Below are 57,671 nucleotides of genomic sequence, written 5' to 3'. Positions count from 1 at the left end.
TGGATGAAAGGATTCGGCGCGATGGTGAAATCCATGCCGTGGTGTTCGCCGATCCATGCCGTTTCGAATCCGGCATTCTCCGCGATGCAGGCCAGTTCCTCCAATTCCTCGAACAGTTCCCGATGCGGCTTGCTCGTGTCGGAGCGCTCCATATGGACGAAGAGAGAGAACTTCATGCCGGGCTCCTCGCACTGAAAGGCCTGCCAGACTCGTCTACGCGGTGGACGATGCCTTCCTCGGCATTGCCGATATAGACACCGAACTCGTTCTCTTGGCGCTCCCGCACAAAGCGGCGCAGCATGGATCGGACGGCGTCGTCGCGCAGGCCGCTCCAGGGAATCTCGTCAAAGGCGAACAACCGGGCCTGCCCGGCGATTTCCGGCAGGGCGATCAGAGACCCGCGATAATAGATACGCTGGAGATTGGCCTCGCCTGGCTCTTCGAACACCGCGAAGAGAAAGCCGAGTTCGGAGATGATGCCGAGCTTGGCGAGGACGCCGCGGAGGGAGGACGGGTCGGCACGCGGTTCCAGGCTTTGGCCCTCGGGAAGATCGAACCGGCCGCCGCCCCGATCGAGCAGAAGCACGGCGCCCTCGTTTTCGAGGATTGCACCGACACTGACCCGGCCGGCCGTTGCCGCGAGGGCTCTCTGGGACAGCGCGAAATCGACATAGGCGCCGCGGCAGTAGCCGAGCGGGTTGGTCTCGCTGCCGCCAAAGGCGGCAACCTCTCCGATCAGGATGATATGGTCGCCCGCATCGACGACGTTGTGCGTGCGGCAATCGAACCAGGCAGCGGCTTCCTCGATCACGGGACTGCCCGTCGCCTCGCCGCGCCAGCGCGCATCCTTGAACTTGTCGGCTGTCTTGGCGGCGAAAAGGCGAGAGACGTCCTTCTGGTGCTCGGCCAGGACCGACACGGCGAAATGGCGCGTTTGGGAGAAGATGGGATAGCTCGAGGCCGTGCGCGCGATGCACACCAGGATCAACGGCGGATCCAGCGAGACGGAACTGAAGGAATTGGCCGTGAATCCGCGCGGCGTACCGTCGGGCTGCACCGTCGAAACCACGGTCACACCTGTCGGGAAAGCGCCAAGCGCCCGACGGAAAGCGGCTGGATCGGTTGTCGGCAGGGTCAGGAAGCCCAGTATGATGTCGTTGACCATCTCGGGGTTCACGAAGGCCATCATGTGGCGCTCGTTCGGAAGCACTTCGACCCGCGCCTTCGGAGCCTCCGCCGCCATGCGTTGCGACATTGCGGGGGAGGAGTTGGAGTCACGCTCTCCCGTTAGGAAGAGGGATGGCACGCGGAGCGCTCCAAGCCGTCCTTCATGGCTGCGGTCGGAGGTGGCGAACAGGCGATAGGTGCGGGCATAACCAACGGGGTCGATCTTGCCGAGCAAGTCGCGCACGGTCTCGGCCTTGCCGGCCAGGGCGGAGGGCATGGGCGCGCCGAACCAGCGCTCGATAGCGGCTTCGTTCGAGGGTTGGGCGCCGGTGCTCTCGAAGCTGGCAGCGCGCTGTTCCACGCCGCTCCGTTCGGCCGGCGATCGACAATAGACCGCGTTGAGCGCCGTAAGCGAGCGGCAGCGCTCCGGGTGGTCCAGCGCGAATTCCAGCGCGACCAAGGCTCCCATGGAGTGGCCTACAATATGGGCCTTCTCGATGCCCAGATTGTCGAGGAGCTGGCGCGTTTGCTCGGCGTAGTCGGAAAGGAACGGCTCCGGCGGTGGCAGCGAGGAGCAACCATGGCCGAGCATATCGTAGGCGATCAGATCGAAGCGATCGCCAAGCGCCTCGAATTGCGGCGCCCAGATCGAGGCATCGAGACCAACGCCGTGGATCAGCACGACGGGATCGCCCCTGCCGGAGCGAAGAACGCGGGTGACGCCATCCATTCCGCGTAGTTTGTGGGGGAGCCGTTCCTCAGGCATTGTCGGTGGCTCCCAGCTCCTTGAGGTCCTGGTAGCGATCACCGATGCGATGATGCGGACGTCCCCCGATGGAGCCTCCGAGCGCTACCACGATTTCGTCCGGCGCCGGCGCATCGAGGATGGAGAACTGGATCGTCAGGTAATGCGAGCGGCGCCCTTCGTCGAGCTTGTCCATCAGCGGGATGACGATCGGGCAGTTTGGACCGCCGCGCGTATTGGTGAAGCTGAGATAACTCTTGGCGCCTACGGCTTTACGGAAGTGATTGCCGAAGCGCAGCGTGTGGATCAGTGCCGAGGCGTGTTCGAGCTCTCCCGATGTTCCCACCACCGCCGCCTTGCCGTAGGCCTCGATAGCCTCTCCCGAGCCAGCAAGCGACACCATCTGCTGAGTCAGCAACGCACCGAGCCGGGGGGCGACACGGTGGATTGCCGGCTTGAGGTCTTCGACAAATTCCTGTCCCGCCCACGGGTTTCGAATGACGGCTGCGGCGGCCAAGAGGAGGAAAGGACCCGGCACCGCTCGTGTGCCCTCGACTTTGACGTCCTCCACATAGGTCACGATCTTGCGAACGCCGTCTTCCATGCCGCCACCTTCAATCAAGGAAATGGACCAATGGGGATCCGATGTGTATTATGGTATACCATATTACGATCATGTCAAATCGACTTCCATTCGCTGCGACGATGTGATCCAACGGCTCTGCAACCGGATGCTCTCGATGACTGCCAACGAAAAGACGACCCACGGACAGGAGGGAACGGCCTCTTTCGAGGACCTGCGAATTGAGCGCCCGGGTAAAACCCTCCGGGAGCTGACGCTCGAGAAAATGCGCGACGCGATCCTGGAAGGTCGTTTCAAGCCCGGTGAGCGATTGGTCGAACGTACGCTCTGCGACCGCCTCGGCGTCAGCCGCACCGTGGTCAGGGAAGTGCTGAGGCATCTCGAGACCGAAGGGCTTGTCGATAACCTGCCGCAGCAAGGGCCTGCCGTGGCGCGGCCCGATCCGGTCAAGGCTGCCCAGATCTACGAGATCCGCGGCCTGCTCGAAGGAGAAGCGGCCCGCACCTATGCACGCATTTCAACCCCTGAGGGGGTGGCCCATCTCGCAGCCTGCATCGACAGAAACGAATTGGCTTTCGCCAGGGCCAACTCAAGCCTGGTGCTCAAGGGCACCAATGATTTCTACGAGGCTCTCTTTCACTTCGCCGGCAAGGAAGTTGCCTGGTCCATCGTCCAATCCCTCAACATGCGAATAAATCATCTGCGGGCTCTGACCATCTCCGAGCCTGGACGAGGCCCGAACGCCATCGCAGAAATGAGGGCTATCGTCGCCGCCATTTCGGTGCACGACGCCGACGGGGCGTACGCTGCGAGTATCGGCCATATAAAATCCGTCGCCTCCCTGGCCGCCCTGAAGCTCAAGAAATGACGGGGAGATATCTCCAGCGAAGGTTACTTCGCTGGGCCAAAATCGAGTCTTCTGCCCATCGCACCCAAGAGAGCCAGTCCTAACCCCATAGATCGGCGAGCACCGGCTCCAGCGTCGCTGCCAGAGAGAGGACTCTTGCATCGCCGCCGCGCGGGCCGATGATCTGGAGGCCCGCCGGCAGGCCGGCTGGGGTGGTGCCGCAGCGCATGACTGCCGCAGGTTGCTGGCTGAGATTGATGGGAAAGCTGAAGCTTGCCCATTCCGTCCAGCGCGATAGGCCCGAATCGGTCGGCACTTCCAGCCCGGCCTCGAAGGCTGCGATGGTGGTGGCCGGCGAGAGAATGAAATCATGGGTGGAGAGTGCCGCATCCATGCGCGCGCCGAAGTCGGCACGGCGCATCTGTGCCTGGACCAGTTCTACCGCATTCAATGCGGCACCCTCGCTGGCTATCGCCAGGAAGCCCGGGTCGAGGGCTTCTCGCTTTTCCTCAGGCACCGCGGCCAGCCTGGTGGCGGCGCCTGTGAACCAATGGTGGTGGAACAATTCCAGCAGGTCGCTGCCCGGCAGTTCGAAGGGGGAGATGTCGGCCCCGGCGTCCGCCAGTAGTGCCATCGCCCTTTCCACGATGCGCTGCATCTCCGGATCCAGCGCGCCGGCGGGCGGCTTGCTCCAATAACCGATCTTCAGCCCTTTCAGTGTCAGGGCATCCCACGCCAGGGGCGGAAGGCGCCCCGCTCCCTGGTTCCAGTCCCGCAGGTCACGTCCCGCCATGGCTTTCAGCATCGCCAAGGCATCGGCCGCATTGCGTGCCATCGGACCGAGATGGGCTACCGTACCGAAAGGGCTGGCCGGATAGGCCGGCACCCTGCCAAAGCTGGGCTTCAGGCCGGTGATGCCGCAGAATGCCGAGGGAATTCGGATGGAGCCTCCCCCATCGGTACCGAGGTGGAACAACCCTGCGCCGGTCGATGCCGCGACCGCAGCACCGCCGGATGAACCGCCCGCCGTCTTCGCCGGATCGTGCGGATTGCGCGTCACACCGAAGGCCCGGCTGTCCGTCACGGCTTTCCAGCCGAATTCGGGGGTGGTGGTCTGGCCGATGAAGACGGCGCCGTTGGCGCGCAGCAGCGCAACGGCGGGGGCATCTTCGCCAAAGGGGGCCGGCGAGGTGGTCGTGCTGCCATAGCGCACGCTCCATCCCTTTACCCAGACAATGTCCTTCAGCGTCGTCGGAATGCCGTCGGCCTCGGACAATGGCGCGCCCTTCAGCCAGCGAGCCTCGGATTCGCGCGCGGCCGCCAATGCGCCCTCGTGGTCGATGAAGGTGAAGGCGTTGAAGCGGGGATTGATCGCTTCCGCATGCGCGAGGCTGATCTTCGCGACCTCGACCGGCGAGATCTTCCTCGCCTGGAATGCCGCCTTCAGCGAGGCCGCGTCCCATTGCTGCATCGCGCTGTCCCTAGCATCGTAGTCCACGCTCGATCCCCTTATGCCGACGAAAGGCCGTTCCCGACCCGAATCCATCCAAGCCTAGAGTAAAATGCGGCCGGGCCGAACCGCTCGTCCAGCCTAACCCATAGAAATCATGAGCATTTTGCGATTCATGGCAATTCCCTTTGAAAGGAGGCGCGCTTAGCGCACCCTGGCCAAGAACGTCTGCGTTCGCGCATGTCGCGGCGTGGACAGGATATCGCCCGGCGAACCGGTCTCGACGACAAAGCCACCATCCATGAAGATCACCTTGTCGGCAACCTCTCGGGCGAAGCCCATCTCATGCGTGACGACCACCATGGTGGTCCCGTCCTGGGCGAGGGCCTTCATCACCGACAGCACCTCTCCGACCAGTTCGGGATCGAGTGCCGAAGTCGGCTCGTCGAAGAGCATGAGCTTCGGCTTCATGGCGAGCGAGCGCGCTATCGCGACCCGCTGCTGCTGGCCGCCGGACAGTTCGCGGGGATAGAAGTCGGCCTTTTCGGCCAGGCCCACCTTGCGCAGGAGCTCGGTGGCCTCCCGGACAGCCTCCGCCCGGTCCATTCGCTTCACCGTGACGGGGCCTTCGATGACATTCTCGAGCGCCGTCATGTGGGGGAAGAGGTGAAATCCCTGGAAGACCATGCCCATCATCTGGCGCTGGCCGGCGAGAACCTTCGGCGCCATCTCGTAGAACCGGCCGTTTTTCTCGTTGAGGCCAACCGGCTGGCCGTCGAGATAGACGATGCCCTGGTCGGGTATTTCCAGCCGGTTTAGGCAGCGCAGCAGCGTGCTCTTGCCCGAGCCCGAAGGACCGATGATGCAGGTGACCTCGCCTCCCGCCACGGTCATGTTGACGTCGTGCAGCACCACATGCTGGCCGAAGCTCTTGCGCAGGCCGACGACGCGGAGCAGGGGGCGGGATGGGGACGAACCTTGCTTGGCAACCGTCATGAGCGCAGCCTCCACCAGCGCGGCCCGCCGGTTTTCAAGCGCGGGCGCCGACCGATGGCGACCGCGTGCTCGATGCGATGTTCGAGAAGGGTCAGGACCGTGGTGAGCACGAGGTACCAGAGCGTGACCACGATGAGCAGCGGTATCGTCTGGTATGTCCGCGAATAGATCATCTGGGCCGAATAGAGCAGATCCGGCAGGGCGAGGACGCTGACGAGCGACGTGAACTTCAGCATCGAGATCGTGTCGTTGCCGATCGGAGGCACGAGGATGCGCAGCGCCTGAGGCAGGATGATGCGTCGCAGGGCCTGCGGGCGTGTCATCCCGAGGGAAGCGGCCGCTTCGAGCTGCCCCGATGGAATCGCCTGGATGCCGGCCCGGATCATCTCCGCCGCATAGGCGCTCTCCGTGAAGGAAAGACCGAGTATGGCCGCGCTGAAGGGCGTGATGAGGATATTGGTGTCCCAGGAGGCGAATTCGGGGCCGAAGGGAATACCCAGGCTCACCCTGGGGATCAGCAGGGCCAGGTTGTACCAGAAGATCAACTGCACCAGGGGCGGCACGCCTCGGAAGAACCAGATCCAGCTCCAGCTCGCGGCCTGGAAGACGAGGTTGTCGGAAAGGCGCATAATGGCGAGCAGCACGCCGACGATGATGCCGATCGCCATGGCAAGGCCGGTGAGGACGAGCGTTCGAACCAATCCCCACAGGATCTCATGGTCGAAGAGGTAATCAGCGACGACGTTCCATTGCATGTTCTCGCTGAAGATGAGCAGGCGCAGGAAGGAGGCGGCACAGAGTATGAGCACCGCTCCACCCACCCAGCGCCAGGGATGCCGGCGCGGGATTGGCCGCGTCAGCTCTGGCGCCGGGCTTGCCGGGAAGGGGGGGAGCGAATGCGTCGGCGTCATATCGGTCATGGCCGCCTCTCATCGGGGTGACGTTCCGGTCGTGCGCTCGGCACGGGTTACTTAGGATCCGGATTGGCCTCGGTCACGAGAACGGCCTTCTTGAGGATGCCTTGCTTGTCGACACCCCAGGCGGCCATCAGCTTCGTGTAGGTGCCGTCCTCGATCATGCCCTGGAGCGCCTTCTGGAGCACGGGGCCGAGCGGATCGCCCTTGCGCACGCCGATGCCGTTATAGAGTTCGTTGACCGCCAGGGTTGATACGGTGAAGGTGCCGGTCTGCTTGGCGAGGTATTGCAGCTTGGCGGAGCCCGCGGCGACGAGTTGCACGCGACCCGAGGAGACCGCGAGTTCGGCATTGTTCTGCGTCGTGAACTGCTGGATCTCGATGGCTGGCAGGCCACCCGTCACGCAGGTCTCCGCGCTGAGCTTGGTCAGGTACTGGAAATCGAAGGCGCCGGTCAGGACGGCGACGCTCTTGCCGCACAGATCCTTCAATTCGTTGATCGCAAGGGGCTTTGCCTTCAGGAAGGCATAGGCCGTGCCGTCCGAGCGCTGCGGAATGAAGTCGAGAACCTTGAGCCTGTCGGCAGTGGGGGCGAAGGAGGAGAAGCCGGCGTCGAACCGGCGTGCGACGAGGCCCGGCAGGATCGCCTCGAAGCTCGTGCCCGTGAACTGGAAGGGCACGCCGAGCTTTGCCGACATCGCCTTGGCCATGTCTACGCTCCAGCCCTTGAGCTCGCCGTTCTCGACGAATTCGTCCGGCGGCCAGTCGTTGAAAACCGCGACCTTGACGCCGTTCTCCTGGTATTCCTTCGGGAGGGCGTCGTGCAGCGCCTTGTCGACCGTCACGGTCTCGTCGGCCCTCGGTGCGCCAGCCGAGAGCAGGGATAGCAGGACCGTACCGAGGGCCGCTCCCATGATGCCGCGTATTCCCGATCGCCGTTTGGCCACCGGGCGCCTGTCTTGCCTGTAGTCCATCGTGTCTTCCCCTCTGTTTTCGCGGCTACCGAGATGGCGCCACTTATTGTGCCTTGAGCCAGCCGTCGGCGTTGGCCATGAGCTTGGCTAGGATTGTGTCCAGCGCCACCCTCTCCACCGGCGACAGGCATGCGAGCATCTCTTCCTGCCGGGTCTTGAAGAGATCGACTGTCTCGGTGATCAGGTCTCGGCCCGGTGGTTCGATGGTGAGCAATGCGCGTCGCCGGTCGCTCGCGATGAGCTCGCGCCGTATGAGCCCCCGGCGCAGCAGGCTCTCGACGGCCCGGCTGATGCTGTTCTTCGGCCGCCCGAGCACGTCGGATACGCTCTTGGCCGTCAGCGGACCGTAATGCGCGAGGCAGAACAGCAGGTTGTTTTCGTCGCGCAGCAGCCCGTAATTGCGTTCGATGACGGCGAAGACCGGCGTGGTGTAGAAGCCCGACCAGAGGCTGAGGCGAAATCCGTCGAGGTCGATCGCCCCGCTTGCCAGGATGCGGTCGAGGACCGCCATGGTCGGCGGGCTATGATCGATGTCTCCCGTGTCGAGCGGTTCAGGCGGTGCGATATGAATGGCTCTGTCTCCTTGTATCGGGCCGGCCGCGACCTCACTTCCCCGCTGCATCCATAAGATGGCGGGCCGTAAAGAGGTCGAGATGGCCACCCCCGACATTCTTATACATCGTGATTTCCTCGGGCGACCGGCGTCCGGGCCGGCGTCCGGTGCAGAGATCGAAGAGATCGCCCTGTATCGCGTCCAGGGTGATGAGACCGCTGGCTATCGGATCGGCGATTTCGCCGGAATGGTCGCATCCTACCCTCGTATCGACGAACACACGGGCGCGCCGCACCACGTCGTCGTCGGCCTCGCGCATGTCGGGCAGATAGGCGCCGACGAGGTCGACATGGGCGCCGGGCTTCAGCAGCCCACCGCGTATGAGGGGTTTCTTCGCCATCGTGACGCAGCTGATGATGTCGGCTTCGGCTACCGAGGCGTCGAGATCGGTCGTCGCCCGCGCCGGATAGCCCTTCGCACGCAGGGCGGCGGCCGCCTCCTCGGCGCGCTCGCCCGTGCGGTTCCAGATGCGAATGTCCTTGATGGACGGGCGTACGGACGAATGGGCCATCGCTACATGCGGGGCAAGACCGCCGGCGCCGACGACGAGCAGCACCTCCGCGTCCTCGCGCGAGAGCAGGGCTGCGCCGAGCGCCGAGTCCGCAGCCGTCTTGCGGAAGGTCATCGCGGCGCCGTCGCAGGCCAGCAGCGGGGCTCCGGTCTTGCCGTTGAACAGGGCGACGAGCCCCTGGACCGATGGCTCCGGCTGGGACAGGGACAGGTTCGAGGGAAAGACACCGACGAGTTTCACGGCGATCACGTCGCCTGCCGCCCAGGCGACGAGCGATACGAACTTGTTCTCTCCCGCCGGCGGTTCGTCCATCACGCGACCGTCGCTGCGCGGCATCTTGTCGGCGGCGTGGGCTGCGCGCAGCGCTCCGACGAGAGCGGGATAGTCGAGTAGTCTGTGGACGTCTTCAGAATCGAAGATCTGCATCAGGAGCTCGCTTCCTTTGCAATGGCCAGCAGGCCATCGCGTTCGAGAAAATTCAGGATTGCTTCGGCCGCGGCATCCGCATCGGGTGCGATCATCTCGCGGCGGGCATCGCCGTCGGCCGATGTTCCACCGATCGAAGGCGCCGCCAGCCGCCTTGGTCGCTGCCTCCCGGGCCTCAGAGACCATGCGAGCCGGTCGTCGCGGCTTTGCGATGTTGCCGGCAATTTCCGCAGCGGCCCCCGCAGGGCCGGCATGCGGGCGCTGAGGCGCGGGGCAGGCCCGCGCCGGTCTACCGTGACGAGGAGGGGGGATGTGGTTTCCAGCACACGCCGCCGCCCGCCTGGCAGCGCCTTTACGAGACGGATTCCGGTCTGCGTGAACGAGATATCGACAATATCGGTCGCGATGGCATAGCCGAGGCGCTCGGCAAGAAGAAAGGGAAGCATGCCGCTGCCCTCTCCCGCTTCAGCCTGGCTGCCTGCAACGACGAGGCGTGGCCTGCGAGAGCGAAGCTCGTCTTCCAGCAAACCTAGAGGATCGTCATCGGCCGCGCAGCCGAGCACCATGATCTCGGCTGCTCCGGTGCCGAGATAGTCCCGCAGCACCGGTTCGTTGTCGCCGGCCCGGCCCGCGTGGAGAGCCGTGACCGGCTGGCCGGTCGCGAGGGCAAGTTCGAGAGCGCGCGCGTCGAAGTCGGCCCGACGCGGGCGAAGAGAGACCGGATGCTTCCCGATCGAGACGAGCACGAGCACGCCTCCGCCGAACTCCGAGCTTTGGGAAGGTGCTGCTTTCAGGTCATTCGCGCCCCCGGAAACGGAGGTCGATCGGGAGAAGGCAGAGCTCGGAGGCGCCCCGCTGCTCCGGCGCGCCTGCGCGCGGCGCACGAGCGCGGGCAGCACGGCCTGGGCATCCGCGACGATGGCGAGGTCCGCGCGCTTGATCATCTCGGCACGCAGATCCGTATTGACGGCCACCACCCTTTCGGCGCCGGCAATGCCCTGCAGGTGCTGGCTGGCGCCAGCGATGCCGAAGGCGAGATAGCAGCGCGGTTCGACGAGAATGCCCGAAGCGCCGACCTGGCGGGTTCTGGGCAGCAGGCCGGCATCGCAGACGACGCGGCTGCCTGCCTCGGCGGCACCGAGCAGGCGGGCGGCCTCGTGGAATGCCTCCCAATCCACCAGGCCGTTGCCGGCGCTGATGATCAGGTCGGCCTCGGCAAGGGGCAAGGTGGCGGGATCGAGAGGCAGGGCATCACCTGGCACCACCCGCCGCGGGGAAGGAGACGCCTCGATCGCCATCGGCCGGGCTTCCCGCGGCACCGGACCGGCCAGCGAAGCGAACATCCCCCTGGCGGGAACGATCACACGCGGCAGCGCGCGGCGTACTTCCGTGCGCCCGGCATCAATGTCGGCCGTGAGTTCCTCCGCGGCGAGGCGCCTGACATCCAAGGCTGCACGGTCGCCGAGACGGGCGGCGGCACGGCGCGCCAGTTCCCTGCCGAGGGGGGTGTCCGAAAAGAGGAGATGGCGCGCCCCGCTTCCCTCGGCGGCAGCGAGTACGCCTGCGACACGCGGTTCGGCGTCTTCCTCGGCATATGCCGGATCCGTCAGCCGCAGGACGCGGTCGGCCCCCTCGTTCCCCGGGTGCCCTCGCAGATCACCGCCCGGCGGCAGGAAGGCAAGCATGGCGACGCCGCCTGACAAAGCGTCGGCTAGGGTACGGGCGGCGCCCATCAGATCGCGATCCTCGCGCGAGAGGCGGCCCGCACCGAGATCGACCACCGCCAGCACGAAGGGCGCGTCATCGGCTATGGTGGCGATGTTCGCGGCCGCATTCCTGGTTGCGGCCGCCTCCGGCACACGCATGCGCATGGAGGCGGGGTCACGAGGGTCCCTTCGGACGCGTGGAGGCTGAGTCATGACGTCACCAACGCTGGTGAGGCCTGCTCTGCGGCTTCGACAGCAGCCAGAACGATCTCGGCGAGATCCATGATCTTGGGGCGCGGCTCAACCACGCCCTCGAGCATCTGCGCACAGAAAGGGCAGGCGACGGCAACCGTGGCCGCCCCGGTCGCGCGTGCCTGGTCGATGCGCATGTCCGGGATGCGCCGCTCCCCCGGAACGTCGGCGAGGGGCGCTCCGCCGCCGCCGCCGCAGCAGCGTGAGCGCGGCCCGGAGCGTTCCATCTCCGCGATGCCGATGCCCAGCCGTCCGAGCAGGCTGCGAGGCGCGGCGAATTCCCCATTGTAGCGACCCAGATAGCACGGGTCGTGATACGTCATCGCCTCGCCGGAGAGGTCGGCCGCCGCAAGTCGCCCATCGGCGAGCAGGCTATCCAGAAAGGCGGAATGATGCTCGACGCGGTAGGTCGCGCCGAAGGCCGGGTATTCATTCCGCAGCATGTGCAGGACGTGGGGATCGGCGGTGAGGATCACCTCGAAGGAGTAGCGCCGAAGTGTCTGGATGTTGAGCATGGCAAGCTCCTGGAACGTCGCCTCGTCCCCAAGGCGGCGTGCGAGATCGCCGCAATCCCGTTCCTCTTCTCCCAGAACCGCGAAATCGATGCCGGCGCGCCGCAGGAGCTGGATGAGGGCACGCAAGGTGCGCTGGTTTCTGCGATCGAACGCCGTCTCTCCAAGCCAGAGCAGCACCTCCGCCCGTCCACGCTCCGCCATCAGGGGCACGGAGAGGTCGACGGCCCAGTCGAGGCGGGAATCGAGGGAGCGGCCCGCGATGGTGTGCGTGGCCCTGAGCGTTTCGATTGCCTCCGCGCTCTTGGGCGGCACGGCGCCGCGCTCAAGGGTCTGGTAACGCCGCATGTCGACGATTGCATCGACATGCTCGATCAGCATCGGGCATTCGTAGACGCAGGCCCGGCATGTCGTGCAGGCCCACAGGGTCTCCGGCGATATCGCTCCTTCTGCTCCGGCTTCCGATACTAGAGACACGCGGCTGCTCCCGCCCTGTGCCGCGGTCGCGCCGACGAGATCCTGGATCAGGCGCTTGGGATTGAGCTGCTGGCCGGCGGCATGAGCCGGACAGGCCTCCTGGCAGCGTCCGCACTGCACGCAAGCGTCGAACTGGACGAGGCGCGTCCAGGAAAAATCGGAAGGCTGCGCCACCCCCGCCTGCGGGATATCCGGTCCCGGGACGCTCGCCCTGCTCAGGTCGAGCGGGCGCAGTGCCGTGTCCGCGAGGCCTTCGACCCGACGGGGGCGATGGTGGACGACGAGGTTCGTCACGCCGGCGACGGCATGGCGCATCGGTCCCTCCAGGCTCCAGGCCACGAGCGTACCGAGGGAAGCGGCGCCCACCAGGGCGATCAGGATGGAGCTCGGCAGCAAGGCAGGCGGAGGAGCACCGCGCCAGGCGGCATCGAAGGCCGCCGCCCCCAGGAAGAGGACGGCACCGCCCAGTGCCAGGGGGAGCAAGTCGAATTTCCCACCCGTCAAACGGCGAGGCCGAGGCGGGCGCCTGCGCCAGGCCACGAGGCAGACCCCGGCGGCGGCCGCTCCGAGCGTTGCCAAGACCAGTACGGCCAGGACGATGCCGACAGCTCCGCCAAAGCCGCCCACATGCAGGATGAAGGAGAGGACGAGTGCGGCCACGAGGCCACCCGCCGCCAATACATGCATCCGCGAGGCATAGGGATCGCGGTCGACCACGTCATGCACGGTGTGGAAATAGCCGCGCGGAAGGCGGGCGATGCCGGCGATCCAGTCGACCGGCGCCGGTCGGCCCCTGCGCCAGCGCAACCACAGCCTGGCTGCCTGTACGATCAGCCCCGCGATCGCAAGGAGCAGGACAAGACCGGCGAGATCGGGGCCCTGCATGGCCGTTCCTCAGATCTGCGCCATGAAGCGCGAGGCATCGAAGATGGCGGCGTAGACGTTGCGGCTCGAGATGGCATCGCCGATGCGGAAGAGCTTGAACGTGCCCGCCTCGTTCGTCGCAACCGTCTGCGGTCGGCTCTCGACCAGCGCCTCGAGATCCACCTCGCCGTCATTGACGGAGAACGGTCTGAGCGCATGATAGATATCGTCGTTGGGAAGGGTGCCGAGTTCGTAGACGATCTGGTCGACGACCCGTTCCTCCTCCGCGCCCGTGAATTCGTTGCGTAGCACCGCCACGAGCGAATTTCCCTCTGGATAGACGGAGCGCAGCGTCATGTTCGGCGTCTGGATGACATTGCCCTCATAGAGCTTGCGCATGTAGGCGACATGGGTGAGGTGCCCCGTCTCCGCTCCGACCTCACGGTCGGGCGTGACGATTTCCACCGAAGCGCCTTGCCGGGCCAGGAAGTCGGCGCAGCCCGCGCCCGGATGGAGGCCCATCTCGTCATACACCAGCACGTTGCTGCCAGGCGTCACCGAACCGTCGAGGATCTGCCAAGTCGGAACGGCCAGATCCGCTCCGTCGATACGGGGAGCTGCCGGCGAGCCGCCGGTCGCGACGATGACGACATCCGGCTCCTCCGCCTGGATCATGCCCGCATCCGCGCGGGTGGCGAGGCGCAGGCTCACGCCCTTCTTGCGGACCTGATGCTCCAGCCAGCGGACCACGCCGCCCATATTCTCCCGCCAGGGAACCGTCTTGGCCAGATTGATCTGGCCGCCGAGCCTGTCCTGGGCCTCGAAGAGCACGACCTCATGGCCGCGCTCGGCCGCGACGCGCGCGGCCTCCATGCCGCCAGGACCGCCGCCTACCACCACCACCTTGCAGCGTGGCGTCGTCGGGGTGTGGACATGAGGCAGGAAGGCTTCGTGGCCGGTAGCGGCATTCTGCACGCATTTTACGCCGCCATTGCCGGCGAAGTCACCGCAGTAATTGGCGCCGACGCATTGGCGGATGTCATCCTCCTTTCCATCCTGCAGCTTCCTCATGATGTGCGGATCGGCGATATGGGCGCGCGTCATCGCGACGAAGTCGACATGACCTTCCTTCACCGCCCGGTTCGCCGTGGCGATGTCGCGGATGGCGGAAGCGTGAAGGATCGGCACGTCGACTTCCGCCTTCACGGCGCTGGCGAGATGGAGGAATGCGGCCGGCGGGAAGGACATATCCGGCAGCATGGCGGAAAGGTTGGCGAAGTTGTCGCCGTGCGCCTGATAGATGCTCAGATAGTCGACGAGGCCGCTGTTGGCGAAGCCGGTGGCGACCTTGAGGCATTCGGTGGCATCGAGGCCCCCCTCGAGCATCTCGTCGCCCGCAATGCGCAGGCCGAGCACGATGTCGTTCCCGACGGCCTCGCGCACAGTACGGAAGACGTCCAGACCGAAGCGCATGCGGTTCTCGAGGCTGCCGCCATACTTGTCGGTGCGCTTGTTGAGAGCGGGAGAGAGGAAGCTGTCGATGAGATGATGGGCGGCCGCGATGATCTCGATGCCGTCGAGGCCGCCTTCCTTGCAGCGGCGAGCGGCGTCCGCAAAGCCCTTGAGCGTGCGCTTGAAATCCCACTCCTCCATCTCCTTGGCGTAGGAGCGGTGCGCCTGTTCCCGCGTGGCAGAAGGAGCGATGAGAGGCAGCCAGTGGTGGCTGGCGTAGTGGCCGCGCCGTCCCAGATGGGTGAGCTGGCAGAAGACCGCTGCGCCATGCTGGTGCACGCGGCGGGCGAAGCTCTCGAAATAGGGAACGATGCGATCGCTCGTCACGTCGATCTGCGCGAAGGGCAGGGGAGAATCGAGTGCGACCGAGGAAGAACCGCCGAAAATGGTGAGGCCGATGCCGCCGCGCGCCTTCTCGGCGTGATAGAGCTGGTAGCGGTCCTTGGGCATCCCGTCTTCGGCAAGGCCCGCCGCATGGCCCGTGCTCGCCATGCGGTTGCGGAGGGTGATGTTTCCGATTTTCAGCGGCTTGAGCAGTGCGTCGTAGTCACCCATGGCAGGACCACTTCTTGCAGGCGTTGTTACGGTGGAGGCGGATGCGAGGCTATCTGTCATCCCGCAGTTTGGAATGTGAATAGTTCCATTTAGAATTGTCAATCGAATTTTTTGCTTTCTTCCGAGGTGGGCGGCAGCCAGCCTCCAGGGTGCCGAGGACAGGATCAGGTGCTCGTAATTTCCCTTGGGTAAGGCGGTTTTTTGGCGATTTATGCTGCTACCGAAGACAAAATGCCACTCTGATCACGAAGTGAGCGGCGTGCATTCTTTATGGGCTCTCAGCCTCCGGCCACAAGTGGGGTCTTGCCAGAAAGTTCTATTTGGTATCAATTTAATCTGAGCGAGGGGCGACGGAGGTCGTGATGGATCTTTTCGATGTGATCGTCATCGGCGCTGGCATCACCGGTGCCAGCGCAGCCAACCATCTCACGGCCGCCGGCTATACGACCCTCCTTCTCGACCAGGGGGATTTCGCAAGCGGGACGACCGGCCGGACCAGCCGCCTGCAATATTCCGGCCTCGCCTACCTCAACGCCCTGAACCCGCCGACCCGCCTGCTGCGACATCCCCGCCAGGCCTTCGAGGCAGTCGCTCTCGCCCGCCGGTCCATGCGCGACCGCTCGGCTTTCATCAGGGCCGTCCCCGAGCGGGTCCGGCCCGTCACTTTCTTCCTGCCGATCTATCGCGGCGACCCGGTTTCCGTACGACGCATGGCTGCAGGATTCGCTCTGATGGAGCGGCTCGATCCTGGCGGAGTGCCCCTTTCGGTGGAGTTGATCGAGCCGACCGAGGCGCGCCGCGACCCTCGCCTGGCGCTGCTGCGCGATCCCGACCGCCTCCAGGGCATCGTGAAATGCGTGGAGCACCAGTTCAACTGGCCTGAGCGCATTTGCCTCGATGCCGTCTTCAATGCGGCGGAAGGCGGCGCCCGTGTCGAGAACCACATGGCTGCCGAGTCCCTGGCCAGGCAGGGCGACGGAACCTGGCTCGTCACGACTCTCGATCGCCGGCGCAATGCGCATGCAGCCTTTCGAGGGCGTACGGTGCTCAACGCTGCCGGCGCGTGGGTGGACCGCATCGCGTCGGCTTCGGGCCTCGGCCTGCCGCGTATCAATCAGGGCGAGAAGGGAGCCAACATCGCGATCAGGATGCCTCCCGAACTGGAGGGTATCGGTTTCGAAGGGCTGACGCGGCGCGGTGAGCCCTTCTATGTGATACCGTGGGGCAAGCTGCATTATTTCGGGCCGGTCAACCGGCCGCAGGAGCCGGACGAAGAAGGCTATCGCGTCAGCGAAGCCGAGATCGCCGCCCTTCTCGACGAACTCAACTACCTCTTCCCGAACCTGCGCAAGACACGGTCCGACGTGCTCTACGCCTGGGCAGGGGTCAGGCCCCGCACCGCGAAGACGGGACATCCCGCCGGCGGCTCGGCCGTGCGGCTGCACGATCTGGCGAGCGAGGGCGCCCCGAACTATTTCGCCTATACCGGAGGCCTTCTCATGACGCACCGCAGCGCCGGCCGGGAGATGGTGGCCGGTATCGGCCGGCGGCTGAAACCGTCAGCGACGTCCCAGTCCCTGCGTGGCTCGGCCCGGCTGCCGCCGAGCCAGGCCGACAGGACGGTGTTGCAGGGCGAGCGGGGCGAGGCGAGCGTCACGGGCCTGGTCTACGCCTGCCAGCATGAGAAGGTTCTCGACCTCGCCGACCTCATGCGACGCCGCGTCAGCCTGGGATGGGACGAAGGGCTTGGCTGCGACTTCGCCCATCCGGTGGCACAGACCGTACGTGATGTCATGGGCTGGAGCGCCGCCGAAGCGAGCGCGCAGGCCGGCAGCTATATCGCCGCCGCTAGGCGCGATTTCTCGCTCGCGTGACGGAGGACCCGTCCTCCGCCGTCCGATTGCACTACTCGTTTGTTCCGCACCGGCTGGCCAAAGCATGTCGCCGGGCAAGTTGATGGAGAGACCCTGGTGCCCGATACTCATGCCGCCTTTCCCAACGTCTCCCGACCGCTTTCGCTGAGGGGGCGGAGACTGCGCGCCAGGGTCTATCTGCCCGCGCACCAGCCGGGCCTGGCGGACGGGGGGCTGCCGGGCGAACGCTATATCGACTATCATCGACAGCGTGCCCGCGCCGGGCTCGGCATGCAGATCACGGGGGCGACGCCCGTCATGTGGTCCGCGGTCTGGGCGGACGGCCGGACGCTGGTCAACGTCGACGATCGTATCATTCCCGGCTATCGCAATCTGGCCAGGGCCGTGCATGACGAGGGCGGCCTCATGCTGGCCCAGCTTGCCCATGTCGGAGCCATGGAGACGGCGGGCGAAGCCATCGTCTCGGCATCCTGGGAACATTCCGAGTTGACCCAGCGCATGTCGCGGGAGGCGACGCTGGAGGAACTGGCAGAGATCGAGGCGCTCTACCGCGCCGCCGCGACGCGCTGCCACGAGGGCGATCTCGACGGCGTCGAAGTGACCATGGCGCATGGCATGCTGCTGGCAAGCTTCCTGTCGCCCCTGATGAACCGCCGCACCGATGGATTGGGTGGCGACCTCGAAGGCCGTACCTTGTTCCCCCGCCGCGTGCTCGCCGTCGTGCGCGAGGCGATGGGCGAGGACCGGATCATAGGTGTCCGCCTGCCGGGCGACGAACTCGTCGAAGGCGGCATCGACGCGGCGGAGGCGACGGCCATTGCACGCCGCCTCGTCGCCACGGGCATGGTCGACTACGTCAGCATCACGGCCGGCAACAACACCCGCAAAATGGCACGCGTCGATCATTGGCCGCCCACGCCCGCGCCGCTCGGCGCTTTCCGCCATCTGTCACGGGCTGTTCGCGCCGGCGTCGACGTGCCTGTCGCGACCGTCGGCCGTGTCACCACGCTGGATCTCGCCGAGGAGATCCTGGCGAGTGGCGATGCCGATCTCGTCGGCATGGTCCGCGCTCATGTCGCCGATCCCCGCCTTCTGCCCAAGGAGCGGCAAGGGGAACATCGGACGGTGCGGCCCTGCGTCGGTGCAAATGTCTGCATCAATGCGCTCATGAACCATGAATCGCTGGCCTGCATGGTCAATCCTGAACTCGGCCGCCGCGCTGATGTCATGGATCGGCCCATCCTGGCTCCACGTCCGGCGGTCGTGATCGGCGGCGGGCCAGGCGGCCTGGAGGCCGCGCGCCGTCTTGCGCTGCGCGGGTTTCGCACGACGCTCGTCGAGGCGGAGGAAGCGCTGGGTGGCCAGATGCGACGCTGGACGGAAACGCCATCCCGGCGGGAGTTCAAGCGTATCGTCGCCTGGTGGGAAGACGAACTCGAGCGGCTGGGCATCGATGTCCGGCTCGGGGAAAAGGCCAGCGTCGAAACCATCCGCGCGCTCCAGCCTTCCGTCGTGCTGCTCGCGAGCGGCTCGGTCCCCGTACCGGCGGCCGTCGCGGGCACGGGCGAGGCGCCGAGCTTTGGCCCCTATGATGTGCCTGCCGCGGGCGGGCATGTCGTCGTCTATGACGAGATGGGCCGCCTGCCGGGCATGCTGACCGCCGAACGCCTCGCGCAGGGTTGGAAGAAGGTCACCTTCGTCACGTCCATGCTTCATCCGGGCGAGGGCGAGGGACTTACTACCGCCTACTCCCTGTTGCGCTCGCTCGCCGGGTTCGGCGTCGAAATCGTCGACCGTGCCAAGATTGAGCGCATCGAGGGCCGCGACGCCGTCCTCAAGGGCGTATTCGGCGAAAGGCGTGCGACGCTCCGGGACATCGATGCCGTCGTGTCCCTGGGCAGCATCGTCAGCCACAGCCCTCTTCTGGAGCCCCTGCGCGCCGCGCGGATCGCGGTGCGGCTGGTGGGCGATGCCAAACTGCCCCGCGGGGTGACCGAGGCGGTGCAGGATGCGGCAGTGACCGTCTGGGATCTGGACGACGGGCGCAATGAACCGACCGGCGAGCCCGCTCGCCTGGCTGCCGCCGGCTGAGCGGTCGGGGAGGGCCATATGGAGCGCTCGGCCAGGGTCGTTGTCGTCGGTGGTGGGTGCGTCGGCGTCGGCGTGCTGTATGGGCTGGCCAAGAGAGGCTGGAGCGACTGCCTTCTGCTGGAGAGGCGCACCCTTGGAAGTGCCTCGACGCGGATGGCCGGCGGCTTCATCCCGACCTATGTGCGCCACCATGTGCTTTCTCCGCTCATCAACAAGACGACCGAGATCTATGCAGGGCTGGAGGCGGAAACGGGATTGTCCGCCGGCATGCACCATAACGGGCAGATGCGCATTGCCCGCAGCCGGGAGCGCCTGGACGAATATTGGAGCTACATGAACGCGGCGCATGCCATCGGCGCCAATGCCCGTCTGCTGACGCCGCAGGAAACCCGTGAATTGTGGCCGCTGATGCGCGACACAAATGGGGTCTTCGGCGCTCTCTATCATCCGGACGATGCCTATGTCGGGCCGACCGACGTCACCATGGCGATGGCAAAGGGCGCGCGGGACTGCGGTGCTCGCATCGCCCAGAATACGCAGGTGCTCGGCTTCGAGCGTAAGCCCGGCGGTGAATGGAAGGTATCGACCACGCAGGGCGATGTCCTGTGCGAGCATGTGGTCCTGGCCACCGGCAACTATGCCCGCCAGACCGGCGCAATGCTCGGGCTGAACGTTCCGGCCCAGCCCATCGTGGTGCAATACTGGTTCACCGATGCCATTCCCGAAATCGTCGAGCGCAAGCGCCTCGGCCTGTCGGAAATGCCGATCGTGCGGGACGAGGCCTATCTCGGCTACACGCGTGAGGAGGGCGACGGGCTGATGTTCGGCGCCTATGAGCGGCCGGAAGCGCTGGAACTCTTCGGGGTAGACGGCATCCCCGGCACCTATGACGGCGACCTTCTGCCGGCCAATCTCGACGGCCATGCCGAGGCCCTGGAGATCGCCTGCGATCTCGTGCCGGCGCTCGGCCGCGCCGGACTGAAGTCGAACATCCGCGGACCGATGCAGATGACCGAGGATGGATTGCCGCTCGTGGGGCCGGCCCGCGGGCTCGACGGGATCTGGCTGGCGGAAGGGGTGCCGGGTGGTATCCTCTGGGGTGGCGCGATCGGCCATTCCCTCTCCGAATGGATTGTCGAGGGCGAGGCTTCCGTCGACATGACGGCACTCGATTCCAGGCGTTTCGGCGATCATGCCACCAGGAGTTGGACACGGCTCAAGGCCGTCGAGACCTGGGGCAGTCATTCCGACTGCATCATTCCCGGTACCGAAATGCCCGCCGGGCGGCCTGCGAAGACTGCCCCGTCCTATGACCGGCTTGATGGGCTCGGGGCGATGTGGGGCGTGCGCAACGGCTGGGAGACTCCCAACTGGTATGCGCCTGCGGGTGTCCCGCGCGACGACTCGATGACCTACCGTCATTCCGCATCGGGCCCTCATATTGCCGCCGAGGTCGCGGCGGTTCGCAGCGGCGTCGGCCTCTCGGAACTGACGTGCCTGGCGAAATTCGAGGTCGACGGGCCGGATGCGGCTGCCATCCTGGACGCCATGCTGGCGACACGCCTGCCTGCGCAGGGGCGTTGGGAAGAGGCGCTGCTGCTGTTCGAGGCCGGCGGCGTCAAGATGCATTTCGCTGTCGCACGCCTCGCGAAGGATCGTTTCTACCTCGTCGCTCCGGCCCAGGCCGAGGCCGTGCTGGAGGACGAACTGCGGCGCCTGATGCCGCCTGGTGCGACAGCGCGCTTGCGCAACGTCTCGATGGAGCGTGGCGTGTTCCTCCTGTCGGGACCCGCAGCGCGAGACCTGCTGGGTACCATCTGCGGCCAGGCTGTCTCGCCTGCAGCGATGCCGTGGGGATCGGCTCACTCGCTCGAGGTTGGTCCGGCGCCCGATGTGCGCGTGCTTCGGAATAGTCCGACGGGGGAACTGAGCTTCGAACTGCATCACCCCATGGCCTATCAGCGAGCGCTGCTCGACCTTCTGCTCGATGTCGGCAAGCCATTTGGCCTCAGGCTGGTCGGCACGCGTGCGCTCGGCTCCCTGCGCCTGGACACTGCCACGCCACTCTGGCCGGCCGACGCCGCGGCGGACATCAGTGCGGTCGAGGGCGGCTTTCTCGACCTTGTCGACTTTGAAAAGCCTGCGTTTCCGGGGAGGGCGGCCGTTCTCGCGGAACGCGGTCGCAAGCCCCGTCGGCGACTGGTTCCCGTCGTGCTGGACGCGGATGGCTTTTGCCCCATGGGCGAAGAGGGACTCTATGCCGACGACAAGCTGGCGGGGCGCATGACGTCGGCGGGCTGGTCGTTCCATTTCGGAAGACCGATCGGTCTCGCCATCGTCGACGACGCCTGTGCCGGAGCCGGGACGAGGTTGCGCGTGCCGGTGCTCGACGGCTGGCTCGACGCCGTCGTGGCGGGGGAGAGCCCCTATGATCCCGCGCGCCAGCGCGCCCGAGCCGGATGAGGGGACAGATGCCATCACGCTGTCGTCGATCTCATTCCATTTCGGAATGGAGCCATGTCAAATCGCTTCTTGAAAGCAATTCCCCGCTGTCGGTTAATCGATGGAACGGTTTTACTCTGCACGGAGAATTGCCGGGTGCAGCCAGGTCACAGAGGGTCATTGTCGGAAGCGCGCGAGCTTTGCTCCGTTTCACGCGCATGCGCCCGCGTCGGTTGCGGGACGCTCCGCCGAGGCCTCCAAAGATGACCGGTGCGCTGTCTCATCATCCCCGTGAAGCCATGGGACGAGGCAGCGCCCCGAGCCGCGGGCCGGACGCCCGCTCCGGACATTCCAGGCGGTCCGAATGGCCATGCGCCCGCGACATCGCTTCCGCCTTGAGCGGGCGCCGGGTGCGCCCTGTCGACACCGCCATCCCGTTTCGACCGGCCGAGCCAGCCGTCCGGTTCGGTGGGCATGGCCCGAATCCTGCATGGAGAAATCAATGATATCGGATCGCAACGTCTCGCTTCCGCGATCATCCGGCGCATTCGAGCCGCCCGCACAAGCCAGGGACAGCGACCCTGTCGTCCGCTTTCCGAACGCGCCTCGCGATGCCGAGGGAGCCGGATCGCAAAGAGGTAGAGGGGACCAAGTGATCCGCACCCAAAAACCCTATGTTCGGCTGGAGAACATCACCAAGCACTTCGGAACCTTCACGGCTCTCCACGACGTCAGCCTCTCCGTTCCCACGGGCGACGTGCTGGCGATCATCGGTCCGAGCGGCTCCGGCAAGAGCACGCTCCTGCGCTGCATCAATTTCATCGAGCCGCCGGAAACGGGTGTCGTGACGGTCGGGGACGTCACTGTCGAGGGGGGCTCGAAGGTTTCCCGCTCCGAACTGCGGCGGCTTCGCCGCAATTTGGGCATGGTTTTCCAGTCGTTCAACCTGTTCCCGCACATGACCGTGCTGCGCAACGTCAGCCTCGCCCAGGAGCGGGTGCTCGGCCGCAGCCGGCAGGAGGCGGACGCCATCAGCATGCAGCTTCTCAGCCGCGTGGGGCTCGCCGACAAGGCGGCGCAATATCCCATCCGCTGCTCGGGCGGCCAGCAGCAGCGCATCGCCATTGCCCGTGCCCTGGCTCTCGACCCGAAGGTGATGCTGTTTGACGAGCCGACGTCGGCGCTCGATCCCGAACTCGGCCTCGAAGTGCTGGCGGTCATGCGGGAATTGGCGGACAGCGGCATGACCATGATCGTGGTGACGCATGAAATGAGCTTCGCGGAGAACGTCTCGGATCACGTGGCGATCATGGCCGACGGCCGCGTGCTCGAATACGGCCCGAGCCGGGACGTCATCCGGACGCCCCAGTCGGCCCGGGCCAAGCAGTTCCTGCGAGCCGTGAACGAACGCTGATGCTTTACGAACTCAGCCTCATCCTCCGCGGCCTGCCCTGGACGATCATGGTCACGCTGCTCTCCTTCCTGATCGGTTGCATCCTCGGATTTCCGATCATGGCGCTGCGAAACTCGCGCTTTGCGGTCGTGCGCATTATCACGATCGCCTTCATCAGCCTCATTCGTGCGGTGCCGCCGCTCGTCTGGCTGTTCATCATCTTCTTTGGGCTCGGCACCGGAATCCTGGAGATGGGGCCCTTCACGGCCTCGCTCATAGGGCTCGGCCTGATTGCGGCGACCAACATGGCCGAGATCTACCGCGGCGGGCTGGTTGCCATCCAGCACGGTCAATGGGAGGCGGCGGAGGCCCTCAACCTGGGCTGGCACAATACATTCCGGGATGTCATAGCCCCGCAGATGTTCCGCGTCTCCCTCCCGTCCTCGGCCACCTATGTCATCGGGCTGATGAAGGACAGCGCCATCGCCTCGACGATCGGCGTGCCGGAGATGGCCTATCAGGGCGCCCGCCTGACGCAGGAAACGTTCAAGGGCCTGGAGATCTTCGGGCTGGTGGGGCTGATGTACATCCTCATCAGCCTGCCCGTGGCCTGGCTGTCGCGCCGGGCGGACGTCTACCTCAGAGCCAAGGTGGCGCGATGATGGAAACGCTTCTTCAGGGCGCGACATGGGACGATTTCGTCTCTTGGCTGCCCAGCCTGTGGGCCGGCTTCTGCATCAGCATCGAGCTGACGATCGCATCGCTGCTGGTCGGGCTCCCGCTCGGACTGTTCTGGGCCCTCGGCGTCCAGTCGAAGATCGCGCCGCTAAGGGCGTTCTGCCTCGTTCTGGTCGAAATCGGGCGGGGAACGCCCGCTCTGGTGCTGATCCAGTTCATCTATTTCGGATTGCCCTCGCTCCATCTCCCGCTTCCTTCCTTCCTGTCGGCGGTCGTGGCGCTCGGCTGGTGCACGGGAGCCTATACCAGCGAGATCATCCGCGCCGGACTGGAATCCGTGCCCGGCGGTCACAAGGAGGCGGTCAGCGCGCTCGGCCTCTCGACCATGGACGGGCTGCGCTACGTGATCCTGCCGCAGGGGCTGCGCGTCGCCGTTCCCGCCTTGCTCGGCTTCTCGATCCTCATTTTCCAGGGAACTTCCCTGTGCTTCACGATCGCGCTGCCCGAACTCACCAGCCGTGCCTACGAGATCGGCACCAACACCTTCTTCTTTTTCCCGGCACTTGCGACGGCCGGTCTCTTCTACGTCGCGATCTGCGTGCCAGGCTCGTTTCTCGTCTCCTATGTCGAGCACCGCGCGGGCGCTTATTCGGTTCGTTGAGCTACCACCAGAGGGGATAAAAAAAATGAAGACATTCGGGGTCATTCTTACCGCCGCCGCCATGGTCGCCGGATTTTCTACCTTCGCGCAAGCGCAGGACTGCAAGCCCAAGCATAGTTTCAGCACCGTCGAGGCCGGCTTCATCACCGTTGCTGCGACACCCTATGCTCCTTATTCGCTGATCGATGCCGCAGGCGTGCTGCAAGGCATCGACGGGGACATCCTGGCTGAGATCGCCAAGCTCGAATGCCTCAAGATCAAGGCAATTCCGGTCGATGGCGGCGCCGCCATCCAGTACATCATCGGGCGCAAGGCCGATACGACCACCGGCGATTGGTATCGTACCGCCGAGCGGGCGCGCGTCGTCTATCTTTCCGCGCCGCTCTATGTCGATCAGATGGCCGTCTATTCGAAGGAAGGCTTCGATTCCATCGGCCAGATGGATGGCAAGGTCATCGGCAGCACGGCCGGCAACCTGTGGAACGCCGACATGAAGAAGGTCTTCGGCGATAATGTGAAGCTCTATCCGAACTCCGTCGCCATGCAGCAGGACCTCATGGCCGGCCGCGTCGACCTCGGCGTGGACGGTGAATCGATTGGCGTGGTGGCTCAGCAGCAGGGCCAGCTCAAGGGCATCAAGATCGTCACCATCAAGCCCGATCCACGCGTCGCCGCCACCCAGGAAGCCGGGCAGGGCACCTTCCCCCTGACCAAGAGCAACACCGAGATGGGCAAGGCCTTCGATGAAGATATCGAGGCCCTGCACAAGGACGGCACGATTGCCAAGCTCCTGGTCAAGTACGGCCTCAACGAATCCGCCGCGACGACCGGCGAGCCGCGCCTCATCAAGTAGTTTCTTCAGTCTCGCTACAGGGCATGGGGTCTGCAGATCCCATGCCTGCCTGATCGGCTCGTTCGATATCTCCGGCAGGCCGGTCCATGGGGTCGGCTGCGTCGGGGGCAGGCGACCGGGCCGCCCTTCAAGCAAGGTTCGCAATCCCATGTCGAGGGTCAATGCCGCAGTCCCGGCCCATCTGCTTGCCGGGAGCCTTGACCGGTTGAGGGATCGATGGTTCTTAAGGCCTGTTTCTCCTGGCACAGGCCCGATGCGCATCCCTCGCCGTTTCCTGCCGTCGACGAACCTCCTGATGGCGTTCGAGGCAGCGGCGCGCCTCGCAAGCTTCACTGCGGCTGCGCGGGAGCTCGACCTGACGCAAAGCGCCGTCAGCAGGCAGATCCGCATGCTCGAGGACCAGTTGGGCGTGCAGCTTTTCGTGCGCGACCAGCAGGTCGTGCGTCTCACCGTTGCCGGCGAAAGCTACGCTCGCGATATCCGCGACGCCCTCCGCCGTATCGGCGCCGCTTCGCTGAACCTGAGGGCCAATCCCCTGGGCGGGACGCTGAACCTCGCCGTTCTGCCGACATTCGGAGCGCGATGGCTCACCCCACGGCTGGCGGGCTTCCTCAAGGATAACAAGGGTGTGGTCGTGAATGTGCTTTCGCGGCTCACACGGTTCGATTTCCGCAACGATACGATGGATGCGGCCATCGATTTTCATACCGACGAGTGGGTGGGCACCAAGAGCATCGAACTCATGACCGAAGTCACGTTGCCGGTGGCAAGCCCGGACTTCGTCGCGTGCAGGAATGACTGGACGCCGGAGGTCATGCGCGAGATGCCTCTGCTGCATCTCACCTCGCGGCCGGATGCGTGGGAGCGCTGGTTCCATCTCAATTGCGTTCCCGCGGAAGGCGTCACCGGGATGCTCTTCGACCAGTTCAGCACCATGGCCCAGGCTGCGCAGTCGGGGCTCGGCATTGCGCTGCTCCCGACCTTTCTCATCGAGGCGGAACTCTCCAAGGGCGACCTCGTGCCGGTGCTGCCGCGCCCGCTGAAGAGCGATGCCCATTACTCGCTCACCTGGCCGGTCGAGCGGGACGCCTATCCGCCGCTCGTCGCTTTCCGCGGCTGGCTGTCGGCCGAGACGCGGCGATATCGCGGAAGCGAAGGCTGAGGCGGCCATAGACCACGACGGCCGCCGAGGTGTCGCCGGGCCTGCGGGCCAATCCGGAAATCCTGAGGGGACTCCATGTCAACCATCGCTGTTGTCGGCGCCGGCGTCATCGGCACCACGATCGCCCACGAACTCCATCGGTGTGGTGAAACCGTCGTTCTGGTTGACAGGGACCAGCCTGGAAAGGGAGCGTCCTTCGGCAATATGGCGAGCATCGCGGTCACCGAGTTCCTGCCCGCGTCCCGTCCCGGCGTATGGGCGCAGATGCCCAAATGGCTGCTCGATCCCGAGGGGCCGGTGTCCGTCCGGCCTTTCTATATGCCGAGGCTGCTCCCGTGGTTCCTGCGTTTCCTGGCAGCCAGTAGGCCGTCCAAGTTGAGGAAGCTCGAAGCGGCGGGAGCCGCGCTCTGCCATCGCGTCCATGAAGATCTCGGCGCGCTGTTGAAGCAGACCGGCCTCGCCCATATGCTGAGCAACGAAGGTTGCCTCTGTCTCTATGGGGACGAGGCCGAATTCAAGGCCGACCGCGACCATATCGAGATGCTCGAACGCTTCGGCTTTCGACATGAAGTGCTGGACAGGGATGCGGTCCGGGCATTGGAGCCCGCCCTGTCCACACGGATCGGCAAGGTCGTTCTTTTACCTGACAATCGTTCCATCTCCGATCCCCACGGGCTGGTGACCGCCTTGGCCGAAAGGTTCAGGGCGGCTGGAGGAACCATCGTCCAGGCGGGAGTGGCCGGCTTCGAGGAAGGCGAGGGAGGTGTCACGGCGCTGCGGACCGATGATGGCCGGCGCATCGCGGCGGATCGCGTCGTCCTCGCAGCGGGCGCCTACACCGGCCGGCTCTCGCGGTTGATCGGCGAGCCGATCCCGTTGGAGACGGAGCGCGGCTATCACACCCAGATCATGGCGCCCGGCATATCGATGAGGCACTCCATCATCTGGCCGGCCCGCGCCTTCATGGTCACCCCAACGGCCGGAGGCATCCGCGTCGGCGGCACGGTGGAGATGGCCGGGCTGGCCGCCGCCCCGGATTTCCGCAGAGCCAGGGTCCTTGTCAAGCGTGCCAGGGATGCGCTGCCGGATCTGAAACCCGAGCAGGCGACGGAATGGATGGGCCATCGCCCGGCCTTTCCCGATACGATTCCCCTCATCGGCCCGTCGGCCAAGCGTCGGAACGTGTGGTATGCCACGGGCCACGGTCATCTGGGCCTGACTTACGCGGCGACCACCGCCAGGCTGATCGGCGATCTCATGACGGGTGTGACGCCGCCCATCGACATGAGCCCCTACGGCATCGGCCGTTTCTGACATCGTCGCTCTCCCCGGTACTGGCGAGAATGACGGGTGCAGCAAGTCGTGCCGGCCATGCTACGCCTGCGATCCAAGGAATATGTCACACGAGAGGCCGTACATGATCGCACTCCTCCCGGGGGAACTGGCCTGGTACGCAACCGGCCGCTTCTATCGCACCAGGCTCGATCACAGGCTGGCCGACTGTGGCTATTTCCTGCACTTGCCTTTTATCGATGCACCGCTGTTCGCCGGCGAACCATCCGAAACAACTGCCTATTTCACCTTCGCCGCCAGGCCGTTCAAGGCGCCGGAACTCGGCAACGGCGCGCTGTCCCTCGGCATCGATCCGGTGGGAGAGTTCTCGATCTATCTGCAGCGCCAGCCGTCGGGAACTTTCGATGAGCCGGCCTCTTTTGCGCGAGGCGAATGCATCGCCACCTTCCGCCGCACAAGCCTGGTGGTGGGAACGACCGTGGACGTTTCCGTCGGAGCGACCACGACGGCAGCTATCGGCAGCAATGTGTTCTCCGCGAGGCTGGTCTCGAGTTCGCCGTTCGAGTTCGGGGGAGGCCAGTACGACCTTGCCGGGCACCTCGGTCCCGGCATCACGCAATTTGGAACGGCGGCGGCCACGCCAATCAAGCCGGCGCCGGCGCACTATGATCTGGTGCTGCCTTTCACCGGCTCCGCCATTGCGCTGGGACGCCCGGCATAGCGCGGGCGAAAGCGCGCCTATCCCAGCGGCGAGGGCGAGATCATGTGGGTCAACGTCGCGCCAAGCTCGTAATAGGCTGCCTTTATGCCCGTGAAGCGTTCGCTGTAGTGCTTGACAGGCTCCATCGGCAGTCCTGCCGGGGACTCTTCCAGCAATGCCGCCGCGGCCTGCGTCCCGAAGACCGTTCCCGGTGCGATGCCGCGGCCCGAATATCCGAAGCTCGCATAGGCGTGGGGCCCGAACTCGACGATCTTGGGGATGTGGTCCGTCGTCATGGCGATGCGCCCGCGCCAGGCGTGCTCGAAAGGAAGGTCGGCAATGGAGGGGAACAGTTTGCGGAGCTTCCGGCGTGCCCAACTGGCGTGAACGGTTCCGCCCGGTCCTTCCAGATTGCCTATGCCGCCGATGATCATGCGCCCGGCCTGATCGATACGGAACGACGACATGACAGTCGCGGTATCCCAGCACCCCTCGCCATTGGCAAGAATGTGCCGACGCGCAGCGTCGGGCATGGGGGTAGTGGCCAGCTGGCAGTAGCTGACCGGGACGAATTCGGGTTTGAACGGAAGCTCGATGCCGAGATGGTAGGCATTCGTGGCTATCAGAAGCGCCCGAGCCTTCACTTCGTGGCCGTTGGCGGCAGCGACCCAGAGGTCGTTGCGTCGGGAGAGGTTCTGGACGGCCGAGCCTGCATGAATGGCGGCCCCTCGTGCCTTGGCGGCTCGCGCGAGCCCCCGGCAATATGACAGGGGCTGGATCGTACCCGCGCGCGGATCGAGCAGCGCGCCGTGATAGGCGCCAGTGCCGGTACGGCGTGCCGTTTCCTCTCTGTCGAGGAGTTGCAAGGGGGCGCCATGTCGGCGGCCCTGCCGACACCGCTCTTCCAGGTCCCGCAAGCCGGCCGGTGAATGTGCCAGGTGCAGGGTTCCGTTGCGCGTGGCCTCGCAGTCTATGCCTTCGCCCTCGATCAGGTCGAAGACGCGCCGGGGAGCCTCGCCCAGCGTCCCGATCAGCTTCCTGCCCGCGGCCTCTCCCATCTGGGCCATGACCGTGTCCGGCGTCAGCCACAAGCCCGCATTCACAAGGCCAACGTTTCGTCCCGAACCGCCGTGTCCGATGATCTCGGCCTCGAGCACGCAGACGGAGGCCCCGCGGCGTGCCGCCTCCAGGGCAGCGGCTGCTCCAGTGAAGCCCCCGCCGACGACAAGCAGGTCCACCGTCAGGCTCCGATCGAGCGGCGGCGCCTCTACCTGTTCGCGGGAACTCGCTCTCCAGAGGATTGAAGCTCGATCAATTGTCATCTCTCAAAATCCGCGAAACGATATCGGTTATTGAAAACATCCGCCCTGGGACGGCCTTCGGCAGTAGGGTCGGCCCCGCCGCGAGGAGATCGGCCAGGGCGCGGACGAGACCACACGCCGTTCGGCGGGATCGCCTCGTCCGCGGGATTGGTACATCGGCACTCAGGCGATGTCGAAGGAGACACCCTGGGCAAGCGGCAGGGCCCTGGAATAGTTCACCGTGTTCGTGGCGCGGCGCATATAGGCCTTCCAGGCATCCGAGCCGGACTCGCGGCCGCCGCCGGTCTCCTTCTCGCCGCCGAAGGCGCCTCCGATTTCCGCGCCCGATGTGCCGATATTGACGTTGGCGATGCCGCAGTCGGAACCGTCAGCGGCCAGGAAGCGCTCGGCCTCGCGCATGTCGAGGGTGAAAACGGACGAGGAAAGGCCTGCGGCAACCGCGTTGTGCTCGTCCAGGACTTCCTCGAAGTCGGAATATTTCATGACGTAGAGGATTGGAGCGAAGGTTTCCTCGAGGACGGGGCCCGCCTGCCTGGGCATTTCCACGACCGCCGGCTTGACGTAGTAGGCGCCATCCATGCCGGCTTCCGCGACACGCTGGCCCCCGAGGACCGCGCCGCCTTCGCCCCTGGCCGCAGCCAGCGCCTGCTGCATGGCGTCGAAGGCCTGCTTGTCGATGAGCGGGCCGACGAGGGCGCTGGTTTCCAGCGGATTGCCGACGCTCACGCTCTCATAAGCCTTCTTCAGCCGCGGCACGAGTTGGTCGTAGACGCTCTCGTGCACGAAGAGGCGGCGTAGCGTGGTGCAGCGCTGTCCCGCCGTGCCCATGGCGCCGAAGGCGATCGCGCGAAGAGCCATGTCGAGATCCGCCGAAGGGCAGACGATACCCGCATTGTTGCCGCCGAGCTCCAGGATCGAACGCGCGAAGCGTTCGGCGAGGCGCGGGCCGACTGCCTTGCCCATGCGGGTTGAACCGGTTGCCGAAACCAGGGCGACCTTTCGGTTGTCGACGAGTGTTTCGCCGATCGTACGGTCGCCGATCAGAACCTGGCTCAGATTGTCGGGCGCATCGCCGAAGCGTGCGATGGCGCGTTCGAGGATTGCCTGGGAGGCGAGGGCGGTGAGGGGGGTCTTTTCGGAGGGCTTCCACACAACCGCATTGCCGCAGACCAGCGCGAGCGCCGCATTCCACGACCATACGGCAACGGGGAAGTTGAAGGCGGAGATGATGCCGACCACGCCCAGGGGATGCCAGGTCTCCATCATGCGGTGCCCCGGGCGTTCGGTGGCGATGGTCAAGCCGTAGAGCTGGCGGGAGAGTCCTACGGCGAAATCGCAGATGTCGATCATCTCCTGGACTTCGCCCAGGCCTTCAGAGGTGATCTTCCCGGCCTCGATCGAAACGAGACGGCCCAGATCCGCCTTGGCGGCCCGCAATTCCTCGCCGAGCAGGCGGACGAGCTCGCCGCGCCGGGGCGCGGGTACGAGGCGCCATGCCTTGAAGGCTTCGTGGGTCGCGTCGATGGCCTTGTCGGCCTCGGCTGGCGAAACACTCTTCAACCGGGCGATTTCTTCGCCGCTGACGGGACTGAACGAGGGAGTGTCGCCGCCCTGCCAGGCGCTCGCAGGTACCCCGAGCTTGCCCAGAAGCCTGGCCGTCTCCTGCTTCACATCGATCTTCGTCATCGTCCTGGTTTCCTGTAATTTTGGGAAGGGCGCCAACGGCCTTTCCTCGAGATCAAAAGTTCACGCTGCCGAGAGGCCCCGGCGAGCTGATCGCCTTCAGCCCGGCCGCCAGTTTGCGGATGGGGGCCGGCGTATAGCGTTCATAGAAGGCCTGGTTCTTCCGCCCGATCGCATGTTCGGCGCTGAAGCTGCCGCCGAAGTCCTCGACGGCGACCTCGAAGACCCATTCGCGCAGGCTCGTCTCGAACGCCGCATCCGACAGGCGCGGGTCGTCGCGGGGGACGACCAGGTTGAAATGCACGCCGCCGTCGCCAATGTGGCCGAAGTCGCAGATCGTGACGGCATCGAAGCGGGCCGGCAGTTCGGCCTTCATACGAGCCAGGAAAGGCATGACGTCACCGCGACGGAACGACAGGTCGAAGGCGATCAACCGGCCGCTGTGCCTCACGCCCTCGGAGAGCGCGTGGCGCAGTGCCCACATCTCATGCGGCGGTCCGACGAAGGCATCGGCGAGCGGCGCCTCCGGCTTTTCCCATATGCCGGCGAGAACCTCTTCGAGCACTGCATCGAGGGGTTGTTCGCCCTCACGGGGCAGGGAGGAGCGCGACACCTCTGCAAGGATGACGAAATCCGGCACGATGCCGCCCTGGAAGGGATTGCGCAGCGATGGGACGTGCGCGAGAGCCGCTGACAGGGCATTGCCGGACATGCCCTCGAAAGCGGAGAGATAGCTGCCCAGCGCCCCTTCCATGGCGACCAGCAGATCGGCGACCCGATCGGGCGCAGCGGGAACGAGGAAAGCCGTCGCGCTCTGGCGCGGCAGGGGTTCGAGGTTGAGGGTGCATTCGGTGATGACGCCGAAGGCACCGGAGGTTCCGATGAAGATCTGCTTCCAGTCCACGCCTGTATTGTTCTTGCGCAGGCCCGAGCCCAGGTCGAGCACGGTGCCCGCCTCGTCGGCCAGCACGACCTTGATGCCCAGCGTATTGCGACGCACGTCGCCATAGCGCAGGAAGCGCGAGCCACCGGTATTGGTGGCCAGCATGCCGCCGAGCCGGGGATCGGCGCCGAGGTCGATCGGAAAGAACAGACCCTCGCCTTCCAGCCGCCGATTGAGTTCGGACAGGCCGAGCCCTGCACCCACCGTCACGGAGCGGTTGATCCGATCCAGCGAGAAGGGGGCGACCAGGCGGTCGAGACTGAGCACGCCCTCACTGCCGGAACCATCAGGCGTCGAACCGGAGACGAGGCCGGTATTTCCCGATTGTGGCACGAGCGGTATGGCGTTGTGCACCCAATAGGCAAGGACGGCAGAGACTTCGGCCGTCCTCGTCGGCCTTGCGACGAAGGCGGCGCGGCCGCGATCGTAGCGCGCCCCGGTTTCATAGGCAGTCATCTCGCCGGCCTCGGTGAGAAGGCCCTTCGAGCCGAGCAATTCGCGCAACGCCTCAATGTGAACTGTTTCGATCATCGCTGCAGCTGTCAAGCCGGCTCGGCGGCCATGGCATTCCGGCCCCGGCAGCCTTGGATCGATGCGCGCTCGATTGCGGCATAGTGGGCGAATTCATCGAGGACCGGCGCGCCGAGATCCCGCTCGAACATCACCTGGTTCGGACTGGCGACGAATTCCTGCGCCGCGTCGTCGCCCAGATTGGACTGGAAGATCCCTGCCGCGCTGACGGGCAGGAAGTCCTCGTAGACCACCGGATCGAATTGGACTGATCCATCCAAAATGGCTGCTTCAAGATCTTGTTCCCGCGTGAGACAATCATGCCCCCCTGCCTTGCGCGAATATCTGAAATAACCGAGACCTGCCTGGCGGATGGCGTTCCAGTCATCCGGGAACGCTTCGAAGACCTTGCCAAGCGCAATCTCGTATTCCGCAGCGTTGGAGCCGTCCGCGGCAGGGCGCACCCGGGCGCGCGCCTCGTTCAGGAGCTTGTCGTAGAGCGCACGTCCCTTGGGTGTAAGGGCGATTCCCCGCTGTTCGATTTCACCAAAACGTGCCGTGTGCGAACCGGCCTTCCAGCCGCCGTCCTCGCCGATGAAGGAGACGGGTTCCTCCAGCGCCTTGAAGGAAGTCTGACGCAGCAGGATGGGGCACTTGCGGGTGGGCGGCCCCTCCACCACCGCCTTCGGCGTAATTCCGTGAGCCGGCATCAGGGCCTGTACTTCATCGATATCGAGCGTACGGGGCGTGAGGTGGTTGATGTGCGGTCCCCTGAAGGAGACGACGTCGGCGATCAGCCGGTGGGCATCGTGCAGGCGCTCATACATGTCGATGCTGACGATTGCCCTGTCGTGCCACCGGAACGTCTCCAGTACCTCGCCGACGAAATCGGCGGAATCATCGAGCCCGAGACCACCTTCAGCTTCGGCCTTCTCGACCAGTTCGATAGCCCGATCCGTAAAGATCTTCCGCTCGGCAAGCACCTTCTGCGCGTCTGCCCTCAGGGCCTCGTCCGCGATCAGGTCCAGACGAAGAAGCGAGGTGAAGACACGAAAGGGATTGCGCTTGAGCGCTTCGTCCCCGACCGGGCGAAAAGCCGTGGAATGCACGGGTACGCCGGTCGTCGAAAGATCGTAGTAGCCGACCGGATACATGCCCATGACGGCAAAGATCCGCCGCATCATGGCGAGTTCCTGCGGCGTGCCGAGGCGGATCGCCCCGTGGCGTTCCTCGCCGATACGGGCGAGATTGTCGGTTTCCTCCAGGCGTGCGCGCAGTCGGGGCTGAGCGGCCAGCGTATGCTCGTTCACATGGCCGACCAGCGACATCAGGGTGCCGTAGGCCGGAACCTCGTCGCGATACATCATGGACATGGCGGCGGAGAAGCGCGCGCGAATTTCATCGGGGGAAATGAAGTCAAGCCCTGTCATGATGTTCCGTCAATGCCTTCGCATGATGAGGTTTCTGCTTTCCCTCATCATAGCGAGTGCATCCGGCGAGTTCTCACGACGTTTCCGACTGACCCCATGCGAGATTCGAATGAACGGGGACAGGCGGTGTGTCCGGCAATTCAGACGCTCGCCCGAGCCCGCCTCGCGGCTATCCATCGAGCGAGGATAATCGCCACGAGCAGCGCGCCTCCGTTGAAGAACTGTTCCACATAGAAGGCGGCTCCGAGCTGCTGGAGACCGGCGATGCCGGCCGCCAGCGTGTAGACGGCGAGAATTGTTCCCCAACTGTTGAAGCGCCCGGGGCCTTGCGGCGCTGCGCCGAGGAACACCGCGGCAAAGGCCGGCAAGAGGAAGTTCACGCCGATATTTGGATTGGCGGAGCCGAGTATGGCCGCCGACAGAATGCCTGCGACGGCCGAAAGCAGGCTGCCGAGCATGAAGGCCTCCAGCGTCATGCGCCTTATCGGAATGCCGATAAGCTGGGCAGCCCGGCTATTGCCTCCGATGGCGAATGCGCGGCGTCCCCAGGAGGTGTGCTCATAGGCAAACCAGAGCGCGCAGCCGGCAAGGATCACGTAGATGCAGGGCAGTGGAATGCCCACGAGGCTGGCGCGCCCGAAGCCGAGAAATGCGCCCGGCATTGCCCCGAAGATCGAGGTTCCGTCCGTATACCACTGGGTCGCGCCCTGGATCACGATCCCGGTGGCGAGCGTGGTAATGAAGGCGTTGAGCCCGCAATAGGCGACAAGCCAGCCATTGATGGCGCCGAGAGCCAGTCCCGCGGCAAGCGTGAGGCCGATCGCGACCACTGGAGGCAGTCCTCCATAGACGATCATGCCCGCGCAGAGCGACTGGGCGAGGGCAAGCTGGAACCCTATGGAGAGATCGAACTGACCGGCGACGAGCGTCGGGATCGCAGCAAGTGCAAGCAAAGCGAGAACGGCGTTCGTGGAGGCGATGGTCTGCGCATTGATGAGCGTGGGATAGGTCTTCGGCAATGCGATGGAAAAGGCGAGGATGACCGCCACGAACAGCAGGTGCAGGCTGTATCGGAGGGCAAGGCTCGACATGTTCGTTTGCGGAACGGCATCCGCGACACCGGCCTTGGCGTTCATGGTGAGAGCTCCCGTAGGGCAGCGGGATCGCCGGAGGTGTCCTGCGCGATCCTCATGAGAGTGTTCCAGTCGAGTTCGTTCGCGGCCAGCCTGCCGGCTGGGGCACCGCTGCGCACGATGACCACGCTGTCGGCGATATCCGTGATTTCCTCGAAATCGCTCGAACCGTAGAGAATTGCCGTTCCGGCCCTCGCGGCGGCGCGGACGAGGTCATGGAGTTCCCGGCGTGCGCCGATATCGACGCCGGCGGTGGGGTCGATGAGCACGATCACCTTGGGCAGATGTTCCAGAGCGCGGGCAAAAATCACCTTCTGCTGGTTACCGCCGCTCAAGGTCGCCATGACCCGCTCCGAGGAACGAGGGGGGTGCACGCTGAAGCGTCCGAGCGTTTCCGCCGCCCGTGCGCTTTCCCCGCGCCGGCCGCCCGTCAGCGCTGCCGGAAAGAGGTTCTCGCGCACGCTGAGGTCGGAGAAGGCAGCGAGGGTGCGGTCACCCAGCACGATGTCCACGCCTGCGCTTCGCGCCTGTCGCGGATCGCCGTTCAGTCGCTTGCCGTCGACCCGGATCTCGCCGCCCTGGCAGGGCTCGATGCCGGCAAGCCAGCGGCAAAGCCGATCATAGCCCGAACCCCGGATGCCGGTTACGCCGACGACCTCGCCTGCGCGGAGGTCCATGTCGATCGGTTCCGCGATCTCTCCACCGACCAGGCCGCGGCCTGTCAGGCGGTTCGATCCGTCGATTGCCAAGGCTACCGCCGGCGCACGGGGCTGTGGGTCGCCGCCGGTGATCCATCGCACGATATCGCCCATCCCGATGGCCGAGACCTCGCAACTCGCCACGTTGCGGCCATCGGCAAGAACGGTGGTCCGGTCGCACAGGGAGAACACCTCTTCGAGGCGGTGCGTCACATACAGGAAAGCCGTGCCGTGCGCCTTGGCGGCCCGCACCGCATCGTGGATGCGAGCCACATCGGGGGAGGGAAGGCTGGCCGTCACCTCATCGAGCACGATGACGTTGGCTTCGCCCTGCATCGCACGGGCAAGCGCAACAATGGTCTTGTCCGCATGGGCGAGTTCGCCCACCGTCCTTCGGGGATCGATGCCGGCACCCAGGCGGGCGAGCGCCCCGGATGCCGCTGCGATGCATGCCTTCCTGTCGATGATCCCGGCGCGGCATATGAATCCGGTCTGGAATGCCATGTTCTCGTAGACCGGCAGGCTGTCGACGAGGCCCAGGTCCTGATGGACGAAGCGGAGCCCGGCGGCCGCCACGTCGGCCGGTCCGAACCCGGCCGGCAAGGTCCTGTCGCCGATCGCCACCGTGCCCTCATCCGGCCGGTGGATGCCTGCGAGCACCTTGATGACCGTGGACTTGCCGGCGCCGTTCTCTCCCAGGAGGGCGTGAACCTCTCCTCTCTTCAATTCGAGGTCGATGCCCGAGAGAGCATGGATGCCGCCGAAGCTCTTGACGATGCCTTTCGCCGACAGGATGGAAGCGCCCGCCCTCACTGCTTGACCCATAATTTGCGGAACTCGGCAGCGTAGTCGACATCGCCCGTCCAGCCTGCAGTAGCCGGGGCATTGCCGGCGTCGATCAGCCTGAAGGGCACAGGTGCCTCGGCTGCGGGTGCTCCAGCGAAGGCACGCGCAAGTTCGTCGGCCGCCTCCCAGCCCATCCACTCCGCCGGATTGGCGATGGTTATGGCCTGGTTGCCGTCGCGTATGGCGGCGATGCTTTGGGGATCGCCCTCATAGCCGGCGACCTTGACGGCACCGGCCCGTCCGGCCTGACGCACGCCCTCTCCGGCGAAGAAGGCATTGGAGTCGAAGGGGGCCACGAGGTAGCTCGCATCCGGATGCCGGCTCAGGGCGGAGGCGACGGCGCCGGGCAGGCGCTGGGCCATCGTGCCGATCGTCGATTCCACGCTCTCGACAATCGCACAGCCGCCGCAGGCGGCGAGACCTTCCTTGAAACCCTTGGACCGCTGGGCAAGCTCGGGAAACTGGTTGTCTTCCACGAGCAGCACCTTGGCCGAACCGCCGCTATCCTTGGCCACCCAGGCGGCGACGAGCCGGCCCTGTGCCTCGTGATCCGGCCGGACCCAGGCAAACAGGCTGCCCGCCTCGGCAGGCACCGGGTTGAACACCGACACGACGACGATACCGGCGGACTTGGCCCGGTCGAGTGCGTCGCCCACGAGCATCGGAGGTACCGCCGCCAGCACGATGCCATCCGCCCCTCCCGCAATTGCGGACAGGATGGCGCCATTCCAGGCGCCGGGATCGCCGCGACCGTCGATGACCTGGACTTTCCAACCGAGTTCCTGGCCCGCTGCGACGACGCCGTTGGCAGCCCGCACGCAGCCAATTCCCTGCGAGGAGCACGTGATCACGTAGATCGTCTTGCCAGACTTGACCTGGACGGGTTGGGTGGGCCCGGGCCACGCGGCCAGCGGCTGGCGGGCCTGATCAACGGAAAGATCACCGGCAATCGCCGTAACCGGTATGATCATACAGGCGGTGGCCAGGAGCGCTCCGCACACCTTCTTCAACATGTTCCCCTCCCGAAATGGCAGCCTCTGAGAACGGGCTCGTCCATTCGAAAAGGTACAGGCGGTTCCACTTGCACAAAAATATATAATTCCTGCACCATACATAGCTGATTGACTATGATTGGAGCTTAGCTATGCAGCGTGTCTTCGCGTCCCAGACTACTTTGCACAAGCTCGAGCTGTTCTGCATGGTGTGTGAGTTGCAGAGCGTTACGCGTGCTGCAGACCGCATGAGCGTGGCGCAGCCGGTCGTGACTGCGCATATTCGCTTCCTCGAGGAGAAACTGGGTGTCCGACTCTTCGAGCGAAGTGGACGCCGGCTGGTCCTGACCCCGGCTGGCAAGCGCGTCTACATCTGGGCAAACGATGTCATCACGCGGACACGGGAACTTGAGCGCGAGCTCGACCTCTCTGTTGATGGCGAAGCGGGAAATGCCATCCTCGCGGCCTCGATGACCGTTGCATCCTATGTGCTTCCGCCGCTCCTGGCTGACTTCCGGAAACACCATCCCAGCGGCGGTATCAGCGTGCAGATTTCCAATCCGCAACTGGTCACCGCCGCCGTGCGCGATGGATCCTGCGATTTCGGCGTGTGCATTCTCGATCCCCGGCACGATGTCGATGGGCTCGATGTCGAACGGCTCTGGATCGAGCAACTCATCCTCGTGGCGGCTGCCGACAGCACGCTGGTGGGAAATGTCGCGACGCCCGAGGAGATCGGCGTGCTGCCATTCGTATCCTCGCCGCGCAACCAGGTCCGCCGCGAACTGGAGGAGGACGGCCTGCGTGCGCACGGGATCGTCGACAGGCAGATATTGCTGGAGTTCGGGCATCCCGAGGCGATGAAACAAGCCGTGCGCAGCGGTGCCGGCGTGGCGTTCGTGATGGAAACCTCCGTTCGCGACGAACTCGAGCGAGGCCTGCTGCGCCATGTCCGGACGCCAGGCCTGGACCTGCCCGTCCCGGTTTTCCTGGTGCACCGGCGGGGCAAGGGGTTCTCCGATTTTCAGGCGAAACTGATGGAGTTCGTGCGCGAGGCTGCAGTCGGGGAGCGACCGCCCGGTGGTCTGCGCGGCGAAGCCGCGATGAAAGGCGCCCGCTCCACTGGACGAAAGGGCGGCTCATCCATAGCCAAATGACTATAAGTATCTAAGAAATATATATTGGATCGAAGGCATTCCTCCCGCTAGCCTTCGAGACATACAGCGGGGCCTTAGACACCGCGGCAAAGCAGATTTCTTCTGACGGGCGATCCGGCGCGTCCGGCCATGAGTGGCCGGATGAAAGGCAGGAGCGGCTCCGCAGCGGGATCTGGGGAGGAAAATATGTTCTTAGGTGTGGATATCGGCGGCACGTTCACCGATCTCGTCATGCTGGACGCAGATGGAGACCTGGTGACGGCAAAGGCGCTCTCGACGCCTGGCGAGCTCGAACTCGGTGTCTTTGCTGCCGTCGCGGAGGCTGCGTCGCAGCGCGGAATGACGGGCGAGGAGCTGCTGGCGAGGGTCACGGCATTCGGCCATGGAACGACACAGGCCACCAACGCCGTGATCGAGCGGGACGGCGCCCGGACGGGACTCATTACAACGCGTGGCTTCGGTGACACGCTCGCGATCCAGCGCCTGATGGGGTTCACCGCCGGCGTGCCGGTGGACCGCCTGGGCTGGTATTCCCGCCGTCGGTATCCCGAGCCTATCGTGCCGCGCCACCTGGTGCGTGAGGTGCGCGAGCGTGTCGACCACGCCGGCAAGGTGCTCTTGCCGCTCAACGAGGAGGAAGTGCGCAGGGCCGTGCGCGATCTGGTCGCTGCCGGCGTGCAGACTTTCGCTGTCGCGCTGCTGTGGTCCTTCCGCAACCCCGAACATGAACGCCTGGTCGCACATATCGTTCGGGAGGAGGCGCCCGGTGCCTTCGTCAGTCTTTCCAGCGAGATCGCGCCGGTCCTCGGAGAGTACGAACGCACGGCCACCGCCGCACTCAATTCGTATCTGGCGCCCAAGGTCGTCTCCTATCTCGACGGCATCGAGCAGATGCTGCGCAAGCGCGGCTTCAAGGGCGCGTTCTCGATCCTGAATTCGGCGGGCGGGGTCATGCCCGTGGCGGAGGCGGCTCGCCGGCCGGTGACCCTCGTGACTTCCGGGCCGACTGGCGGGGTAATGGGCTCCATCCATCTGGCCAAGAAGCTTGGCTACCGCAACATCATCACGACCGACATGGGCGGCACGTCGTTCGACGTTGCGATCGTCGTCGACGACAAGCCGCTGATGTCCACCAACCACGAAGCCGGCGGCTTCCACATCGCCACACCGATGATCGAGGTGCGGGCCATCGGCGCGGGCGGGGGGTCGATCGCCCGCGTCGTCGACGGGCAGTTGCGCATCGGCCCCGACAGCGCCGGCGCGCGCCCCGGCCCGGTCTGCTATGGGCGAGGGGGCACCCGTCCAACGGTAACGGACGCCGATGTCGTTCTCGGCATCATCGATCCCGACACATTCCTGGGCGGCAAGATGAAGCTCGACCGCGAGGCCGCCGCGCGGGTCATTGAGGAGCAGATTGCAGAGCCTCTCGGTCTTTCGGTCGAGGAGGCCGCAGCCGGCATCCGCCGCATCGTCGATGCACAAATGGCCGATACGTTGCGCGAAGTGACGATCGGGCGAGGCTTCGATCCGCGCGACTTCGTCATCTTCGCCTATGGCGGCGCCGGCCCGGTCCATTGTGCGGGCTACGGCGCAGAACTCGGCGTACCCAGAATGGTCGTGCCCGTCACTTCCATGGCTCATTCCGCCTATGGCGCGCTGGCGGCCGACCTGCAGTTCTCCGCCGAGCGGGCCCTGCTCATGCGCGGCGGCGGCGGGAATCGAGAGGCGAGCGAAGGGCTCGATGCAGGACGTGTCCAGAGCGCCTTCGACGAACTCGAGGCAGAATGCCGGGAAGCGATGAGCCGGGCAGGCGTCGATGTCGGCGACGTCCGTCTCGTGCGCAGCGCGGACCTGCGCTATCGGCGGCAGACCAACGATCTCATCATTCCCCTCGAGGCCGGCGCGATCGGCGCGACCTCGCTGGCGGATCTCGCTGCGCGCTTCGAACAGACCTACGAGCAGACCTACGGGAAGGGGGCCGCTTTCCGCGAGGCCGGCATCGAACTCACCAATGTGCGCGTCGAGGCGTTCGGCAAGGCGCGGCGGCCCGAGATCGCGCTGCGTACACCGACCACGCCACCGGCACCCGGCCGCCGTTCGATCTTCGAGCCGGTCGTCGGGCGCCGAATGGAATGCACGGTCCATAACTGGCGCGATCTGCCGATGGACTTCACCGTTGAGGGGCCGGCCGTCATCGAACACCCCGAAACCTCGGTCTTCGTGGCGGCAGGCCAGGTCGCCCGCCTCGACGCCCACTCCAACATCACCATCGAGCAACGCCAGGAGAGCCGAGATGCCCGCCGCTGAAAAGAGCATCGACCCGATCACCTTCGAAGTGGTGCGCAACAAGCTCCAGGCCATTACCGAGGAGCAGGCGATCACGCTGAAATCGGTCTCCGGTTCGCCGGTCGTCACCGAAGCCACCGATTTCAACAATGGGCTCTACCTTGCCGATGGTTCGATCGTCACCATGGGACCGCAGGTCCTGTTCCACACCGGGACGATGTCCTCGGTCATCCGATCGATCAACGAGAACTTCGCGGAGAATCCCGGCATTCGCGAGGGGGACATGTTTATCCTCAACGACCCCTATCGCGGCGCCATCCATCAGCCGGATGTCTCCATCGTCGCTCCGGTCTTCCATGCTGGGCGGCATGTCGCCTGGGCGGGCTCCTGCGCCCATCAGCTCGATGTCGGCGGCATGAGTTTCGGCTCCTGGGCGATAGGCGCCACCGAGATACAGCAGGAGGCCATGCTGCTTCCCGGCGTGAAGATCGTGGAAGGGGGGGTGCTGCGCCAGGATCTCTGGCAGATGATCATGGGGATGACGCGCCTGCCCCACATGCTCGGCCTCGACCTTAAGGCGATGATTGCGGCAAACAACGTCGCCGCCCGCCGGCTCGTCGAACTCATGGACCGCTACGGCGGCGATACCGTCGAGACGATCATGCGCGAGGAGATCGCAAGCTCCGAGCGCCAGATGCGCCAGGTTCTCGCCACCCTGCCGGACGGGGTGTTCCGGGCACGGGACTATATCGAGCATGACGGCCACGAGAACGTGCTCTACCAGGTCTGCGTCACGGCCATCAAGAAAGGCGACAGCCTCACCCTCGACATGACGGGCACCTCGCCGCAGGCGCCCGGCTTCATCAACTGCACCGCCTCAGGAATGCGTGGGGCGGCATTGACCGGGCTCCTGCCGATCCTTGCGCCTCGGATTCGCTGGAACGAGGGGATCCTGCACGCGGTCGACTTCGTGGCACCGGAGGGAATCCTCTGCAATGCGAGCTGGCCGGCGCCGATCTCGTCCGGCACGATCTCGACGGCCTGGATCGTCCAGAATGTGGTCGTTGCCGCACTATCGCGCATGGTGGCCTTCTCTCCCGACAACAGGAATGAGGGGCAGGCCGTCACCAAGGGCCACATGATGGTCATGACACTCGCGGGCAAGGACCGGGACGGCGCACCCTTCGGCACATTTCTCCTCGATTCGACCGCGGGAGGCGGTGGGGCCTTTCCGGATCACGACGGCCTCGACGGCTCGGGCGACTACTGCGTGCCTCGGCCGGCGATTGCCAATGTCGAGGCCAACGAGGCGAACGGCCCCTTCCTCTATCTGTTCCGTTCGTTCGTCCGCGATACGGGAGGGCCGGGGCGTCAGAGGGGAGGCGCTGGTACCGCGCTGGCCATCGCGCCCTACGGCACGTCCGGACTGCAGGCCATGATGCTGGGCCACGGCGTCGAGGTTCCCAATTCGATAGGTCAGTTCGGGGGGCTCCCGGGCGCCTGCGGGCGCAACTTCAGGGTGGTCGACGCCGGCTCCGTGGAGCAAATCGTCGGCCTTGCCGGCAATCTGGACGAGATGCTTGCTTCAGGGGTGGAGGAACTGGGACCGAAACCCGGCCGGATGCCTCTCACCTCGCACGACATCCTCGGCTATGCCTTCCAGGGAGGTGGCGGCTACGGCGATCCGCTGAAGCGCCGGCCCGAGGCCGTACGGAACGATGTTCTGGACGGCCATGTCAGTCACGAGGCCGCGCATGCCCAGTACGGCGTGGTGATCCGCGACGGCGAACTGGATATCGCCGCAACCGAGAAGGCGCGTGATGCGATCCGCAGCCGTCGTCTCGCTGGGCGGGCGCCGGTCCGTCGTCCTGGCAATGGGGAAATGCGCCTTGGCGCTGGACGGTTCTCCTGTTCATGCGGCTGCGATCTCGGTTCGGCCAGCGAAAACTGGAAGGAGCGGGCTCTAAGCTATCGCGTGGAGCCTGACGCCTACGGTCCCCATATCCGCACGCACGTCGAACTCGAATTGCGGGAGCATGTCTGTCCGGACTGCGGTTCGCTCCTCGAAGCCGAAGTGGTGCGCAAGGGCGATGCCTCTCTAGCCACCGTACTCCTGGAAACGGAGGAGGGGCGCGAAATCGGAAACCGGCCATCGCGACGACCGACGGCAGCGGTTGCGGCCTAGACAAGGACATACATCATGCAACGTTATCCCGAAAAAGGCGCCGTGATCGTCACGGGCGCGGCGCAGGGCATCGGCCGTCGCCTGGCGCTCACGCTCGTCGCCGAAGGTGTCGACGTCCTGATCGCGGACTGGAACGCGGAAAAGGGCGAGGCGGTGGCCCGAGAGGAAACGCCCGGCAACGGCAGGAGGCTCTTCGTGCGAACGGACGTGGCCAGCGAGGACAGCTGCCGCGAGGCCGTCGACAGGGCCTCGGAAGCCTTCGGCGGCGTATTCGGCCTCGTCAACAATGCCTCGATCTTCTCGACGCTCCAGATGAGGCCCTTCTGGGAAATTCCCGGTGATGAGTGGGATCGTGTCCAGGCCATCAACCTCAAGGGTGTCTTCAATATGACTCGGGCGGCCCGCGAGGCGCTGGTCGGTTCGGGGGAGGCCTCCATCGTGAACATCGCCTCCTCGACCCTGCTGTTCGGCCGGCCCAATTATGCACACTACGTCTCGTCCAAGGCCGGCGTGATGGGACTTTCGCGCGCCATGGCGCGGGAACTCGGCGACCACGGCGTACGCGTCAACACCCTGACGCCAGGGCCGACCTTTACCGAAGTGGAGCGGGCGACCGTCACGCCGGAACAGAAGGCGGCGATGATCCAGCAGCAATGCCTCAAGCGCGCCGGTGGCCCGGACGATATCGCCGATGCGATCGCCTTCCTCCTGTCGCGGCAGGCTCGCTGGATCACGGGCCAGCTCCTCAACGTCGATGGCGGCATGATCACCCATTGAGAGCGGGTGGCCGTGCGGCCTGCCCCTGAAACAGGAGCCTACGATGGCTTACGTGACAAAATCGGATCGTATGCTGATCGGCGGCGAGCTGGTGCACAGCTCGAGCGGCGAATTCGATCAATCCATAAACCCCGCAAACGAGGAAGTGATCGGCCGCTCCCCGCGCGGAACCAAGGAGGATGTGGCCCGCGCCATCGCAGGTGCGCAGGCGGCCTGGCCTGCCTGGGCGGCCACCACCCCCAGCGAGCGCGGAGCCCGCATGCGTGCCTTTGGCCAGGCGCTCAAAGCCAGGGCCGAGGAGATCCTGCATGTCGAGGTGGCGGACACAGGCAACACCGTCACGCCGATGCGCGGCGATGTGGGCATGGCGGTGGAAAGCCTCGACTACTATGCCGGTCTCATTCACGAGCTCAAGGGCGAGACCATTCCGGCGACGCCGGATAACCTGCACATCACGCTTCGCGAACCCTATGGGGTCGTCGCGCGTATCGCGCCGTTCAATCACCCGCTGATGTTCGCGGTGGCCCGCACCGCCGCCGCGCTTGCGGCTGGAAACGCGGTCATCGTCAAGCCGCCCGAGACGAGTCCGCTCTCAGCCCTGGTGCTCGGAGAAATCGCAAGGGAGGCGCTGCCGCCTGGTGTCTTCAACATCGTAACCGGAACGGGTGCGACGGTGGGCGACGCCATCGTTCGTCATCCCGAGATCAAGCGCATCGCCTTCATCGGCTCGCCGGGGACCGGGCGCGCCATCCAGCGGGCTGCGGCGGAGGTGGCGGTGAAACATGTGACTCTGGAACTCGGCGGCAAGAACCCGCTGATCGCCTTCCCGGACACCGATCCGGACGTCATAGCCGCCGCGGCCCTGCGCGGCATGAATTTCACCTGGCAGGGGCAGTCCTGCGGCTCGACGAGCCGGCTCCTGCTGCACGAAGACATTCATGATGCGGTTCTGGAGCGCGTGGTGGAGCGGGTCGCGAAACTCAGGCTGGGCGATCCCGCCGATCCGGCGACGGATATGGGTCCGGTAAATTCACGCATGCAGCACGAGAAGGTTCTCGCCTTCTTCGAGTCGGGGAGGTCCGACGGTGCCAGGCTGATGACTGGCGGCCGGCGGCCTTCGGGCTCTCTTTTCCAGAAGGGCTTCTGGGTGGAGCCCACTGTCTATGCCGATGTCAGGCCCGGCATGCGGCTGTGGCAGGACGAGGTCTTCGGTCCCATCCTGTCCGTCGGTCGCTGGAAGACTGTGGAAGAGGCGATCGAACTCGCCAACAGCACCGAATACGGCCTCACGGGCGCCGTGTGGACCAACGACATCCGCAATGCGCTCAACGTCGCCCGCCGCGTGCGGTCCGGCCACATGTGGATCAACGGCGTCTCGAACCACTTCCTGGGCGTCCCCTTCGGGGGGATGAAGAATTCCGGCGTGGGCCGGGAGGAGGGGATCGAGGAGATGTTCTCCTACACCGAAGCCAAGACCATCAACATCATGCTGAACTGAGAGCGAGCCATGTGCACATCTGCAGGCCACAGCCACCAAATTGCCGTCGACGTAGCGGACAACGCGCCCACGAGCACTGCCTCCTCCGCCCAACTCATCGAGACTCTCGTCCTCGCCAATCACATCCTGTTCGATCAGGGCGTGGTCGATGCATTCGGGCATGTAAGCGTGCGCCACGACAAGCGGCCCGACCGCTTCCTCCTGGCGCGGAACATGGCGCCGGGCCGGGTCGGCGCCGAGGACATCATCGAATTCACGCTCGACGGCGAGGCCGTCAATGCGAATGGTCGCAAGGTCTATCTCGAACGGTTCATCCACGGCGAGATCTACCGCCGGCGTCCGGATGTGCAGGCGGTCGTTCACAGTCATTCCCATGCGATCGTGCCGCTGAGCGTGGTCCGGGGAACGAGGCTCAGGGCTCTCTTCCACATGGCGGGCTTCGTGGGACAGGGAGCGCCCGTGTTCGAGATCAGGGAGACGGGCGGAGAGGCGACCGATCTCCTGATAAGCAGCAGCCGGCTCGGCGCGGCGCTGGCCGAGAAGTTCGATGCAAGCGACATTGTCCTTATGCGGGGCCACGGCTCGACCGTGGTCGGTGGCTCGCTCCAGCAGGTGGTCTACCGGGCGGTCTATGCCGAGATCAATGCGCGCTACCAGCTCGAAGCCTCCCGTCTCGGGGAAGTCGTCTACCTCACCGAAGGCGAGAGCGAGGCCGCGGTCAGGAATGTGGAGGCGCAGATGCAGCGCCCCTGGGATCTGTGGGTCGAGCAGGCGAAGGCGCGCCGCGCCGTCGATGAACGGAGGAGGCAAGCATGAGCGGCATGCCGAATGTCACGGACCATGCGGCCGTCAAGAACGCGATGCAGCCGGATGACACGCCCGAGCTCCGCGAGCTCTATGCCGGCTTCGAGCGGGAGCATCTCATCCCGTTGTGGACGCAACTCGGCGACCTGATGCCTATTCACCCCAAGCCGAAGGCGGTCCCCCACGTCTGGAAGTGGGCGAACCTCTATCCGCTGGCGCGCCGCTCCGGCGATCTCGTTCCGGTGGGGCGCGGCGGCGAGCGACGGGCGATCGGCCTTGCCAATCCGGGTCTCGGCGGCCGCGCTTATGTGAGCCCGACGCTCTGGGCCGCGATCCAGTTTCTCGGGCCCAAGGAAACGGCGCCGGAGCACCGCCATTCACAGAATGCCTTTCGTTTCGTCGTCGAGGGCGAGGGGGTCTGGACCGTCGTCAACGGGGATCCAGTGCGCATGAGCCGCGGAGATTTCCTTCTGACGCCGGGCTGGCACTTCCACGGCCATCACAACGAAACCGACAAGCCGATGGCCTGGATCGACGGGCTCGACATTCCCTTCTCGTATCAGAACGACGTCGGCTTCTTCGAGTTCGGCTCCGAACGTGTGACGGACTACGCCACCCCCCGTTTCTCCCGCGGTGAACGGCTGTGGTGCCACCCGGGCCTTCGGCCCTTGTCCGGACTTCAGAACACCGTCAGCTCTCCCATCTCGGCCTATCGCTGGGACTATACGGATCGCGCCCTGACCGAGCAGCTCCTGCTCGAGGACGAAGGGCAGCCTGCCACGGTGGGGCAGGGACATGCGGCGGTGCGCTATGTCAATCCGACGACCGGCGGCGACGTCATGCCGACCATCCGGGCCGAATTCCATCGCCTGCGAGCGGGGACGCAGACGCCGGCCTGCCGGGAGGTCGGCTCCTCGGTCTTCCAGGTCTTCGCCGGCCGCGGCTCCGTCGTCCTTGGAGGACAGGAGACCGCGCTCGACGTCGGCGACCTCTTCGTCGTCCCATCCTGGGTGAGCTGGTCCCTCCAGGCCGAGACGAGCTTCGATCTCTTCCGTTTCTCCGATGCACCGATCATGGAACGGTTGCATTTCGCCCGCACCCATGTCGAGGGGCGGCAGGGATGAACGGGACGCTGCGGCCGCGCGAGGAGGAACAGGCACTTGCGGCCCTGCGCGAGCGCCAGGGTCAGGGCGCGCGCTACGATTCACCGTCCGCTCCCGCTCGCGAGCTCCTGTGGGCGCGGCGCGGCGCGGCTTATTTCGCGCGCAAGCTGGGTGAGCTCGACGACGACGGCCTGGAGGGGCAATCGCTGTTGCCGGGCTGTGGCCGACGCCTGCTCGTGTCCCATGTCGGTTACCAGGCGCGCGCACTGGCACGAATTGCCGAGGCGGCGCGCGAGGAGCGGGCAAGGGAAAGCCTCGGGGATCCGGATCAGCCTCCGGACGACGTAGCGCTTGGCGCCACGCTGCCCACGCATGCCCTGCGCTACCTGTTCGAGCATGCCCAGGCACATCTGAACGTCGAATGGCGGGACCTTTCGGATGCCGCCTGGGACTGGTCCGTCGATACGCTGGACGGACGGCGGGTGACGCCACGCGACACCGTGCGCGAACGCGCCCTGTCGATCTGGCTCCATGCCGTCGATCTCGGCAATGGCGGATCGACCCACGACTTTCCGGCCGAGCTCCTCGCCCTGGTCGAGGCGGAGGGACGGCCGCGCCTGCCCGCCGAACTTCAAACGGTTCGTCCTGGATGATCCGCAAAACCTTCTCGCTGAGGACCAAAAGCCGATGAGCGCAAACAAGACATTGTTTCCTGCCGTGGAATTTCCGGCGATCCCCGTTCGCGGCGAGCAAGGCGCCTACCCCGTGCATCGCATCTTCTGTGTCGGCCGCAACTATGCCGATCACGCCAGGGAGATGGGTGTCGAGGTAGACCGGGAGGCGCCCTTCTACTTCCTGAAGTCGCCGCTCTCCACCGTCACAAGCGGCCTGACGCTGTCCTACCCGCCGGGAACCGCCAACTACCACTATGAGATGGAGCTCGTCGTTGCCATCGGCCGGCCGGCCTTTCGCGTGCGTGCCACGGACGCGCCTTCCGTCGTCTACGGCTATGCCGCCGGGCTCGACATGACGCGCCGGGACCTGCAGCTCGATGCAAGGGCCAAGGGGCGTCCCTGGGACCTCGGCAAGGATTTCGAGCAGTCGGCTGTCGTCTCCGAGATAACGAAGGCGGAGGATTTCGGTCCCGTCGGCGCCCAGCGCATCCGCCTCGAAGTGGACGGACAGGTCCGCCAGGATGCGCATCTGGCCGATCTCGTCTGGTCGGTGCCCGAGATCATAGCGCATCTGTCGGGATTTTATCATCTCGTTCCCGGTGACCTCGTCTTCACCGGCACGCCCGCCGGTGTCGGACCCGTCATCGCCGGCAATGTGATCCGGGGCGAAATCGATGGCCTCGAACCAGTCTCCCTGACAATCGGAGCCGCGGAATGATCACGCTTCAGGGCTATTTTCGCAGCTCGGCCGCCTATCGCTGCCGCATCGCCTTCAATCTGAAGGGGATTCCGTACGAACTCGCTCCGGTACATCTGCGCCGGGACGGAGGGGAGCAGAAGAAGCCGGCCTATCGGAGGCTGAATCCCCAGGCGCTGATACCGGCCCTCCAGGCCGACGGGGCCATCCTCACCCAGTCGCTCGCCATCATCGAATGGCTCGACGAGACTTATCCGGACCCTCCCTTGCTGCCGGTCGATCGCGTCGAGCGAGCCCATGTGCGCGCCGTGGCGCTGGCCATCGCCTGCGATATCCATCCGCTGCAGAACCTGAGGGTGCTGGACTATCTCAAGACGGAGCTTGCACAGCCGCAGGCAGCGCTCGATGGCTGGTGCCGGCACTGGATCGAGGAGGGGCTCTCTGCTTGCGAGGTCCTGCTGGCGCGCACGGCCTCAGAAGGACCTTTCGCCTTTGGCGACAGGCCCGGGCTGGCGGACATCTGCCTGGTGCCCCAGCTTTTCTCCGCGGACCGCTTCGGGGTCGACCTCTCCGCCATGCCACGCCTGACGTCGGTGCGCGCCGCTTGCGAAGCCTTGCCTGCCTTCGCGGCCGCGCATCCCTCACGACAGCCCGACAGCGAATAACCATGAAGTCCGGCATTCCCTCGCGGAGCCGGCGTTCGATACTCTGGGAGGAGACAGCATGACCGAACGGCTTCCCATCATCATCGCCGGTGGCGGCATAGGCGGCCTTGCGACGGCGACCGGTCTTGCCCGCAAGGGTTTTCGATCCATCGTTCTCGAGAAAGCCCCCCAGCTTGGGGAGATCGGCGCCGGTATCCAGCTCGGGCCCAACGCTTTCCACGCCTTCGACTATCTGGGTGTCGGGGACATGGCCCGACGCATGGCCGTCTATATCGACAGCCTCCGGTTCATGGACGCGATCACGGGAGACGAAGTGACGCGCATTCCCCTCGACGAGGCCTTCCGCAAGCGCTTCGGCAATCCCTATGCGGTCGTTCATCGTGGCGAACTGTTCGGGGTCTTCCTCCGGGCCTGCCAGGAGAGCCCGCTGGTCGAGTTGCGCACCGGCTGCGAAGTAAGCACCTACGAACAGGATGGAGCCGAAGTCGTCGCCGTGCTGGCCGGTGGTGACCACATCCGTGGCTCGGCACTTCTGGGGGCGGACGGGTTGTGGTCGAATATCCGCAAGAAGGTCGTTGGAGACGGGGCGCCACGCGTTTCCGGGCACACGACCTATCGCTCGGTCATTCCGGCGGAGGAAATGCCGGAGGATCTGCGCTGGAATGCGGCAACCCTCTGGGCGGGGCCGAAGTGCCACATCGTGCATTACCCCCTTTCAGGCTGGAAGCTCTTCAATCTCGTCGTCACGTACCATAACGATGCGCCGGAGCCCGTGGCCGGAAAACCCGCGACGCATGAGGAGGTCGCCAAGGGGTTCGCTCATGTCGCGCCTGTCGCGCGCCAGATCATCGAGCGCGGCAAGGACTGGAAGCTCTGGGTGCTGTGCGACCGCGAGCCGGTTTCCAACTGGGTCGACGGCCGGGTCGCCCTGCTCGGAGACGCCGCCCATCCCATGCTCCAGTATTTCGCGCAGGGCGCCTGCATGGCCATGGAGGATGCCGTCTGCCTCGTAGCCGAGATGGAAGCCGCCGGCGGAGATGCGGAAAAGGCCCTTCCTTCCTATAACGGCAAGCGCGCGCTGCGGACCGCACGAGTGCAGCTCCAGTCGCGCGAGATCGGCCAGCATATCTACCATCCTGCCGGTGCCCATGCGCAGCTGCGCAACGCGATCATGCGCGCGAAGTCGCCGGCCGACTGGTATGACGCCATCGCCTGGCTCTATGGATCGACGGGGCTCGATGGCGTAGCCTCCGCGGAGATGCTTCAAGCCATGTCGCCCGGCGAGGCGGCGTAGAACCGGCCTGCAGCAGACAGGGCCGACAGCCCGGACAGAAAGGAAGGCCCCGCTCCCGGCAGGAGCAGGGCCTTTTGCATTTCCCGCAGTCACGCGAGCCTCGATCACGAGCCGGACAGGCGCTGTGCATGCAGACTGCTCGCCTATAAGGCGTCCCATGCCACCTATTTCGCCAGCAGGTAGGCACCCGCATACTTGACAGCTTTAATAGTGGACGCTTACCATCATTGCGCACAGTTGGAAGTATAGAAACCTCATCTGTCAGATAATTTCGACCCGCCGGTCAATTTTGATTGGCGCCTCTGGATGCTTTTGTCTCGTCGTTGACAATAAATTCGTGAGGTGTACCCGAAATGAAGATTCAAGAGGCGCCGATCGAGCCGTCGCTGTGGTATGCGACGGCAGCTCCACCGCCCGAGACCTATGAGCTTGAAGGGCGCGAGAATACCGACATCTGCGTGATCGGTGGCGGATATACCGGACTTTCTTCGGCTCTTCACCTGGCTGAGCGTGGAGCCAACGTCGCACTACTTGAAGCCAAGGAGATCGGAAACGGTGGATCCGGCCGAAATGCCGGGCACTGCACGCCGACATTCCATTTCTATGAGATCCCGACCATCCGAAAGATGCTGGGGGAGCCCTTCGCGTCGCGCCTCATCAAGCGGCAGACCGATGCCGCCAATCTGGTATTCGATATCATCCGTCGCTACGACATCGACTGCGAAGGCGTCCAGACCGGCTACATCCAGACAGCACACGCCCCCGGCATGCTCTCGAAGATGGAGAAGCGCTGCGGCTATTATCAATCGGTCGGCAAGGCGACGCGCATGCTCGACCGGGACGAGGTCGCGCGTCTGACCGGTTCCCCGCGCTATTACGGCGGCTGGTTCCATCCCGAAGGCGGGCATATCAACCCGCTTGGCTATTCCAGGGGCCTCGCCCGCGCCGCGATGTCGCGCGGCGCCAGGGTCTTCACCGGATCTCCCGTCACCGCCATCAAGCCTGACGGAATGCGATGGCGGGTGGAGACGGCGAAGGGCTCGATTTCCGCCGACAAGGTCATCTGCGGAACCGGCGCCTACACCACCGGCTTTTGGCCGGGACTGGAGCAGAGCTTCAGCCGCCTGGGCGTGGCCGTGATGGCGACCCAGCCGATCGGCGACAACCTGCGCAAGATCATCGCCCCGAACAACAACACCGTCGTGGACAGCCGCGGCGACGCGATGATCTACAAGTACAACAGGGAAGGTCGCCTCGTTACTTCAGCCTTCGTGGAGGGGCGGCGCGGCGGTGACATCGACTATACGAAGGCCTTGATGGCCAGGAAGCTGCAATGGCTGCTGCCCGATCTGCCGGAGGTGGATTGGCAGTATTATTGGTTTGGTGCCCTGGACATGCAGCCCAAGACGATCCCCAGGCTGTTCCAGCTGGCCCCGGGCGTGGTGGCGTCACTTGGATATTCGGGACGCGGCGTGCCCACGGGGACCATGATGGGCACCGTGCTGACCGAGTGGGCGCTCGGTGCCCCCGCGCAGGATCTGGCGCTGCCTCTGGAGCCGCTTCGCAGCGCTCCCTTCTACATGAACTTCGCGCCGAGGCTCTTCCTGGCCTGGTATCGGCTCCGGGACCAGCAACGCGCTCGCGCTGGAGGAGCGGACCCGCCGCCATTTTGAGCGCTTGGAGACCTCTTCGGCAAACCCAAAGGAGTTGCGTGTATCATGATCCGATGCCATCAGCAGGCAGCAAGGCCGTCCTGGGAGAGGAGTGGACATCATCATGAGTTCCGGCGATCTCACTCGGCGCCGGCGAGAGGCGCAGCGCCGCAATCCGGCGAAGGTACCCAAGACGATCGACTATCAGAATATCGATTTCGACGTGTTCGGTTCGCTGCTCAGCTTCTATATCCGATCGGTGAATATCGTGGTCAGCAAGGATCTCGACAGCCAGACGGCGCTTTTCGGCCTCGCTGGTGGCACGGGAAAGATCTCGACAATATTGCTGACGGCGGCCAATCCGGGACTGCGCCCTTCGGTCCTGGCGCATTTCATACGAAAGGACCGGTCTGCCATGGGCAAGCTGCTGGAACAGATGGAGTCGGATGGCTTCATCGAACAGCGGATCTCCCGGGTGGAGCGGCGGGCACGCGAGCTCTACCTCACCGACAAGGGGAAGGGCATCGTCCAGAGGGTCCGGCAGACGATCAAGCGGCAGGACGAGGAGTTCTTCGCGATACTCTCGGCCGGCGAGCGCGAGACCCTGCTGCAGCTGCTGCGCAAGGTGTACGAGACCTATATCGACATGATCCCCAGCCCCGAGGGTTGAGGTGGAACGGTGCGGCTGCGGGAGGCGATCATGCCTGATCCCTCGCAGCGCGTCGCCATGATCTCGGGCGCCAATCGCGGCATAGGCGCGGCGATCGCCGGACACCTGTCCGAGCAGGGATGGGCGCTGAGCCTCGGCGTGCGCAATCCGGCGGCGTGGCGCCCCGGTCCCGACGCGGCGGATGTCCTGATGCACGGGTTCGACGCACGCCAGCCCGGGTCCGAGGAGAAATGGGTCCAGGCGACCGCCGAGAAGTTCGGTCGCATCGATGCCGTCATCGCCAATGCCGGCATCGCTTCCGGCCGTACCGTGATCGAAGCGGAGGACGGCGAACTCGACGATCTCTTCCAGGTGAACGTACGCTCCCCCCTGCGCCTCGTCCGGAGCGCCTGGCCATGGCTGGTTCGCGCGGGAACGGGTAGGGTAGTGACCATCGTCTCCCTGTCCGGCCTGCGGGTTAAGAGCGCGAAGTCGGGCCTCTACGCCACCAGCAAATTCGCAGCCCTCGCCATGACCCACGCGATCCGCCATGCGGGATGGGACGACGGCATTCGCGCCACGGCCATCTGTCCCGGCTTCGTCGCCACGGACATGGCCTTCGCCCTTTCGGCCCGCGCCCCCGAGGAAATGACCCAGCCGGCGGACGTCGCCCGGCTCGTGGCGACGGTCCTCGACCTGCCCAACACCGCCAGCGTGACGGAAATCCCCATCAATTCAGTCCTGGAAGAAATGCTATGACATCTGTTGCAACACCCCGGAGCGCGGGCTGAGATGGGGCCGCAAGTCGATACGCTGGCGCCGGAGACGTCATTCCCCACGCAAGCCGATGTGGTCATCGTCGGCGGCGGCATCATCGGTACGAGCACCGCCCTTTACCTGGCCCAGCGCGGCGTTTCGGTGGTCCTGTGCGAGAAGGGGCATATCGCGGGCGAGCAGTCCAGCCGCAATTGGGGCTGGGTGCGAAAGGCCCGGCGCGATCCTCGTGAGATTCCGCTCATCGTCGAAAGCCTGCGCTTGTGGGAAGGCATGAACGGCTCGGTGGAGGGAGAAACAGGCTTCCGCCGCACGGGGATCGTGTTCTCAGCGGAAACCGAAGCGGATGTCGCCCGCTACGAGACATGGCTCGAACATGCGAGGCCCTATCAGATCGACGCCCGGTTGATTTCCGGCTCCGAGCTGGACCGGCACATGCCGGGCGCCGCGACGAGATGGAAGGCCGCTCTCTATTGCAGCACCGACGGAAGGGCCGAGCCACAGAAGGCGGCGCCGGCGATTGCGGCAGCCGCGCGCCGCAACGGAGCGGTCATTCTGACGGATTGCGCCGTCCGCGGCCTCGACAGAACGGGAGGCAGGATCACCGGCGCCGTTACGGAACGCGGGCTCATTCGCTGCAACAGCGTCGTGGTTGCCGGAGGCGCCTGGTCGAGGCGCTTCCTCAAGGATCTAGGCCTCACGCTTCCCCAGCTCAAGGTGAGATCGAGCGTCATGCGCACCGCACCCCTGGATGGTGCCCCGCAGGCGGCGCTCTGGTGTAGCGAATTCGCTTTCCGCCGCCGGCTCGACGGAGGCTACAACATCGCGAACGGCAATGTGAACGTGGTCCCGATCGTTCCGGACAGCTTCCGTTTCTTCCCGGAGTTCCTTCCCGCCTTACGCGAGGACCACAAGAGCCTCAAGCTCAGCCTGGAAGGGCGCTTCCTCCAGGAATGGCAGGAAGCTCGGCCGGTGCCGTTCGACCAGGTTTCTCCCTACGAGAAGGTCAGGGTGCTCGATCCGGCGCCGGACCAGCGCTACCTGAGGCAAGCCCTCGATGGGCTCACGCGCATGTATCCGGTGTTTGCGGGAGCTAACATCGTGCAGCAATGGGCGGGCCTCATCGATGTGATGCCGGACGCAATTCCGGTAATATCGCCGGTCGATGCGCTGCCCGGCCTCGTCATCGCCACCGGCTTTTCGGGACATGGCTTCGGCATAGGCCCTGGCGCGGGGCGGCTCGTGGCCGACATCGTCACGGGCGCCAAGCCGATCGTCGATCCGCATGAGTTCCGCTTTTCCCGTTTCAGCGACGGGTCCAAGCCCCGTCCCATCGCGGGGATCTAGCGACTTCCGGTCAAGGCCCAAGACGCGGCGGGCCCATCGTCTGGCTGCGAGAACATAATAAAACAGGGGACCATCATCATGACAGAGCAGAACAAGTACCCGGCAGGCCCGCGGGGCGTGTCGCACTTCAACCCCTCGCGCAGGCAGTTGCTTGCCTTCGGCGCGTCCGCCGGAATCATGGCCTGGCTCGGCCCATCCGGGGGGTGGGTCGAGCAGGCACGCGCGGCGACGCCTCCTGCCAAGCCAACGGGGCAGGTCATCGTGGGCCTATCCCAGGAGCCGACCATCTTCCATCCGCTGCTCGTCCACATCGAGGTCGACGAAGCCGTCTACTTCAACCTGTTCAGCGCGCTCTGGCGCGTGGATCCCAAGGGCGCCTTCCAGCCAGATCTGGTCGCCGAGATACCCACGGTCGAAAACGGCGGCATCTCCGCGGACGGTTTGAACTGGCACGTCAAGCTCAAGGACAACGTCAAATGGCATGACGGCACGCCCTTCACGGCGGAGGACGTGAAATTCAATATCGAGCTCATCCAGAATCCGAAATTCATCGCCGGCCGGCGTGCCGGGCATGAACTGGTGCGCGATATCAAGGTCGTCAGCCCCACCGAAATCACCTGGCGCATGGAGAAGGCCTATGCGCCCTATCCGGCCATCCTGTCCTGGACCTTCCTGGTGCCCAAGCACATCCTGGAGAAGGAAACCGACGTCAACAAGCCGGCCTTCGTGAACAATCCGGTCGGAACCGGTCCCTTCAAGTGGGTCGAGCGCGTTCCCGGCGATCACATCACCCTGACCGCCCATGACGGCTATCACGGCGAGGGCCCGCACCTGGAGAAGCTGATCGTCAAGTACATCCCGGATCTGACGGTTCTCTACACGCAGTTCCAGACTGGCGACATCGACTATATTGGCCTGCAGGGCATTACGCCGGATCATTACGAGGAGGCGAAGGGCCTGGCAGACCGCAATGTCATGCCCGTTCCGCAGCCCTTCATCGAGAACATCGCCGTCAACACGGGGCTGCCCGTCTTCAAGGATAAGGCCGTCCGCGAGGCGCTCTACTACGGCATGGACAAGAAGAGCATCATCGAGCAGATCTACTACGGCCTGCCGAGCGAGACGGAATCCTTCCTGCCCAAGCAGTCCTGGGCCTTCGATCCGGATCTTCCCAAGCACGAGTTCGATCCGGAGAAGGCGAAGAAGATCCTCGACGATGCCGGTTGGGCCCTGGGCTCGGACGGCGTTCGGGCCAAGGGCGGCGTGCGGCTGGAATTCGTCAACTCCACGACGGCCGGCAACCATGTGCGCGAACAGGCCCAGCAATTGCTGCAGCAGAACTGGGCCGATATCGGCGCCAAGATGAACATCAACAACCTGCCGCCCGCCGTGATGTGGGGCGACTACTGGATGCAGTCGAAGTTCGAGAGCGCGATGGTCGGCATCGGCTTCATGATCGGCCCGGATCCGGACGCGACCGACTTCTTCGCCAGCCGCTCGATTGCCGCCAAGGGTGGTTCGGGCCAGAATACCACCCAGTTCGAGAATGCCGAGGTTGACGGCCTGCTCGCGGAGGGAGCCAAGACGGTCGATATCGAGAAGCGCAAGGCCGCCTACAAGAAGATGCAGGAGGTCACGCGAACCGAATTGCCCTATCTGCCGATCTTCCAATACGCCATGGTGTCGGGCGTGAAATCGAAGCTCGAGGGGTTCACGCCGAACGTCAACGTGCAGGAGAATTGCTGGAACGCCAACACCTGGTACTGGTCGGCGGCGTGACAGATCGTGTGAACCGGCGAGGCGGGAACGGCATCGGTCCCGCCTTGCGCAGCTGCCACAGCCGGGAGCATCACGGATGACGCGTTTTCTCGTCGGCCGCTTCGTGCAGAGCCTGCTTCTGCTCTTGCTGGTTTCGATGATCGGGTTCGCCGTGCTGCATCTTGCACCCGGCGGGCCGCTGTCGCAATTCGCCCTCGTGCCGGGTCTGACCCAGGCCGACCTTGCCCGCATCGCGCATGAGATGGGCCTCGATCGTCCCCTCCCTCTGCAATATTGGGAATGGCTTTCCCGCCTGCTGGAAGGGGATTGGGGACGATCCTATCGCGATAGCCAGCCCGTCCTGGCGGTGATCGGCGCCCGTCTGCCCGCCACGCTGGAACTCATGATTTCCGCCATCCTGATCGCGGTCGTCATCGGCATGTCGATCGGCATCCTGGGCGCCGTCCGGCGCTACTCGATATTCGACACACTGGCCACCGTGGGCGCGATGATCGCGCTCTCCATTCCGACCTTCTGGTTCGG

Annotated in this window: 47 protein-coding genes (2 of these 47 running past the window's edge); 28 read left to right on the top strand and 19 right to left on the bottom strand. The window is 65.2% G+C overall.

Annotated features, from left to right (window positions below; genetic code table 11):
- The 3 genes in view from AC6H34_RS02425 to AC6H34_RS02415 are tightly spaced (each overlapping or abutting the next) and all read right to left on the bottom strand, a layout consistent with a single transcriptional unit that may run on beyond the window.
- On the bottom strand, window positions 1-176 hold the 5' end (the start) of the coding sequence (locus AC6H34_RS02425; RefSeq protein WP_448146301.1) for an LLM class flavin-dependent oxidoreductase. The gene continues 859 nt to the left of window position 1, outside the view; only the first 176 of its 1,035 coding nucleotides appear in the window; its start codon is at window positions 174-176; the stop codon falls past the left edge of the window.
- Entirely contained in the window at window positions 173-1,933 is a 1,761-nt protein-coding gene (locus tag AC6H34_RS02420) for an alpha/beta fold hydrolase (protein ID WP_497537787.1), read from the bottom strand. The genes AC6H34_RS02425 and AC6H34_RS02420 overlap by 4 nt, the downstream gene beginning before the upstream one ends.
- Window positions 1,926-2,516 (bottom strand): amino acid synthesis family protein, encoded by a 591-nt coding sequence (locus AC6H34_RS02415; RefSeq protein ID WP_497537786.1) that lies wholly within the window; start codon window positions 2,514-2,516, stop codon window positions 1,926-1,928. Before AC6H34_RS02415 ends, AC6H34_RS02420 begins: the two co-directional genes overlap by 8 nt.
- Window positions 2,517-2,652: 136 nt before the next feature.
- Here AC6H34_RS02415 and AC6H34_RS02410 point away from each other — a divergent pair, with 136 nt between their 5' ends.
- Window positions 2,653-3,363, top strand: coding sequence for a GntR family transcriptional regulator (locus AC6H34_RS02410; RefSeq protein WP_448146304.1), 711 nt, complete (start codon window positions 2,653-2,655; stop codon window positions 3,361-3,363).
- Window positions 3,364-3,442: 79 nt separating this feature from the next.
- Here AC6H34_RS02410 and AC6H34_RS02405 read toward each other — a convergent pair whose 3' ends face one another.
- The 9 genes from AC6H34_RS02405 to AC6H34_RS02365 all read right to left on the bottom strand — a co-directional run bounded on the left by AC6H34_RS02405 (window position 3,443) and on the right by AC6H34_RS02365 (window position 15,104).
- Window positions 3,443-4,840 carry an amidase gene (locus AC6H34_RS02405; RefSeq protein WP_497537785.1) on the bottom strand — a complete coding sequence of 466 codons (1,398 nt, stop codon included), beginning with the start codon at window positions 4,838-4,840 and terminating at the stop codon, window positions 3,443-3,445.
- A gap of 156 nt (window positions 4,841-4,996) precedes the next feature.
- Entirely contained in the window at window positions 4,997-5,788 is a 792-nt protein-coding gene (locus AC6H34_RS02400; protein ID WP_497537784.1) for an amino acid ABC transporter ATP-binding protein, read from the bottom strand.
- The gene (locus tag AC6H34_RS02395; protein ID WP_497537783.1) at window positions 5,785-6,708 is read right to left on the bottom strand and encodes an amino acid ABC transporter permease; all 924 of its coding nucleotides are present in this window, start codon (window positions 6,706-6,708) and stop codon (window positions 5,785-5,787) included. The genes AC6H34_RS02400 and AC6H34_RS02395 overlap by 4 nt, the downstream gene beginning before the upstream one ends.
- 47 nt (window positions 6,709-6,755) lie before the next feature.
- Complete coding sequence (locus AC6H34_RS02390) at window positions 6,756-7,676, bottom strand: transporter substrate-binding domain-containing protein (RefSeq protein ID WP_497537782.1); 921 nt, start codon at window positions 7,674-7,676, stop codon at window positions 6,756-6,758.
- Window positions 7,677-7,719: 43 nt separating this feature from the next.
- Window positions 7,720-8,298: a MarR family winged helix-turn-helix transcriptional regulator gene (locus tag AC6H34_RS02385; protein ID WP_497537781.1), complete on the bottom strand. Its 579-nt coding sequence runs from the start codon at window positions 8,296-8,298 to the stop codon at window positions 7,720-7,722.
- Window positions 8,282-9,226: a bifunctional Delta(1)-pyrroline-2-carboxylate/Delta(1)-piperideine-2-carboxylate reductase gene (lhpI, locus tag AC6H34_RS02380; protein ID WP_497537780.1), complete on the bottom strand. Its 945-nt coding sequence runs from the start codon at window positions 9,224-9,226 to the stop codon at window positions 8,282-8,284. Before lhpI ends, AC6H34_RS02385 begins: the two co-directional genes overlap by 17 nt.
- Complete coding sequence (locus AC6H34_RS02375; RefSeq protein WP_497537779.1) at window positions 9,226-11,097, bottom strand: FAD-binding protein; 1,872 nt, start codon at window positions 11,095-11,097, stop codon at window positions 9,226-9,228. The genes lhpI and AC6H34_RS02375 overlap by 1 nt, the downstream gene beginning before the upstream one ends.
- A 44-nt stretch (window positions 11,098-11,141) precedes the next feature.
- Window positions 11,142-13,058, bottom strand: coding sequence for a DUF3483 domain-containing protein (locus AC6H34_RS02370; protein ID WP_497537778.1), 1,917 nt, complete (start codon window positions 13,056-13,058; stop codon window positions 11,142-11,144).
- A 9-nt stretch (window positions 13,059-13,067) separates the two neighbouring features.
- Window positions 13,068-15,104, bottom strand: a complete 2,037-nt coding sequence (locus AC6H34_RS02365; RefSeq protein WP_497537777.1) for an oxidoreductase — start codon at window positions 15,102-15,104, stop codon at window positions 13,068-13,070.
- Between the two features lie 362 nt (window positions 15,105-15,466).
- Here AC6H34_RS02365 and AC6H34_RS02360 point away from each other — a divergent pair, with 362 nt between their 5' ends.
- From AC6H34_RS02360 to AC6H34_RS02315, 10 genes are all read left to right on the top strand, one after another.
- Window positions 15,467-16,978 (top strand): FAD-dependent oxidoreductase, encoded by a 1,512-nt coding sequence (locus AC6H34_RS02360; protein WP_497537776.1) that lies wholly within the window; start codon window positions 15,467-15,469, stop codon window positions 16,976-16,978.
- Between the two features lie 96 nt (window positions 16,979-17,074).
- Window positions 17,075-19,069: an oxidoreductase gene (locus AC6H34_RS02355; protein ID WP_497537775.1), complete on the top strand. Its 1,995-nt coding sequence runs from the start codon at window positions 17,075-17,077 to the stop codon at window positions 19,067-19,069.
- Between the two features lie 18 nt (window positions 19,070-19,087).
- Window positions 19,088-21,532, top strand: coding sequence for a GcvT family protein (locus tag AC6H34_RS02350; RefSeq protein WP_497537774.1), 2,445 nt, complete (start codon window positions 19,088-19,090; stop codon window positions 21,530-21,532).
- 631 nt (window positions 21,533-22,163) lie between these two features.
- Window positions 22,164-22,925, top strand: coding sequence for an amino acid ABC transporter ATP-binding protein (locus AC6H34_RS02345; RefSeq protein WP_448146317.1), 762 nt, complete (start codon window positions 22,164-22,166; stop codon window positions 22,923-22,925).
- Entirely contained in the window at window positions 22,925-23,566 is a 642-nt protein-coding gene (locus tag AC6H34_RS02340) for an amino acid ABC transporter permease (RefSeq protein ID WP_497537773.1), read from the top strand. The genes AC6H34_RS02345 and AC6H34_RS02340 overlap by 1 nt, the downstream gene beginning before the upstream one ends.
- Window positions 23,563-24,243, top strand: coding sequence for an amino acid ABC transporter permease (locus AC6H34_RS02335; RefSeq protein WP_497537772.1), 681 nt, complete (start codon window positions 23,563-23,565; stop codon window positions 24,241-24,243). The genes AC6H34_RS02340 and AC6H34_RS02335 overlap by 4 nt, the downstream gene beginning before the upstream one ends.
- A 25-nt stretch (window positions 24,244-24,268) precedes the next feature.
- Window positions 24,269-25,096, top strand: coding sequence for a substrate-binding periplasmic protein (locus AC6H34_RS02330; protein WP_448146320.1), 828 nt, complete (start codon window positions 24,269-24,271; stop codon window positions 25,094-25,096).
- Window positions 25,097-25,349: 253 nt separating this feature from the next.
- Window positions 25,350-26,258 carry a LysR substrate-binding domain-containing protein gene (locus AC6H34_RS02325; protein ID WP_448146321.1) on the top strand — a complete coding sequence of 303 codons (909 nt, stop codon included), beginning with the start codon at window positions 25,350-25,352 and terminating at the stop codon, window positions 26,256-26,258.
- Between the two features lie 75 nt (window positions 26,259-26,333).
- On the top strand, window positions 26,334-27,572 hold the full coding sequence (locus AC6H34_RS02320) for an NAD(P)/FAD-dependent oxidoreductase (RefSeq protein WP_497537771.1): 1,239 nt from the start codon (window positions 26,334-26,336) through the stop codon (window positions 27,570-27,572).
- Between the two features lie 103 nt (window positions 27,573-27,675).
- Entirely contained in the window at window positions 27,676-28,272 is a 597-nt protein-coding gene (locus AC6H34_RS02315) for a hypothetical protein (protein WP_497537770.1), read from the top strand.
- A gap of 17 nt (window positions 28,273-28,289) precedes the next feature.
- On the opposite strand, the gene AC6H34_RS02310 is transcribed toward AC6H34_RS02315, so the two are convergent.
- From AC6H34_RS02310 to AC6H34_RS02280, 7 genes are all read right to left on the bottom strand, one after another.
- Window positions 28,290-29,573, bottom strand: a complete 1,284-nt coding sequence (locus AC6H34_RS02310) for an NAD(P)/FAD-dependent oxidoreductase (RefSeq protein WP_448146324.1) — start codon at window positions 29,571-29,573, stop codon at window positions 28,290-28,292.
- A gap of 162 nt (window positions 29,574-29,735) precedes the next feature.
- On the bottom strand, window positions 29,736-31,259 hold the full coding sequence (amaB, locus tag AC6H34_RS02305) for an L-piperidine-6-carboxylate dehydrogenase (RefSeq protein WP_448146325.1): 1,524 nt from the start codon (window positions 31,257-31,259) through the stop codon (window positions 29,736-29,738).
- 52 nt (window positions 31,260-31,311) lie between these two features.
- Complete coding sequence (locus AC6H34_RS02300; RefSeq protein ID WP_497537769.1) at window positions 31,312-32,730, bottom strand: FAD-binding oxidoreductase; 1,419 nt, start codon at window positions 32,728-32,730, stop codon at window positions 31,312-31,314.
- Between the two features lie 11 nt (window positions 32,731-32,741).
- Entirely contained in the window at window positions 32,742-34,139 is a 1,398-nt protein-coding gene (hglS, locus tag AC6H34_RS02295; protein ID WP_497537768.1) for a 2-oxoadipate dioxygenase/decarboxylase HglS, read from the bottom strand.
- 140 nt (window positions 34,140-34,279) lie between these two features.
- Complete coding sequence (locus tag AC6H34_RS02290; protein WP_497537767.1) at window positions 34,280-35,275, bottom strand: ABC transporter permease; 996 nt, start codon at window positions 35,273-35,275, stop codon at window positions 34,280-34,282.
- A complete protein-coding gene (locus AC6H34_RS02285) occupies window positions 35,272-36,795 on the bottom strand; it encodes a sugar ABC transporter ATP-binding protein (protein ID WP_497537766.1) in 1,524 nt (507 codons plus the stop codon). Before AC6H34_RS02285 ends, AC6H34_RS02290 begins: the two co-directional genes overlap by 4 nt.
- Entirely contained in the window at window positions 36,780-37,829 is a 1,050-nt protein-coding gene (locus AC6H34_RS02280) for a sugar ABC transporter substrate-binding protein (protein ID WP_497537765.1), read from the bottom strand. The genes AC6H34_RS02285 and AC6H34_RS02280 overlap by 16 nt, the downstream gene beginning before the upstream one ends.
- Before the next feature lie 131 nt (window positions 37,830-37,960).
- Here AC6H34_RS02280 and AC6H34_RS02275 point away from each other — a divergent pair, with 131 nt between their 5' ends.
- From AC6H34_RS02275 to AC6H34_RS02195, 17 genes are all read left to right on the top strand, one after another.
- A complete protein-coding gene (locus AC6H34_RS02275; protein WP_497537764.1) occupies window positions 37,961-38,965 on the top strand; it encodes a LysR family transcriptional regulator in 1,005 nt (334 codons plus the stop codon).
- 186 nt (window positions 38,966-39,151) lie between these two features.
- Complete coding sequence (locus tag AC6H34_RS02270) at window positions 39,152-41,272, top strand: hydantoinase/oxoprolinase family protein (protein WP_448146332.1); 2,121 nt, start codon at window positions 39,152-39,154, stop codon at window positions 41,270-41,272.
- Window positions 41,259-43,436, top strand: coding sequence for a hydantoinase B/oxoprolinase family protein (locus AC6H34_RS02265; RefSeq protein ID WP_497537763.1), 2,178 nt, complete (start codon window positions 41,259-41,261; stop codon window positions 43,434-43,436). The genes AC6H34_RS02270 and AC6H34_RS02265 overlap by 14 nt, the downstream gene beginning before the upstream one ends.
- Window positions 43,437-43,451: 15 nt before the next feature.
- Entirely contained in the window at window positions 43,452-44,213 is a 762-nt protein-coding gene (locus tag AC6H34_RS02260; RefSeq protein WP_497537762.1) for an SDR family NAD(P)-dependent oxidoreductase, read from the top strand.
- A gap of 43 nt (window positions 44,214-44,256) precedes the next feature.
- Window positions 44,257-45,711, top strand: coding sequence for an aldehyde dehydrogenase family protein (locus AC6H34_RS02255; protein ID WP_497537761.1), 1,455 nt, complete (start codon window positions 44,257-44,259; stop codon window positions 45,709-45,711).
- 9 nt (window positions 45,712-45,720) lie between these two features.
- A complete protein-coding gene (locus AC6H34_RS02250) occupies window positions 45,721-46,527 on the top strand; it encodes a class II aldolase/adducin family protein (RefSeq protein WP_497537760.1) in 807 nt (268 codons plus the stop codon).
- A complete protein-coding gene (locus AC6H34_RS02245; protein ID WP_448146337.1) occupies window positions 46,524-47,639 on the top strand; it encodes a cupin domain-containing protein in 1,116 nt (371 codons plus the stop codon). Before AC6H34_RS02250 ends, AC6H34_RS02245 begins: the two co-directional genes overlap by 4 nt.
- Window positions 47,636-48,271, top strand: coding sequence for a maleylpyruvate isomerase N-terminal domain-containing protein (locus tag AC6H34_RS02240; RefSeq protein WP_497537759.1), 636 nt, complete (start codon window positions 47,636-47,638; stop codon window positions 48,269-48,271). The genes AC6H34_RS02245 and AC6H34_RS02240 overlap by 4 nt, the downstream gene beginning before the upstream one ends.
- Window positions 48,272-48,305: 34 nt before the next feature.
- A complete protein-coding gene (locus tag AC6H34_RS02235) occupies window positions 48,306-49,010 on the top strand; it encodes a fumarylacetoacetate hydrolase family protein (protein WP_497537758.1) in 705 nt (234 codons plus the stop codon).
- Window positions 49,010-49,654 (top strand): maleylacetoacetate isomerase, encoded by a 645-nt coding sequence (maiA, locus tag AC6H34_RS02230; RefSeq protein ID WP_497539838.1) that lies wholly within the window; start codon window positions 49,010-49,012, stop codon window positions 49,652-49,654. The genes AC6H34_RS02235 and maiA overlap by 1 nt, the downstream gene beginning before the upstream one ends.
- A 58-nt stretch (window positions 49,655-49,712) precedes the next feature.
- Window positions 49,713-50,948, top strand: a complete 1,236-nt coding sequence (locus tag AC6H34_RS02225; RefSeq protein ID WP_497537757.1) for a 3-hydroxybenzoate 6-monooxygenase — start codon at window positions 49,713-49,715, stop codon at window positions 50,946-50,948.
- A 353-nt stretch (window positions 50,949-51,301) separates the two neighbouring features.
- Window positions 51,302-52,621: an NAD(P)/FAD-dependent oxidoreductase gene (locus AC6H34_RS02220; protein ID WP_497537756.1), complete on the top strand. Its 1,320-nt coding sequence runs from the start codon at window positions 51,302-51,304 to the stop codon at window positions 52,619-52,621.
- Window positions 52,622-52,724: 103 nt separating this feature from the next.
- Window positions 52,725-53,270: a MarR family winged helix-turn-helix transcriptional regulator gene (locus tag AC6H34_RS02215; RefSeq protein ID WP_448146342.1), complete on the top strand. Its 546-nt coding sequence runs from the start codon at window positions 52,725-52,727 to the stop codon at window positions 53,268-53,270.
- A gap of 30 nt (window positions 53,271-53,300) precedes the next feature.
- Complete coding sequence (locus AC6H34_RS02210) at window positions 53,301-54,008, top strand: SDR family NAD(P)-dependent oxidoreductase (RefSeq protein ID WP_497537755.1); 708 nt, start codon at window positions 53,301-53,303, stop codon at window positions 54,006-54,008.
- 33 nt (window positions 54,009-54,041) lie between these two features.
- Window positions 54,042-55,370, top strand: a complete 1,329-nt coding sequence (locus AC6H34_RS02205; RefSeq protein WP_497537754.1) for an NAD(P)/FAD-dependent oxidoreductase — start codon at window positions 54,042-54,044, stop codon at window positions 55,368-55,370.
- A 78-nt stretch (window positions 55,371-55,448) separates the two neighbouring features.
- Window positions 55,449-57,149 (top strand): peptide ABC transporter substrate-binding protein, encoded by a 1,701-nt coding sequence (locus AC6H34_RS02200; protein ID WP_497537753.1) that lies wholly within the window; start codon window positions 55,449-55,451, stop codon window positions 57,147-57,149.
- A 76-nt stretch (window positions 57,150-57,225) separates the two neighbouring features.
- Window positions 57,226-57,671 carry the 5' portion of an ABC transporter permease gene (locus tag AC6H34_RS02195; protein WP_448146346.1) on the top strand. Its footprint extends 508 nt past the window's final position, so the window shows 446 of its 954 coding nt (coding positions 1-446); the start codon lies at window positions 57,226-57,228; its stop codon lies beyond the right edge, outside the window.

Source organism: Labrys sp. ALF-8 (genome assembly GCF_059699065.1).
This window is presented reverse-complemented; position numbering and strand designations above follow the sequence as displayed.

Bases quoted from the DNA above. Each gene is read 5' to 3' on its own strand.
- AC6H34_RS02420 (WP_497537787.1), bottom strand. From the start codon at position 1,933: ATGCCTGAGGAACGGCTCCCCCACAAACTACGCGGAATGGATGGCGTC.
- AC6H34_RS02415 (WP_497537786.1), bottom strand. From the start codon at position 2,516: ATGGAAGACGGCGTTCGCAAGATCGTGACCTATGTGGAGGACGTCAAA.
- AC6H34_RS02410 (WP_448146304.1), top strand. From the start codon at position 2,653: ATGACTGCCAACGAAAAGACGACCCACGGACAGGAGGGAACGGCCTCT.
- AC6H34_RS02400 (WP_497537784.1), bottom strand. From the start codon at position 5,788: ATGACGGTTGCCAAGCAAGGTTCGTCCCCATCCCGCCCCCTGCTCCGC.
- AC6H34_RS02395 (WP_497537783.1), bottom strand. From the start codon at position 6,708: ATGACCGATATGACGCCGACGCATTCGCTCCCCCCCTTCCCGGCAAGC.
- AC6H34_RS02390 (WP_497537782.1), bottom strand. From the start codon at position 7,676: ATGGACTACAGGCAAGACAGGCGCCCGGTGGCCAAACGGCGATCGGGA.
- AC6H34_RS02385 (WP_497537781.1), bottom strand. From the start codon at position 8,298: ATGCAGCGGGGAAGTGAGGTCGCGGCCGGCCCGATACAAGGAGACAGA.
- lhpI (WP_497537780.1), bottom strand. From the start codon at position 9,226: ATGCAGATCTTCGATTCTGAAGACGTCCACAGACTACTCGACTATCCC.
- AC6H34_RS02375 (WP_497537779.1), bottom strand. From the start codon at position 11,097: ATGCGCATGCGTGTGCCGGAGGCGGCCGCAACCAGGAATGCGGCCGCG.
- AC6H34_RS02370 (WP_497537778.1), bottom strand. From the start codon at position 13,058: ATGCAGGGCCCCGATCTCGCCGGTCTTGTCCTGCTCCTTGCGATCGCG.
- AC6H34_RS02365 (WP_497537777.1), bottom strand. From the start codon at position 15,104: ATGGGTGACTACGACGCACTGCTCAAGCCGCTGAAAATCGGAAACATC.
- AC6H34_RS02360 (WP_497537776.1), top strand. From the start codon at position 15,467: ATGGATCTTTTCGATGTGATCGTCATCGGCGCTGGCATCACCGGTGCC.
- AC6H34_RS02350 (WP_497537774.1), top strand. From the start codon at position 19,088: ATGGAGCGCTCGGCCAGGGTCGTTGTCGTCGGTGGTGGGTGCGTCGGC.
- AC6H34_RS02340 (WP_497537773.1), top strand. From the start codon at position 22,925: ATGCTTTACGAACTCAGCCTCATCCTCCGCGGCCTGCCCTGGACGATC.
- AC6H34_RS02335 (WP_497537772.1), top strand. From the start codon at position 23,563: ATGATGGAAACGCTTCTTCAGGGCGCGACATGGGACGATTTCGTCTCT.
- AC6H34_RS02330 (WP_448146320.1), top strand. From the start codon at position 24,269: ATGAAGACATTCGGGGTCATTCTTACCGCCGCCGCCATGGTCGCCGGA.
- AC6H34_RS02325 (WP_448146321.1), top strand. From the start codon at position 25,350: ATGCGCATCCCTCGCCGTTTCCTGCCGTCGACGAACCTCCTGATGGCG.
- AC6H34_RS02320 (WP_497537771.1), top strand. From the start codon at position 26,334: ATGTCAACCATCGCTGTTGTCGGCGCCGGCGTCATCGGCACCACGATC.
- AC6H34_RS02315 (WP_497537770.1), top strand. From the start codon at position 27,676: ATGATCGCACTCCTCCCGGGGGAACTGGCCTGGTACGCAACCGGCCGC.
- AC6H34_RS02310 (WP_448146324.1), bottom strand. From the start codon at position 29,573: ATGACAATTGATCGAGCTTCAATCCTCTGGAGAGCGAGTTCCCGCGAA.
- amaB (WP_448146325.1), bottom strand. From the start codon at position 31,259: ATGACGAAGATCGATGTGAAGCAGGAGACGGCCAGGCTTCTGGGCAAG.
- AC6H34_RS02300 (WP_497537769.1), bottom strand. From the start codon at position 32,730: ATGATCGAAACAGTTCACATTGAGGCGTTGCGCGAATTGCTCGGCTCG.
- hglS (WP_497537768.1), bottom strand. From the start codon at position 34,139: ATGACAGGGCTTGACTTCATTTCCCCCGATGAAATTCGCGCGCGCTTC.
- AC6H34_RS02290 (WP_497537767.1), bottom strand. From the start codon at position 35,275: ATGAACGCCAAGGCCGGTGTCGCGGATGCCGTTCCGCAAACGAACATG.
- AC6H34_RS02285 (WP_497537766.1), bottom strand. From the start codon at position 36,795: ATGGGTCAAGCAGTGAGGGCGGGCGCTTCCATCCTGTCGGCGAAAGGC.
- AC6H34_RS02280 (WP_497537765.1), bottom strand. From the start codon at position 37,829: ATGTTGAAGAAGGTGTGCGGAGCGCTCCTGGCCACCGCCTGTATGATC.
- AC6H34_RS02275 (WP_497537764.1), top strand. From the start codon at position 37,961: ATGCAGCGTGTCTTCGCGTCCCAGACTACTTTGCACAAGCTCGAGCTG.
- AC6H34_RS02270 (WP_448146332.1), top strand. From the start codon at position 39,152: ATGTTCTTAGGTGTGGATATCGGCGGCACGTTCACCGATCTCGTCATG.
- AC6H34_RS02265 (WP_497537763.1), top strand. From the start codon at position 41,259: ATGCCCGCCGCTGAAAAGAGCATCGACCCGATCACCTTCGAAGTGGTG.
- AC6H34_RS02260 (WP_497537762.1), top strand. From the start codon at position 43,452: ATGCAACGTTATCCCGAAAAAGGCGCCGTGATCGTCACGGGCGCGGCG.
- AC6H34_RS02255 (WP_497537761.1), top strand. From the start codon at position 44,257: ATGGCTTACGTGACAAAATCGGATCGTATGCTGATCGGCGGCGAGCTG.
- AC6H34_RS02250 (WP_497537760.1), top strand. From the start codon at position 45,721: ATGTGCACATCTGCAGGCCACAGCCACCAAATTGCCGTCGACGTAGCG.
- AC6H34_RS02245 (WP_448146337.1), top strand. From the start codon at position 46,524: ATGAGCGGCATGCCGAATGTCACGGACCATGCGGCCGTCAAGAACGCG.
- AC6H34_RS02240 (WP_497537759.1), top strand. From the start codon at position 47,636: ATGAACGGGACGCTGCGGCCGCGCGAGGAGGAACAGGCACTTGCGGCC.
- AC6H34_RS02235 (WP_497537758.1), top strand. From the start codon at position 48,306: ATGAGCGCAAACAAGACATTGTTTCCTGCCGTGGAATTTCCGGCGATC.
- AC6H34_RS02225 (WP_497537757.1), top strand. From the start codon at position 49,713: ATGACCGAACGGCTTCCCATCATCATCGCCGGTGGCGGCATAGGCGGC.
- AC6H34_RS02220 (WP_497537756.1), top strand. From the start codon at position 51,302: ATGAAGATTCAAGAGGCGCCGATCGAGCCGTCGCTGTGGTATGCGACG.
- AC6H34_RS02215 (WP_448146342.1), top strand. From the start codon at position 52,725: ATGAGTTCCGGCGATCTCACTCGGCGCCGGCGAGAGGCGCAGCGCCGC.
- AC6H34_RS02210 (WP_497537755.1), top strand. From the start codon at position 53,301: ATGCCTGATCCCTCGCAGCGCGTCGCCATGATCTCGGGCGCCAATCGC.
- AC6H34_RS02205 (WP_497537754.1), top strand. From the start codon at position 54,042: ATGGGGCCGCAAGTCGATACGCTGGCGCCGGAGACGTCATTCCCCACG.
- AC6H34_RS02200 (WP_497537753.1), top strand. From the start codon at position 55,449: ATGACAGAGCAGAACAAGTACCCGGCAGGCCCGCGGGGCGTGTCGCAC.